The 46,168-nt window shown below is 44.9% G+C and carries 59 protein-coding genes, 1 pseudogene and 2 other annotated features (1 of these 62 running past the window's edge); all 60 genes and pseudogenes read right to left on the reverse strand.

All coding sequences use genetic code 11. The annotated features are described in order from the left end of the window. On the reverse strand, nucleotides 1–12 hold the 5' portion of the coding sequence (rpsK, locus tag M654_RS23140; RefSeq protein WP_026586050.1) for a 30S ribosomal protein S11. The gene continues 384 nt to the left of window position 1, outside the view; the window shows 12 of its 396 coding nt (coding positions 1–12); its start codon is at nucleotides 10–12; its stop codon lies beyond the left edge, outside the window. A 20-nt stretch (nucleotides 13–32) separates the two neighbouring features. Then, nucleotides 33–398: a 30S ribosomal protein S13 gene (rpsM, locus tag M654_RS23145; protein ID WP_026586051.1), complete on the reverse strand. Its 366-nt coding sequence runs from the start codon at nucleotides 396–398 to the stop codon at nucleotides 33–35. Between the two features lie 22 nt (nucleotides 399–420). Beyond that, complete coding sequence (rpmJ, locus tag M654_RS23150; protein ID WP_003156543.1) at nucleotides 421–534, reverse strand: 50S ribosomal protein L36; 114 nt, start codon at nucleotides 532–534, stop codon at nucleotides 421–423. Nucleotides 535–567: 33 nt separating this feature from the next. After that, nucleotides 568–786, reverse strand: a complete 219-nt coding sequence (gene infA, locus M654_RS23155; protein WP_003178377.1) for a translation initiation factor IF-1 — start codon at nucleotides 784–786, stop codon at nucleotides 568–570. Then, nucleotides 764–1,093 carry a KOW domain-containing RNA-binding protein gene (locus M654_RS23160; RefSeq protein ID WP_026586052.1) on the reverse strand — a complete coding sequence of 110 codons (330 nt, stop codon included), beginning with the start codon at nucleotides 1,091–1,093 and terminating at the stop codon, nucleotides 764–766. Before M654_RS23160 ends, infA begins: the two co-directional genes overlap by 23 nt. Nucleotides 1,094–1,103: 10 nt before the next feature. Next, the gene (gene map / locus M654_RS23165) at nucleotides 1,104–1,850 is read right to left on the reverse strand and encodes a type I methionyl aminopeptidase (RefSeq protein WP_026586053.1); all 747 of its coding nucleotides are present in this window, start codon (nucleotides 1,848–1,850) and stop codon (nucleotides 1,104–1,106) included. Further along, entirely contained in the window at nucleotides 1,847–2,500 is a 654-nt protein-coding gene (locus M654_RS23170; protein WP_026586054.1) for an adenylate kinase, read from the reverse strand. The genes map and M654_RS23170 overlap by 4 nt, the downstream gene beginning before the upstream one ends. Nucleotides 2,501–2,552: 52 nt before the next feature. After that, entirely contained in the window at nucleotides 2,553–3,848 is a 1,296-nt protein-coding gene (secY, locus tag M654_RS23175; protein ID WP_026586055.1) for a preprotein translocase subunit SecY, read from the reverse strand. A 1-nt stretch (nucleotide 3,849) separates the two neighbouring features. Continuing rightward, nucleotides 3,850–4,290, reverse strand: a complete 441-nt coding sequence (gene rplO, locus M654_RS23180; protein ID WP_026586056.1) for a 50S ribosomal protein L15 — start codon at nucleotides 4,288–4,290, stop codon at nucleotides 3,850–3,852. Between the two features lie 30 nt (nucleotides 4,291–4,320). After that, complete coding sequence (rpmD, locus tag M654_RS23185; protein ID WP_006640333.1) at nucleotides 4,321–4,500, reverse strand: 50S ribosomal protein L30; 180 nt, start codon at nucleotides 4,498–4,500, stop codon at nucleotides 4,321–4,323. A gap of 13 nt (nucleotides 4,501–4,513) precedes the next feature. Further along, nucleotides 4,514–5,014: a 30S ribosomal protein S5 gene (gene rpsE, locus M654_RS23190; RefSeq protein WP_026586057.1), complete on the reverse strand. Its 501-nt coding sequence runs from the start codon at nucleotides 5,012–5,014 to the stop codon at nucleotides 4,514–4,516. A gap of 24 nt (nucleotides 5,015–5,038) precedes the next feature. Further along, nucleotides 5,039–5,401: a 50S ribosomal protein L18 gene (gene rplR / locus M654_RS23195; RefSeq protein WP_026586058.1), complete on the reverse strand. Its 363-nt coding sequence runs from the start codon at nucleotides 5,399–5,401 to the stop codon at nucleotides 5,039–5,041. Between the two features lie 31 nt (nucleotides 5,402–5,432). Next, nucleotides 5,433–5,969: a 50S ribosomal protein L6 gene (gene rplF / locus M654_RS23200; protein ID WP_026586059.1), complete on the reverse strand. Its 537-nt coding sequence runs from the start codon at nucleotides 5,967–5,969 to the stop codon at nucleotides 5,433–5,435. Nucleotides 5,970–5,998: 29 nt separating this feature from the next. After that, the gene (gene rpsH, locus M654_RS23205) at nucleotides 5,999–6,397 is read right to left on the reverse strand and encodes a 30S ribosomal protein S8 (protein WP_003178355.1); all 399 of its coding nucleotides are present in this window, start codon (nucleotides 6,395–6,397) and stop codon (nucleotides 5,999–6,001) included. A 31-nt stretch (nucleotides 6,398–6,428) separates the two neighbouring features. Further along, nucleotides 6,429–6,614 carry a 30S ribosomal protein S14 gene (gene rpsN / locus M654_RS23210; protein WP_003178353.1) on the reverse strand — a complete coding sequence of 62 codons (186 nt, stop codon included), beginning with the start codon at nucleotides 6,612–6,614 and terminating at the stop codon, nucleotides 6,429–6,431. 22 nt (nucleotides 6,615–6,636) lie between these two features. Beyond that, nucleotides 6,637–7,176, reverse strand: a complete 540-nt coding sequence (gene rplE / locus M654_RS23215) for a 50S ribosomal protein L5 (RefSeq protein ID WP_026586060.1) — start codon at nucleotides 7,174–7,176, stop codon at nucleotides 6,637–6,639. 26 nt (nucleotides 7,177–7,202) lie between these two features. Continuing rightward, the gene (gene rplX / locus M654_RS23220) at nucleotides 7,203–7,514 is read right to left on the reverse strand and encodes a 50S ribosomal protein L24 (protein WP_026586061.1); all 312 of its coding nucleotides are present in this window, start codon (nucleotides 7,512–7,514) and stop codon (nucleotides 7,203–7,205) included. Between the two features lie 37 nt (nucleotides 7,515–7,551). Continuing rightward, nucleotides 7,552–7,920, reverse strand: a complete 369-nt coding sequence (gene rplN, locus M654_RS23225) for a 50S ribosomal protein L14 (RefSeq protein ID WP_026586062.1) — start codon at nucleotides 7,918–7,920, stop codon at nucleotides 7,552–7,554. Nucleotides 7,921–7,961: 41 nt separating this feature from the next. Then, the gene (rpsQ, locus tag M654_RS23230; protein ID WP_003178345.1) at nucleotides 7,962–8,225 is read right to left on the reverse strand and encodes a 30S ribosomal protein S17; all 264 of its coding nucleotides are present in this window, start codon (nucleotides 8,223–8,225) and stop codon (nucleotides 7,962–7,964) included. A gap of 24 nt (nucleotides 8,226–8,249) precedes the next feature. Beyond that, on the reverse strand, nucleotides 8,250–8,450 hold the full coding sequence (gene rpmC / locus M654_RS23235; RefSeq protein ID WP_003178343.1) for a 50S ribosomal protein L29: 201 nt from the start codon (nucleotides 8,448–8,450) through the stop codon (nucleotides 8,250–8,252). Next, nucleotides 8,440–8,874 (reverse strand): 50S ribosomal protein L16, encoded by a 435-nt coding sequence (rplP, locus tag M654_RS23240; RefSeq protein ID WP_006640324.1) that lies wholly within the window; start codon nucleotides 8,872–8,874, stop codon nucleotides 8,440–8,442. The genes rpmC and rplP overlap by 11 nt, the downstream gene beginning before the upstream one ends. Nucleotide 8,875: 1 nt before the next feature. Continuing rightward, nucleotides 8,876–9,532, reverse strand: a complete 657-nt coding sequence (rpsC, locus tag M654_RS23245) for a 30S ribosomal protein S3 (RefSeq protein ID WP_026586063.1) — start codon at nucleotides 9,530–9,532, stop codon at nucleotides 8,876–8,878. Nucleotides 9,533–9,535: 3 nt separating this feature from the next. Beyond that, complete coding sequence (rplV, locus tag M654_RS23250) at nucleotides 9,536–9,880, reverse strand: 50S ribosomal protein L22 (protein WP_026586064.1); 345 nt, start codon at nucleotides 9,878–9,880, stop codon at nucleotides 9,536–9,538. Nucleotides 9,881–9,897: 17 nt separating this feature from the next. Then, complete coding sequence (gene rpsS, locus M654_RS23255; RefSeq protein WP_006640321.1) at nucleotides 9,898–10,176, reverse strand: 30S ribosomal protein S19; 279 nt, start codon at nucleotides 10,174–10,176, stop codon at nucleotides 9,898–9,900. Between the two features lie 57 nt (nucleotides 10,177–10,233). After that, nucleotides 10,234–11,067, reverse strand: coding sequence for a 50S ribosomal protein L2 (gene rplB / locus M654_RS23260; RefSeq protein ID WP_026586065.1), 834 nt, complete (start codon nucleotides 11,065–11,067; stop codon nucleotides 10,234–10,236). A gap of 31 nt (nucleotides 11,068–11,098) precedes the next feature. Continuing rightward, nucleotides 11,099–11,386: a 50S ribosomal protein L23 gene (gene rplW / locus M654_RS23265; RefSeq protein ID WP_026586066.1), complete on the reverse strand. Its 288-nt coding sequence runs from the start codon at nucleotides 11,384–11,386 to the stop codon at nucleotides 11,099–11,101. Further along, nucleotides 11,386–12,009: a 50S ribosomal protein L4 gene (gene rplD, locus M654_RS23270; protein ID WP_026586067.1), complete on the reverse strand. Its 624-nt coding sequence runs from the start codon at nucleotides 12,007–12,009 to the stop codon at nucleotides 11,386–11,388. Before rplD ends, rplW begins: the two co-directional genes overlap by 1 nt. 26 nt (nucleotides 12,010–12,035) lie before the next feature. Continuing rightward, on the reverse strand, nucleotides 12,036–12,665 hold the full coding sequence (gene rplC / locus M654_RS23275) for a 50S ribosomal protein L3 (protein ID WP_026586068.1): 630 nt from the start codon (nucleotides 12,663–12,665) through the stop codon (nucleotides 12,036–12,038). A 38-nt stretch (nucleotides 12,666–12,703) separates the two neighbouring features. After that, nucleotides 12,704–13,012, reverse strand: a complete 309-nt coding sequence (gene rpsJ, locus M654_RS23280; protein WP_003156464.1) for a 30S ribosomal protein S10 — start codon at nucleotides 13,010–13,012, stop codon at nucleotides 12,704–12,706. Nucleotides 13,013–13,333: 321 nt separating this feature from the next. Beyond that, entirely contained in the window at nucleotides 13,334–14,524 is a 1,191-nt protein-coding gene (gene tuf / locus M654_RS23285; RefSeq protein WP_026586069.1) for an elongation factor Tu, read from the reverse strand. Nucleotides 14,525–14,642: 118 nt separating this feature from the next. Then, nucleotides 14,643–16,721, reverse strand: coding sequence for an elongation factor G (gene fusA, locus M654_RS23290; protein WP_026586070.1), 2,079 nt, complete (start codon nucleotides 16,719–16,721; stop codon nucleotides 14,643–14,645). A 49-nt stretch (nucleotides 16,722–16,770) separates the two neighbouring features. Beyond that, nucleotides 16,771–17,241, reverse strand: coding sequence for a 30S ribosomal protein S7 (gene rpsG / locus M654_RS23295; protein WP_006640314.1), 471 nt, complete (start codon nucleotides 17,239–17,241; stop codon nucleotides 16,771–16,773). A 163-nt stretch (nucleotides 17,242–17,404) separates the two neighbouring features. After that, the gene (rpsL, locus tag M654_RS23300; protein ID WP_006640313.1) at nucleotides 17,405–17,821 is read right to left on the reverse strand and encodes a 30S ribosomal protein S12; all 417 of its coding nucleotides are present in this window, start codon (nucleotides 17,819–17,821) and stop codon (nucleotides 17,405–17,407) included. A gap of 104 nt (nucleotides 17,822–17,925) precedes the next feature. Continuing rightward, nucleotides 17,926–18,174: a 50S ribosomal protein L7ae-like protein gene (locus M654_RS23305; protein ID WP_026586071.1), complete on the reverse strand. Its 249-nt coding sequence runs from the start codon at nucleotides 18,172–18,174 to the stop codon at nucleotides 17,926–17,928. A gap of 121 nt (nucleotides 18,175–18,295) precedes the next feature. After that, entirely contained in the window at nucleotides 18,296–21,895 is a 3,600-nt protein-coding gene (gene rpoC, locus M654_RS23310; protein ID WP_026586072.1) for a DNA-directed RNA polymerase subunit beta', read from the reverse strand. Nucleotides 21,896–21,954: 59 nt separating this feature from the next. Beyond that, complete coding sequence (rpoB, locus tag M654_RS23315; protein WP_026586073.1) at nucleotides 21,955–25,536, reverse strand: DNA-directed RNA polymerase subunit beta; 3,582 nt, start codon at nucleotides 25,534–25,536, stop codon at nucleotides 21,955–21,957. A 249-nt stretch (nucleotides 25,537–25,785) separates the two neighbouring features. Then, nucleotides 25,786–26,391, reverse strand: a complete 606-nt coding sequence (locus M654_RS23320) for a class I SAM-dependent methyltransferase (protein WP_026586074.1) — start codon at nucleotides 26,389–26,391, stop codon at nucleotides 25,786–25,788. A 139-nt stretch (nucleotides 26,392–26,530) separates the two neighbouring features. After that, nucleotides 26,531–26,902, reverse strand: a complete 372-nt coding sequence (rplL, locus tag M654_RS23325; protein ID WP_026586075.1) for a 50S ribosomal protein L7/L12 — start codon at nucleotides 26,900–26,902, stop codon at nucleotides 26,531–26,533. 42 nt (nucleotides 26,903–26,944) lie between these two features. Then, nucleotides 26,945–27,445, reverse strand: a complete 501-nt coding sequence (gene rplJ / locus M654_RS23330; protein WP_026586076.1) for a 50S ribosomal protein L10 — start codon at nucleotides 27,443–27,445, stop codon at nucleotides 26,945–26,947. A 70-nt stretch (nucleotides 27,446–27,515) separates the two neighbouring features. Next, nucleotides 27,516–27,657 (reverse strand) — a sequence feature (ribosomal protein L10 leader region). 48 nt (nucleotides 27,658–27,705) lie between these two features. Continuing rightward, nucleotides 27,706–28,404: a 50S ribosomal protein L1 gene (gene rplA, locus M654_RS23335; protein ID WP_026586077.1), complete on the reverse strand. Its 699-nt coding sequence runs from the start codon at nucleotides 28,402–28,404 to the stop codon at nucleotides 27,706–27,708. Nucleotides 28,405–28,506: 102 nt separating this feature from the next. Next, nucleotides 28,507–28,932 carry a 50S ribosomal protein L11 gene (gene rplK, locus M654_RS23340; protein ID WP_003178300.1) on the reverse strand — a complete coding sequence of 142 codons (426 nt, stop codon included), beginning with the start codon at nucleotides 28,930–28,932 and terminating at the stop codon, nucleotides 28,507–28,509. 170 nt (nucleotides 28,933–29,102) lie between these two features. Beyond that, a complete protein-coding gene (nusG, locus tag M654_RS23345; RefSeq protein WP_026586078.1) occupies nucleotides 29,103–29,636 on the reverse strand; it encodes a transcription termination/antitermination protein NusG in 534 nt (177 codons plus the stop codon). A gap of 175 nt (nucleotides 29,637–29,811) precedes the next feature. Continuing rightward, a complete protein-coding gene (gene secE, locus M654_RS23350; RefSeq protein WP_026586079.1) occupies nucleotides 29,812–29,982 on the reverse strand; it encodes a preprotein translocase subunit SecE in 171 nt (56 codons plus the stop codon). 35 nt (nucleotides 29,983–30,017) lie between these two features. Next, nucleotides 30,018–30,167 (reverse strand): 50S ribosomal protein L33, encoded by a 150-nt coding sequence (rpmG, locus tag M654_RS23355; RefSeq protein WP_006640304.1) that lies wholly within the window; start codon nucleotides 30,165–30,167, stop codon nucleotides 30,018–30,020. An 82-nt stretch (nucleotides 30,168–30,249) separates the two neighbouring features. Then, entirely contained in the window at nucleotides 30,250–30,921 is a 672-nt protein-coding gene (sigH, locus tag M654_RS23360; protein ID WP_026586080.1) for an RNA polymerase sporulation sigma factor SigH, read from the reverse strand. A 63-nt stretch (nucleotides 30,922–30,984) separates the two neighbouring features. Then, a complete protein-coding gene (gene rae1, locus M654_RS23365) occupies nucleotides 30,985–31,497 on the reverse strand; it encodes a ribosome-dependent mRNA decay endonuclease Rae1/YacP (RefSeq protein WP_026586081.1) in 513 nt (170 codons plus the stop codon). A 6-nt stretch (nucleotides 31,498–31,503) separates the two neighbouring features. Then, on the reverse strand, nucleotides 31,504–32,253 hold the full coding sequence (rlmB, locus tag M654_RS23370) for a 23S rRNA (guanosine(2251)-2'-O)-methyltransferase RlmB (RefSeq protein ID WP_026586082.1): 750 nt from the start codon (nucleotides 32,251–32,253) through the stop codon (nucleotides 31,504–31,506). Further along, nucleotides 32,207–32,666, reverse strand: a pseudogene (locus tag M654_RS23375) (Mini-ribonuclease 3). Before M654_RS23375 ends, rlmB begins: the two are co-directional and overlap by 47 nt. Nucleotides 32,667–32,668: 2 nt before the next feature. Beyond that, on the reverse strand, nucleotides 32,669–34,072 hold the full coding sequence (gene cysS, locus M654_RS23380) for a cysteine--tRNA ligase (RefSeq protein ID WP_026586084.1): 1,404 nt from the start codon (nucleotides 34,070–34,072) through the stop codon (nucleotides 32,669–32,671). Further along, nucleotides 34,069–34,719 carry a serine O-acetyltransferase gene (cysE, locus tag M654_RS23385; protein ID WP_026586085.1) on the reverse strand — a complete coding sequence of 217 codons (651 nt, stop codon included), beginning with the start codon at nucleotides 34,717–34,719 and terminating at the stop codon, nucleotides 34,069–34,071. The genes cysS and cysE overlap by 4 nt, the downstream gene beginning before the upstream one ends. A 73-nt stretch (nucleotides 34,720–34,792) precedes the next feature. Beyond that, nucleotides 34,793–35,024 (reverse strand) — a binding site (T-box leader). Then, nucleotides 35,025–36,482 (reverse strand): glutamate--tRNA ligase, encoded by a 1,458-nt coding sequence (gltX, locus tag M654_RS23390; protein ID WP_026586086.1) that lies wholly within the window; start codon nucleotides 36,480–36,482, stop codon nucleotides 35,025–35,027. Nucleotides 36,483–36,561: 79 nt separating this feature from the next. Further along, on the reverse strand, nucleotides 36,562–37,038 hold the full coding sequence (gene ispF, locus M654_RS23395; RefSeq protein WP_026586087.1) for a 2-C-methyl-D-erythritol 2,4-cyclodiphosphate synthase: 477 nt from the start codon (nucleotides 37,036–37,038) through the stop codon (nucleotides 36,562–36,564). Next, nucleotides 37,031–37,726, reverse strand: coding sequence for a 2-C-methyl-D-erythritol 4-phosphate cytidylyltransferase (ispD, locus tag M654_RS23400; RefSeq protein WP_026586088.1), 696 nt, complete (start codon nucleotides 37,724–37,726; stop codon nucleotides 37,031–37,033). The genes ispF and ispD overlap by 8 nt, the downstream gene beginning before the upstream one ends. A 14-nt stretch (nucleotides 37,727–37,740) precedes the next feature. After that, nucleotides 37,741–38,829, reverse strand: coding sequence for a PIN/TRAM domain-containing protein (locus tag M654_RS23405; RefSeq protein WP_026586089.1), 1,089 nt, complete (start codon nucleotides 38,827–38,829; stop codon nucleotides 37,741–37,743). A gap of 106 nt (nucleotides 38,830–38,935) precedes the next feature. Next, complete coding sequence (disA, locus tag M654_RS23410) at nucleotides 38,936–40,012, reverse strand: DNA integrity scanning diadenylate cyclase DisA (protein ID WP_026586090.1); 1,077 nt, start codon at nucleotides 40,010–40,012, stop codon at nucleotides 38,936–38,938. A 3-nt stretch (nucleotides 40,013–40,015) separates the two neighbouring features. Beyond that, entirely contained in the window at nucleotides 40,016–41,395 is a 1,380-nt protein-coding gene (gene radA, locus M654_RS23415) for a DNA repair protein RadA (protein ID WP_026586091.1), read from the reverse strand. Nucleotides 41,396–41,472: 77 nt separating this feature from the next. Next, nucleotides 41,473–43,905 carry an ATP-dependent protease ATP-binding subunit ClpC gene (clpC, locus tag M654_RS23420; protein ID WP_026586092.1) on the reverse strand — a complete coding sequence of 811 codons (2,433 nt, stop codon included), beginning with the start codon at nucleotides 43,903–43,905 and terminating at the stop codon, nucleotides 41,473–41,475. Then, nucleotides 43,902–44,993 carry a protein-arginine kinase McsB gene (locus M654_RS23425; protein ID WP_026586093.1) on the reverse strand — a complete coding sequence of 364 codons (1,092 nt, stop codon included), beginning with the start codon at nucleotides 44,991–44,993 and terminating at the stop codon, nucleotides 43,902–43,904. The genes clpC and M654_RS23425 overlap by 4 nt, the downstream gene beginning before the upstream one ends. After that, nucleotides 44,993–45,553 carry a protein-arginine kinase activator protein McsA gene (locus M654_RS23430; protein WP_026586094.1) on the reverse strand — a complete coding sequence of 187 codons (561 nt, stop codon included), beginning with the start codon at nucleotides 45,551–45,553 and terminating at the stop codon, nucleotides 44,993–44,995. Before M654_RS23430 ends, M654_RS23425 begins: the two co-directional genes overlap by 1 nt. A 14-nt stretch (nucleotides 45,554–45,567) precedes the next feature. After that, the gene (locus tag M654_RS23435) at nucleotides 45,568–46,032 is read right to left on the reverse strand and encodes a CtsR family transcriptional regulator (protein ID WP_026586095.1); all 465 of its coding nucleotides are present in this window, start codon (nucleotides 46,030–46,032) and stop codon (nucleotides 45,568–45,570) included. Nucleotides 46,033–46,168: the final 136 nt, after the last annotated feature.

Raw genomic sequence — 46,168 nt, forward strand, 5'->3', positions numbered from 1 at the left:
AGCAGCAGCCATAGTTTAGTTACCTCCCTTGCTTATTTTTTCTTGTTAGCTACAGTACGACGCGGACCTTTACGAGTACGCGCGTTATTTTTAGTATTTTGACCGCGAACAGGCAATCCGCGACGATGACGAATTCCGCGGTAGCTTCCGATTTCGATCAGACGTTTAATGTTAAGAGACACTTCACGGCGAAGGTCACCTTCAACTTTCAGTTTGTCGATCACGTCACGGATTTTACCAAGTTCTTCTTCAGTCAAATCACGAACGCGAGTATCTTCAGAAACACCAGCTTCTTTCAAGACTTGCTGAGCCGTTGAACGGCCGATTCCAAAGATGTATGTTAATGAAATAACAACACGTTTATCACGTGGAATATCTACACCAGCAATACGAGCCATCTCTCTCGCACCTCCTTAAAAATTATCCTTGTTTTTGTTTATGCTTTGGATTTTCACAGATCACCATTACTTTTCCTTTTCTGCGAATGACTTTGCATTTTTCACAGATCGGTTTAACTGATGGTCTCACTTTCATGTGTTTCCAACCTCCTTCAATTTCCGGAGTGCTTTATTTGTAACGGTACGTAATTCTACCACGAGTTAAGTCATATGGAGATAATTCTACCGTAACTTTGTCTCCAGGTAAAATGCGAATGAAGTGCATGCGGATTTTACCAGATACGTGAGCCAAAACCGTGTGGCCATTCTCAAGTTCAACTTTGAACATTGCGTTTGGCAGCGTTTCGACTACAGTACCTTCCACTTCAATTACATCGTCTTTCGCCATTCAAGTGTTCTCCCTTCTTCAAATCAGTAACTTGCTCTCTGACAAATTTCAAAAGAGAAAATCTCAATTTTCCGTTTGTCACACGCCCAGTTTCATTTATACTGTTCTGAACTTCCGGAGATACGCAATCATAAAAGGTTAAATGATTGATATTCTTTTTCTTAGGAGAATGAAATTTACGCTTTTCTCCGTCTGCTATCAGCACATGATGATGATCGAATATATCAATGACAACCGCGTATTGGTCCATTTCGCGTCCTTGCGTAATGCGTACGAACTGTCCAATTTCAGGTGTTTTCCGATTCATCTCATTTCACCTAGGCTTTTGTCAGTATATCAAAACCTGTCTCCGTAATCGCGATCGTGTGTTCAAAGTGAGCACACTTCTTCCCGTCCACAGTTACAACCGTCCAGTTATCAGCTAATGTCTTAACATAACGGGTACCAGCGTTGACCATCGGCTCAATGGCCAGGACCATGCCAGGCTTTAAGCGCGGGCCTTTGTTCGGCGGACCATAGTGAGGAATTTGCGGATCCTCATGCAGGTTCTGACCGACCCCGTGTCCTACATATTCCCTGACAACTGAAAATTGCTCATTTTCGACATACGTTTGTATTGCGTGGGAAATATTCGACAACCGTTCTCCCGGTTTTGCTTCCTGCAAGCCTCTATATAAAGACTCCTCTGTCACATCCAGCAGCTTTTGATCCTCAGCGCTGATCGTTCCCACCGGATAAGTCCAGGCAGAGTCGCCATGATAACCGTTTAACTTCGCACCGATGTCGATGCTGATGATGTCTCCGTCACGAAGCACCCTTTTTCCCGGTATACCGTGAACGAGTTCTTCATTGACTGAAACGCAAATGCTCCCGCGAAAACCATTATACCCTTTAAAAGATGGGATTGCACCTTGCTTTGTAATAAAACGTTCGGCAATTTGATCCAATTCTTTTGTCGAGATGCCGGGTTTGATGTGTTTTTTTAGCTCCTGGTGAGTTAAAGCAACAATCCGGCCTGCTTCCCGCATAATTTCGATTTCCCGGGGCGTTTTACAAATAATCATTTGCCATGGCCCCCGAGAAGCTCCCTTATATCACCGTAAACTTCATTGATGTTCTTTTGACCGTCAATGTTTACAAGATATCCTTTATCCGCATAAAAATCGAGTAAAGGCTGAGTTTGCTTCAGGTTGACCTCAAGTCGTGTGGAAACTGTAGCTTCATTATCATCTTCACGCTGATAGAGCTCTCCTCCACACTTATCGCATACATTTTCTTTTGCAGGCGGATTAAAGACTAAATGATAAGTTGCACCGCAATTTTTGCAGATTCTGCGTCCCGTCAGACGTTCCATCAATGCATCTTTATCGACTTGAATGTTGATGACATGATCGATCGACTTGCCAAGTCCTTTAAGAATTTCCTCAAGTGCTTCAGCTTGAGCGACTGTTCTCGGAAATCCGTCCAGAAGAAAACCTCGGTCACAATCATTCTTGCCAAGTCTTTCCCTGACAATACCAATTGTCACTTCATCCGGAACAAGCTCGCCTTTATCAATGTATGATTTGGCTTCCAGCCCCAGATCAGTTTCTTCTTTCATCGCAGCGCGGAACATGTCTCCTGTTGAGATATGAGGTATCCCAAAATCGTCAACAATCCGTTCAGCCTGTGTTCCTTTACCGGCTCCAGGCAGTCCCATTAAGACTAAGTTCATTTCGGATTCCCCGTCCTCTCTATTTTAGAGGAATGGGCGCATCCCATTTCCTCTAGTGCTTCATAAATCCACGATAGTTTCGTTTCACCAGCTGGCTTTCAAGCTGCTTCATCGTTTCCAGTGCAACACCGATCACAATCAGCAAACTTGTTCCGCCAATTTGTGCAGAAGAAGGCAGCCCGGCAATATTAACGAACAAGACAGGAAGAATGGCAATCACGGCCAAGAATATGGAACCGACAAATGTCAGCCGGTACAAGATGCTCGTAATTCTATCCTGAGTCATTTTTCCTGGACGAACTCCCGGAATATAGCCGCCTTGTTTTTTAAGATTATCGGCCATTTGTTCAGGGTTAACCTGGACAAATGCATAGAAATAGGTAAAGGCAATAATCAGTGCTGCATAGATCGCCATTCCAACCGGATGCGTGTAATCAAACGTTTTTTGGATCCAGTTCGTCACATCGTTGGTACCAAAGAATGAAGCCACGGTCCGCGGTGTAATGATAAACGAAACAGCAAAGATAACCGGAATAACACCCGCCGGGTTAACCTTCAGCGGCAAGTGTGTTGACTGACCGCCAGGAACCGGTGAACGGCCTGAACCTTTCGCATATTGAATTGAGATTTTTCTTACTGCCTGTTGGATAAAAATCACGCCAACGACAATCGCCACAATCGCAACCAATATGATGACAACCTTTAAGATTTGCAAGAACAACTGATCTCCAGCGTCTGTAAACTGCTGAGCGTAGATCTGATTGACCGTCTGCGGAATACCGGCAACGATACCGGCGAAGATGATAATCGATATTCCATTACCAACTCCATGGGACGTAATTTGTTCTCCCAGCCACATTAAAAAAGCAGTTCCGGCAGTCAGCACAATCGCAATGGTCAAATAAGTACCGAATCCCGGGTCACTAATCAACGCGCCGCCCGCCATATTATTAAATCCGTAAGACATAGCCAGCGCTTGAATGAACCCAAGAATAATTGTGAAGTACCTTGTGAACTGAGCTAATTTTCGGCGACCAACTTCTCCCTGCTTAGACCACTCGGTAAACTTCGGCACAACATCCATCTGCAAAAGCTGGATGATGATCGAAGCTGTGATGTAAGGCATGATCCCCATCGCAAGAATGGAGAAGTTGAATAATGCACCGCCGCCAAATGTGTTAAGGATCCCAAATACGCTCATTTGGTCCTGTGCCTTCAAAACTTCTGTGTTTACATGCGGCACAGGAATGAACGAACCGAGACGAAAGACGATAAGCATTAAAAGAGTGAAGATAATCTTATTCCGAATATCCTTCACACGCATAAAATTGGAGATTGTCTTAAACAAGTTAGATCACCTCAGCTGTACCGCCAGCAGCCTCAATTGCTTGTTTAGCAGAAGCGGAGAATTTATTGGCTTTAACAGTTAATTTCTTTTCTAATTTACCGTCGCCAAGAATTTTCACTCCAGATTTCAACTTGCTAATTACACCTGTTTCCAAAAGAAGTTCAGGAGTAACTTCCGTCCCTTCTGCAAAGCTGTTGAGTTTGTCTAGGTTGACTACAGCGAAGTCCTTGCGGTTGATGTTTGTAAAACCGCGTTTCGGAAGACGTTGGAATAAAGGCATTTGTCCACCCTCGAATCCAGGACGTACACCGCCGCCGGAACGAGCGTTTTGACCTTTATGACCTTTACCAGCTGTTTTACCATTTCCAGAACCAATACCACGACCTACGCGGTTGCGCGTTTTGCGTGAACCTTCTGCGGGCTTTAATTCATGAAGTTTCATTAGGACACCTCCTTAGCTTATCGTTTATTATTATTGTTCTTTAACAGAAACTAAATGAGATACTTTGTTAATCATGCCGCGGATCGCAGCGTTGTCTTCATGAACGACTGTTTGGTTTGTTTTCTTTAAACCAAGCGTTCTGACAGTAATGCGCTGATCTTCCGGGCGACCGATTACACTGCGTTTGAGGGTAATTTCTAATTTAGCCATTAATGTTCCCTCCTTATCCTAACAGTTCTTCTACAGATTTTCCACGAAGCTTCGCAACTTCCTCGGCGCGTTTCAGCTCGCTTAAACCTTGGACTGTTGCACGAATCATGTTGATCGGTGTGTTAGAACCTAGAGACTTAGAAAGGATATCAGCTATACCGGCAAGCTCAAGTACCGCACGTACTGGGCCTCCAGCGATGACTCCCGTACCTTCAGAAGCAGGTTTTAACAAGATGTTTCCTGCACCGAAACGTCCGATGATTTCGTGTGGAATTGTAGTTCCAACCATTGGTACTTCGATCAAATTCTTTTTCGCATCTTCTACAGCTTTGCGGATCGCTTCCGGCACTTCCTGTGCTTTACCAGTTCCGAATCCTACGTGACCGTTTTTGTCACCGACAACGACTAGAGCTGCGAAACGGAAACGACGACCACCTTTAACAACTTTCGCTACGCGGTTAACGGTAACTAAGCGTTCTTCTAACTCTAATTTGCTTGGGTCAATACGACGCATATTCATATGTCCCTCCTTCTTTTATTAAAATTCTAATCCAGCCTCGCGTGCAGCATCAGCCAAAGCTTTTACACGTCCATGATAGAGGTAACCGCCACGGTCGAACACGACGTTTGTGATACCTTTTTCAGAAGCGCGTTTTGCAACAAGCTCTCCAACTTTTGCAGCCGCAGACGTATCGCCGCCGTTTTCGGCGTTGAAGTCTTTATCAAGAGTAGATGCACTCACAAGTGTAACACCGTTCACGTCATCGATCACTTGTGCGTAGATATGTTTGTTTGAACGGAAAACATTTAGACGAGGTCTTTCAGGCGTTCCTGAAAGCTTCGAACGAACACGAGCGTGTCTTTTAAGACGTGCAGCATTCTTGCTTGTTTTCGTAATCATCTGGGTCACTCCTTTCTCACTTTAAGCGGGTTTACTTAGCAGATTTACCTTCTTTACGACGAACCATTTCTCCTTCATAGCGAATCCCTTTACCTTTGTAAGGCTCTGGAGAGCGTACAGCGCGAATGTTGGCAGCAGTAGCACCAACGCGTTCTTTATCCGTACCTTTAACGACTATTTTTGTTTGAGATGGAACTTCGATTTCAATTCCGTTTTCAGGAACGATCTCTACTGGATGAGAGTATCCAACGTTTAAAACAAGTTTGTTTCCGGATTTAGAAGCACGGTAACCGACACCGACTAATTCCAAACCTCTTTCAAACCCTTTAGATACACCTTCAACCATGTTTCCGATGATGCTGCGAGTTGTACCATGCAGCGCGCGATGTTCTTTATTTTCAGAAGGACGTTCTACAGTCAGTACATTGTCCTCAATTTTAATCTTCATATCAGGATGAAACGTACGAGTTAATTCTCCTTTTGGTCCTTTCACGGTTACAGTGTTGTCGTTCATTGTAACTGTAACACCTGAAGGAATCTCAAGTAGCTTCTTACCTACACGAGACATACCAAACACCTCCATTCATGTTAAACTTCTTACCAAACGTATGCTAATACTTCTCCGCCGGCTTGCTTAGCGCGAGCTTCTTTATCAGTTAACACACCTTGTGATGTAGAAAGAATTGCGATTCCAAGTCCGTTCAGTACGCGAGGCACTTCGTTTGACTTAGCGTAAACGCGCAGACCAGGTTTGCTGATTCTTTTAAGGCCAGTGATGACACGTTCGTTGTTTTGTCCGTATTTCAAGAAAACACGGATGATGCCTTGTTTGTTATCTTCAATGAATTCTACGTCACGGATGAAACCTTCTCGTTTCAAGATTTCAGCGATCTCTCTTTTCAACTTAGAAGCAGGGATTTCAAGCTTCTCATGACGTACCATGTTTGCATTACGAATACGAGTCAGCATATCTGCAATCGGATCTGTCATAACCATTATTTAATAACCTCCTTCCCATTAACGGGGATTACCAGCTGGCTTTTTTAACGCCAGGAATTTGTCCTTTATATGCAAGTTCACGGAAACAAATACGGCAAAGTTTAAATTTACGAATGACTGAGTGTGGACGTCCGCAGCGTTCGCAGCGAGTGTACTCTTGTACTTTAAACTTCGGTGTGCGTTTTTGTTTCGCAATCATTGACTTTTTAGCCACGATTTCGCCTCCCTTTCATTGATTATTTCTGGAATGGCATACCTAATTGAGTTAACAGTTCACGAGCTTCTTCATCCGTGTTGGCAGTCGTTACAATAACGATATCCATACCGCGAACCTTAGTAACCTTATCATAGTCAATTTCAGGGAAGATCAGCTGTTCTTTAATTCCAAGTGTGTAGTTTCCACGGCCGTCGAAAGACTTTTTGGAAATCCCGCGGAAGTCACGTACACGCGGTAAAGAAACAGAAATCAGTTTATCAAGGAAATCGTACATGCGCTCTCCGCGAAGAGTTACTTTCGCACCGATCGGCATTCCCTCACGAAGACGGAATCCAGCAATAGATTTCTTCGCACGAGTAACGACAGGTTTCTGACCAGCGATAAACGTTAGTTCTTCAACTGCGCTATCGATTGCTTTAGCGTTTTGAACAGCGTCACCAACACCCATGTTGATTACGATTTTTTCGATTTTAGGCACTTGCATCACAGAGTTGTAGTTAAACTTGTTCATTAATGCAGGTGTAATTTCTTTATTGTACTTTTCTTTAAGGCGGTTCATGAGATAGACCTCCCTTCCTTTGATTACTAGTTATCTAGAACTTGCCCAGATTTTTTTGCAACACGAACTTTTTTGCCATTTTCTACTTTGTATCCTACGCGAGTCACTTCACCTGTTTTAGGATCGAGCGGCATTACGTTTGACACATGAATTGGCGCCTCTTGGTTTAAGATTCCGCCTTGAGGGTTTGCTTGTGTCGGCTTAGCGTGCTTCTTCACCATGTTGACACCTTCAACAAGTACGCGGTCCTTTTTAGGGAATGCTGCAAGGATCACTCCTTGTTTCCCTTTGTCTTTACCAGAGATAACCATTACTTTATCGCCTTTTTTAACATGCATCCTGATCGCACCTCCTTCAAGTCCGGCATTGATATCATTAAAGTACTTCTGGAGCTAAAGAAACAATTTTCATAAAGTTGTTGTCACGAAGTTCACGTGCAACAGGTCCGAAGATACGAGTTCCGCGCGGGCTTTTGTCGTCACGGATGATAACACATGCATTCTCGTCGAATTTGATGTAAGATCCGTCATTTCTGCGTGCTCCGCTCTTAGAACGAACGATAACAGCTTTAACGACATCACCTTTTTTGACAACGCCTCCTGGTGTTGCTTGTTTAACCGTGCAAACAATGACATCACCAATGTTAGCCGTTTTGCGTCCGGAACCGCCAAGAACTTTGATCGTAAGAACTTCACGCGCGCCAGAGTTATCAGCTACTTTTAAACGAGTCTCTTGTTGAATCATTATTTGTTACCTCCCTTCGGAAAAAGGATTTCCGAACTTTATTAGATAATAACAGCTTCTTCGACAACTTCAACTAGACGAAAACGTTTAGTCGCAGATAATGGACGAGTTTCCATGATCTTTACGATGTCACCGATTTTAGCCTGATTATTTTCATCATGTGCTTTGAATTTTTTAGAGTACTTTACGCGTTTACCGTAGAGTGAGTGTTTTTTGTAAGTTTCTACAACAACAGTAATGGTTTTATCCATTTTGTCAGAAACAACACGTCCTTGGTAGACTTTGCGCTGATTGCGTTCGCTCATGTTTTAGAGAACCTCCCTCCGGAATTATTTGTTGGCAGCAATTTCTCTTTCCCGAATCACAGTTTTCATGCGCGCGATTGACTTGCGCACTTCACGAATGCGAGCAGTATTTTCAAGTTGTCCTGTCGCTAATTGAAAGCGAAGATTGAAAAGTTCTTCTTTAAGAGACTTTACTTTTTGTTCAATTTCAGCAGTGGTAAGGTCACGAATTTCATTAGCTTTCATTTGATTCACCACCAATTTCTTCACGTTTTACGAACTTCGTTTTAATTGGCAATTTGTGAGATGCAAGACGAAGAGCTTCACGAGCGACTTCCTCAGACACACCAGAAATTTCAAATAAAACTTTGCCCGGTTTTACAACAGCTACCCATCCTTCAGGAGCACCTTTACCGGAACCCATCCGAACCTCTAGAGGCTTAGCTGTATAAGGCTTAGAAGGGAAAATTTTGATCCAAACTTTACCGCCACGTTTCATGTAACGAGTCATCGCAATACGTGCTGCTTCGATTTGGCGGTTTGTGATCCAAGAAGCTTCTTGAGCCTGGATACCGTATTCACCGAAATGCACTTCAGTGCCGCCTTTCGCACGGCCGCGCATTTTTCCGCGATGCTCTCTGCGATATTTAACGCGTTTTGGCATTAACATATTATTTTCCTCCTTCCTCAGTTTTCTTCTTAGTAGGAAGAACCTCTCCACGATAGATCCAGACTTTTACACCGAGCTTACCGTAAGTTGTGTCAGCTTCAGATGTAGCATAGTCGATGTCAGCACGCAATGTGTGCAATGGAACAGTTCCTTCACTGTAATATTCAGAACGAGCGATATCAGCGCCGCCAAGACGACCGGAAACCATTGTTTTAATTCCTTGTGCACCAGCGCGCATTGTGCGTTGGATTTGTTGCTTTTGCGCACGACGGAAAGAAATACGGTTTTCCAATTGACGAGCAATGTTATCTGCAACTAGCTGAGCATCAAGATCAGCTCTTTTGATTTCAAGAATGTTAATGTGTACACGCTTGCCAGTAAGGCTGTTAAGGGCTTTGCGAAGCGCTTCGACTTCAGAACCGCCTTTACCGATAACCATACCAGGCTTAGCTGTGTGGATCGTAATATTGACACGGTTTGCCGCACGCTCGATTTCCACTTTAGAAACTGAAGCGTCAGACAGGCGTTGATTAATAAATTCACGGATTTTTAGATCTTCGTGAAGGAAGTCTGCGTAATCTTTGCCAGCGAACCACTTAGATTCCCAATCACGTATAACCCCAATACGAAGACCGACTGGATTTACCTTTTGACCCACGAGTTATCCCTCCTTCTTTTCTGATACAACGATAGTAATGTGGCTCGTACGTTTGTTGATTTGGCTTGCACGTCCCATAGCGCGCGGACGGAATCTTTTCAACGTAGGGCCTTCGTTCACGTAAGCTTGAGTAACAACCAGGCTGTTTGCATCCATTTCATAGTTGTGCTCAGCGTTAGCGATAGCAGATTTTAAAACTTTTTCAATAATCGGGGAAGCAGCTTTTGGCGTGTGGTTTAAGATTGATACTGCTTCACCTACTTGCTTGCCTCGAATCAGGTCCATTACTAGACGTGCCTTACGAGGAGCAATACGGACTGTTCTTGCGACAGCTTTAGCTTGTTGCATTTAAAAGCCTCCTCTCATTAGCGTCTTGTTTTTTTGTCATCACTAGCATGACCTTTGTAAGTACGAGTAGGTGCAAACTCACCCAACTTGTGACCTACCATATCTTCAGAGATGTAAACAGGCACATGTTTGCGTCCATCATAGACTGCGATTGTGTGACCGATGAATTGCGGGAAAATAGTTGAACGGCGAGACCAAGTTTTCACAACTTGTTTCTTATCCGTTTCATTTAATTTCTCGATTTTTGTCATTAGATGATCATCGACAAATGGTCCTTTTTTTAAGCTGCGAGCCATTTTGGAACCTCCCTTCGTGATTGCGCTACGGTCCGATAAGAACCGTAGACAACCCCGTTATTTATTTTTACGACGACGTACGATGAATTTATCTGACTTGTTCTTTTTCTTGCGAGTTTTGAATCCAAGAGTTGGTTTACCCCATGGAGACATAGGTGATTTACGTCCGATAGGTGCGCGTCCTTCACCACCGCCGTGTGGGTGATCGTTAGGGTTCATAACAGAACCGCGAACTGTAGGGCGAACGCCTTTCCAGCGAGAACGTCCTGCTTTACCGATGTTGATCAGTTCGTGCTGCTCGTTACCCACTTGACCGATTGTCGCGCGGCAAGCAGAAAGAATCATGCGAACTTCACCGGAGTTCAGACGTACAAGAACGTATTTACCTTCTTTACCAAGAACTTGAGCAGATGTACCAGCTGACCGTACCAGCTGTCCGCCTTTTCCTGGTTTCAATTCAATATTGTGCACAACTGTACCAACTGGGATGTTGATCAGTGGAAGTGCGTTACCTACTTTAATGTCAGCTTCTGAACCTGACATGATTTCAGTGCCTACTTCAAGCCCCTTAGGAGCCAAAATGTAGCGTTTTTCTCCGTCTACATAGTTAATTAGAGCAATGTTTGCTGAACGGTTTGGATCGTACTCAACTGTAGCAACGCGTCCAGGTATACCATCTTTATCGCGTTTGAAGTCGATAATACGATATTGGCGTTTATGTCCGCCGCCTTGATGACGTACAGTCAATTTCCCTTGGTTGTTACGTCCGCCTTTTTTATGAAGCGGGGCAAGCAAGGATTTTTCCGGCTGATCTGTCGTGATTTCAGCGAAATCAGAAGTCGTCATGCCGCGACGTCCGTTAGAGGTCGGTTTGTACTTTTTAATCGCCATTTTGAATTTCCCTCCTTCTTTTTACAAATGATTAAGCTTCAAAAATTTCGATTTCTTTGCTGTCTGCAGTAAGCTTGACAATGGCTTTTCTGCGTTTGTTCGTCATACCAGAGTAGCGGCCGACACGTTTGAATTTCCCTTTGTAGTTCATTATGTTGACTTTCTCAACTTTCACTCCAAAGATTTCTTCAACTGCATCTTTCACTTCTGTTTTATTAGCTCTTACGTCTACTTCAAACGTATATTTTTTTTCAGCCATTAAATCAGCAGAACGTTCAGTAATGACGGGGCGCTTAAGAACATCACGAGGATCTTTCATTATGCAAGCACCTCCTCTACTTTTTCAACCGCTGCTTTCGTCATCACAAGCTTCTCGTGACCGACAACATCAAGTACGTTGATTCCGTTAGCTTCAACGACTGTAACTCCAGGAAGGTTACGGGCAGAAAGTGCAACCGTTTCATTTACATCTGCAGTTACGATTAAAGCTTTTTTCTCAACAGAAAGGCCTGTAAGAACAGAAGCCATTTCTTTTGTTTTAACCGCATCAAGAGTAAGATCTTCAAGAACGATCAAGTTGTTGTCCTGCACTTTAGAAGACAATGCTGATTTGATTGCCAAGCGGCGAACTTTTTTCGGTAATTTATAAGCATAGCTGCGTGGTGTAGGACCGAATACGATACCACCTCCGCGCCATTGCGGTGAACGGATAGATCCCTGACGAGCACGGCCAGTGCCTTTTTGACGCCAAGGTTTACGACCTCCGCCACTAACTTCAGAACGATTTTTTACTTTGTGAGTTCCTTGACGCAAGGAAGCTCTTTGCATAAGAATAGCGTCGAATACTACGCTCTCATTTGGCTCGATTCCAAATACAGAGTCGTTTAATTCGATATCACCAGCAGTAGAACCGTTTTGGTTATATAATGCTACTTTTGGCATGATCAATTTCCTCCTTTCCTAAAGAGTTATTTAGATTTAACTGCACTTTTAATAGTGACTAGAGATTTTTTGGCACCAGGAACGTTACCTTTAACTAAAAGAAGGTTGCGTTCTGCATCAACTTTTACGATTTCAAGGTTTTGAACAGTGATCTGCTCTCCGCCCATACGTCCAGGCAACAGTTTTCCTTTGAATACACGGTTAGGGTCTACCGGTCCCATTGAACCAGGACGACGATGGTAGCGGGAACCGTGAGACATAGGTCCACGAGATTGTCCGTGGCGTTTGATCGCACCTTGGAAACCTTTACCTTTTGATGTTCCTGTTACATCTACGATTTCTCCGTTAGAGAAAATATCAACTTTGACTTCCTGACCAACTTCATACGCATCCATATCCACTCCGCGTAGTTCTTTAACGAAGCGCTTAGGTGCAGTTTCCGCTTTTGCGACGTGGCCTTTTTCCGGCTTGTTGGCAAGCTTATCGCGCTTGTCGTCAAAACCGATCTGAATCGCTTCGTAGCCGTCGTTTTCAGCTGTTTTCTTTTGAAGTACAACGTTAGCTGCAGCTTCAATAACAGTTACCGGAATAAGATCACCGTTTTCTGCGAAAACTTGCGTCATACCAATTTTTCTTCCTAAGATTCCTTTGGTCATTCGTCACACCTCCTATAAAGATCATTCTATATTTTAGATTAAAGTTTAATTTCGATATCGACACCAGATGGTAGATCTAATCGCATTAGAGCATCGACAGTTTGCGGTGTTGGGTTCACAATGTCGATTAAACGTTTATGTGTACGCATTTCAAATTGCTCACGAGAATCTTTGTATTTGTGCACCGCACGAAGGATTGTGTAAACTGATTTCTCAGTTGGCAATGGAATCGGACCAGATACGCTGGCACCGGAACGTTTTGCCGTTTCAACAATCTTCTCAGCAGATTGATCAAGGATTCTATGATCATACGCTTTTAAACGAATACGAATTTTTTGTTTTGCCATTATTTTCCCTCCTTTTCGCCTACTTACGTTAGACAATTCTCCGTGAGAAAAACCTGCATCACCTTGCCATGGCAAAGCGGCCGGGTGTGTCAGCAACCTCTCACTTCATCGCAGTCAAAGACCAACATGCACTATTATACAAAATTTATAGGCATGTTGCAAGGCAATATTAAATATTAACCGTGTTTGCACACTTTTTTTATTATACAGATTCAGACTGTGTTAATCAAGGATATGAAGCCGGAAAATAAATCCCTCTACCAAACATGCGATAAATAAAAAAACGAGATCCATCCGGATCCCGTTTTTTATTTTTAAGTATTATTCGGTGATAGAAGTTACAACACCAGAACCTACTGTACGTCCACCTTCACGGATAGAGAAGCGAGTTCCGTCTTCGATCGCGATTGTTGAAATCAATTCAACAGTCATTTCGATGTTGTCTCCAGGCATAACCATTTCTACGCCTTCTGGAAGCTGAATGATACCCGTTACGTCAGTTGTACGGAAGTAGAACTGAGGACGGTAGTTAGAGAAGAATGGAGTGTGACGTCCACCCTCTTCTTTAGAAAGAACGTAAACTTCAGCTTTAAATTTTTTGTGCGGAGTGATAGTACCTGGTTGAGCAAGTACTTGACCACGTTGGATTTCTTCACGAGATACACCGCGAAGAAGTGCACCGATGTTGTCTCCAGCTTCAGCATAGTCAAGAAGCTTACGGAACATTTCAACACCTGTAACAGTTGTTTTCTTGTTTTCTTCTTGAAGACCGATGATTTCAACTTCGTCACCGACTTTAACTTGACCGCGCTCTACGCGTCCAGTAGCAACTGTTCCACGACCAGTGATTGAGAATACGTCCTCAACAGGCATCATGAATGGTTTGTCAGTATCGCGCTCTGGAGTTGGGATGTACTCGTCAACCGCATCCATCAGTTCGAAGATTTTAGCTTCGTAATCAGCATCACCTTCAAGAGCTTTAAGAGCAGAACCTTTGATAACTGGTACATCATCACCAGGGAATTCGTACTCAGAAAGAAGGTCACGAACTTCCATTTCAACTAGTTCAAGAAGCTCTTCATCGTCTACCATGTCGCATTTGTTCAAGAATACTACGATGTAAGGCACGCCAACGTTACGAGAAAGAAGGATGTGCTCACGAGTTTGCGGCATTGGGCCGTCAGCAGCAGATACAACAAGGATCGCTCCGTCCATTTGCGCAGCACCTGTGATCATGTTTTTAACATAGTCAGCGTGTCCTGGGCAGTCAACGTGTGCATAGTGACGAGTATCAGTTTCATACTCAACGTGTGCAGTAGAGATTGTGATTCCACGCTCGCGCTCTTCTGGAGCACCGTCGATTTGGTCGTATGCCATAGCAGTACCTTTACCAGATTTCTTATGAAGTACTGTAGTGATAGCAGCTGTTAATGTAGTTTTACCATGGTCAACGTGTCCAATTGTACCAATGTTGGCATGTGATTTGGAACGGTCGAATTTTTCTTTAGCCATTCTGAAAATCCTCCTTAAAAAGGTTATTTTATTGATATAGAGTGATAGAAAGTGAAAGCTGTGTTTCACTTTCTCATCTTACAATAGTAGTTATACTTTAATGAAGCGGCAAAATCAATTATTCGCCTTTATTTTTTTTGATGATCTCATCACTGATGCTCTTAGGCACTTCTTCATAGTGATCAAAGTGCATTGTGAACGTACCGCGGCCTTGCGTGTTTGAACGAAGCGCAGTTGCGTATCCAAACATTTCAGAAAGCGGAACCATTGCGCGAACAACTTGAGCGTTTCCGCGGCCTTCCATACCTTCTACGCGTCCACGGCGTGATGTGATGTCACCCATGATGTCTCCCATGTATTCTTCAGGGATAACGACTTCAACTTTCGCAATCGGCTCAAGAAGAACCGGGCTACATTTGCTTGCAGCGTTTTTAAGCGCCATAGAAGCGGCGATTTTAAACGCCATTTCGTTTGAGTCAACATCATGGTAAGAACCATCATACAATTTAGCTTTGATGTCGATAACCGGGTAGCCTGCGATTACACCGTTTTGCAGCGCATCTTCAAGTCCCGCTTGAACAGCCGGAATGTATTCACGTGGAACGACACCACCGACGATTGCGTTTTCGAATTCAAAGCCTTTTCCTTCTTCGTTTGGAGAGAATTCGATCCAAACGTGTCCGAATTGTCCGCGTCCACCAGATTGACGTACGAATTTACCTTCAACTTGCGCGCTCGCACGGAATGTTTCACGATACGCAACTTGAGGAGCACCTACGTTGGCTTCAACTTTAAATTCGCGTTTCATACGGTCAACGATGATATCAAGGTGAAGCTCACCCATACCGCCGATGATCGTTTGACCAGTTTCCGCATCGGTATGCGCGCGGAAAGTTGGATCTTCTTCAGCCAGTTTAGACAGCGCTGTAGACATTTTGTCTTGGTCGGCTTTTGACTTAGGCTCGATTGCAACGTGGATAACCGGCTCAGGGAATTCCATTGATTCCAGGATAACCAGGCTTTTCTCGTCGCAAAGCGTGTCACCAGTCGTCGTATCTTTCAGACCTACAGCTGCTGCGATATCTCCTGCGTATACAGTAGAAATTTCTTCACGGCTGTTGGCGTGCATTTGCAGGATACGTCCGACACGCTCACGTTTGCCTTTTGTTGAGTTTCTTACGTATGAACCGGAATCAAGCGTTCCTGAGTACACACGGAAGAATGTCAGTTTACCGACATAAGGGTCGGTCATAACTTTAAATGCCAACGCTGAGAAAGGTGCATCGTCAGAAGACTCACGAGTAACCTCTTCGTCAGTATCAGGCACAATACCTTTGATCGCTTCAACATCAGTTGGAGCTGGAAGGTAGTCAAGAACTGCATCAAGCACTAATTGAACACCTTTGTTTTTGAAAGCTGAACCACAAAGAACCGGGTAGAACTCAACGTTACAAGTTCCTTTACGGATTGCTGCTTTCAGCTCGTCAATTGTGATTTCTTCGCCTTCCAAGTACTTCATCATAAGCTCTTCATCAAGCTCGGCAACAGCTTCAATTAAGCTGGCGCGAAGCTCTTCAGCTTTATCTTTGTACTCAGCAGGGATTTCACGCGCTTCAGAGCGTGTTCCAAGATCATCTTCGTAGTAATACGCAACGTTTTCTACAAGATCGATGATCCCTTCAAAGTTGTCTTCGGCGCCAATCGGTAATTGGATCGCGTGAGCATTCGCCTCAAGACGGTCTCTAAGAGTTCCTACAGAGTAAAGGAAATCCGCACCGGTTTTGTCCATTTTGTTGACAAATACGATACGAGGTACTCCGTAAGTTGTTGCCTGACGCCAAACTGTTTCAGTTTGCGGCTCAACGCCTGATTGAGCGTCAAGAACGGCAACGGCACCATCAAGTACGCGCAGGGAACGTTCAACCTCTACAGTGAAGTCTACGTGTCCTGGTGTATCGATGATGTTAACGCGGTGGCCTTTCCATTGTGCGGTTGTCGCAGCAGATGTAATCGTGATACCGCGTTCTTGTTCCTGCTCCATCCAGTCCATTTGGGAAGCCCCTTCATGAGTTTCACCAATTTTATGAATACGGCCTGTATAGAACAAGATACGTTCAGTTGTTGTCGTCTTACCGGCATCGATGTGAGCCATGATCCCGATATTACGAGTTTTTTCTAAGGAGAACTCTCTTGCCATTGGGTCTTTTCTCCTTCCTTCTTAGGGAATAATATTTTGTCGTTAAAGATTACCAGCGATAGTGAGCAAACGCTTTGTTCGCTTCAGCCATCTTATGAGTATCTTCACGTTTCTTAACAGCAGCACCAGTGTTGTTGGCTGCATCTAAAATTTCGTTGGCTAAACGCTCTTCCATCGTTTTTTCTCCGCGAAGACGAGCGTAGTTTACCAACCAGCGAAGTCCAAGAGTCGTACGACGTTCAGGACGAACCTCTACAGGCACTTGGTAGTTCGCACCACCTACACGGCGTGCTTTTACTTCAAGTACAGGCATGATGTTTTTCAATGCTTGTTCGAAAACCTCCATTGCATCGTTGCCGGTACGTTCTTTAATGATATCGAATGACTTGTATAGGATTGTTTGAGCTTTACCTTTTTTACCGTCGATCATCATTTTGTTGATCAAACGAGTAACCAGCTTAGAATTGTAAATCGGATCAGGTAAAACGTCTCTTTTTGCTACAGGACCTTTACGTGGCATCTGATTATCCTCCCTTCTCTTGTTACGGGTTTGAATAAGCGAGGAATTTCGCGGCTATGCCCGTAGAGGCGGCATCCGCTTTTCGGGCGGGAGCACAATGCCCTTAACAGCATTGCCAGAACTCCTTGCTTTTAAAAACCCTTTTATTTGTATTTAAACTGCATTATTTTTTCTTAGGACGTTTTGTACCGTATTTAGAACGGCCTTGTGCACGGTTTTCAACTCCGGCAGTATCAAGTGCGCCACGCACGATGTGGTAGCGTACCCCCGGTAAGTCTTTAACACGTCCGCCGCGGATTAATACGACACTGTGCTCTTGCAGGTTGTGTCCGATACCAGGAATGTAGGCAGTAACCTCGATTCCGTTTGTCAAACGAACACGGGCATATTTACGAAGCGCTGAGTTCGGCTTCTTCGGTGTCATTGTACCAACACGAGTACATACCCCGCGTTTTTGTGGTGAAGACACGTTAGTGTGCTCTTTCTTAAAGCTGTTGTATCCTTTGTTAAGTGCAGGAGACTTGGAAGTTTCAACTTTGTTCACACGTCCCTTGCGTACTAACTGATTAATTGTAGGCATGTTGTATTTCCTCCCTTCATCATGTTTTATAACCCACATACCCAGGTGGTTCATTTAAAAGCAAAAAACAATGCCTTTGCATAAAAGCAAAAACAACGAGTACGTTATTGAATAATGGCAACAGCTGCCGCACCGACTTCAATTCCGCAAGCTTTGCCGAGCTTTTTCATGGACTCAGCCAATGAGACGGGAACACCCTGTTCATTCGCCAGGTGAATAACACCTGCTGTCAGATGGGGATCTGCGTCTTTCGCAACGACAACTTCCTTTACAGAATTTCGTTTGAGTGCTTTAACTGTCTGCTTCGTACCGATGATGATTGATTGAGCCTGTGATACTTTATCATAAGACATAAGACATCCTCCAAAGTAACAGGTTTAAATTGAGCACCTTGGTTATATTATCATCCTGAAAGAAGGATGTCAACATAGTATGACAATTTTTAGTGACATCCTTCTTTAGGATATTTTAAATCTATTCTGCCGGAACCATTTCATCGGAAGATTGAACTTGCAATACCGGCTTCACTTTACGGTAGTTGAGCATACCTGTTCCCGCCGGGACAAGCTTACCGATGATGACATTCTCTTTCAGGCCGAGAAGTTCATCCCGTTTTCCTTTGATTGCTGCATCTGTCAGGACGCGTGTTGTTTCCTGGAATGACGCGGCAGACAAGAAGGAATCCGTTTCAAGAGACGCTTTTGTGATACCGAGCAGCACCGGACGGCCTGTTGCAGGTCGTTTTCCTTCAAGCAGCACCTTTTTGTTCGCTTGTGTAAACTGGTGAATATCGAGAAGTGTGCCAGGCAGTACATCTGTATCACCGGCATCGATCACACGCACTTTGCGAAGCATCTGGCGGACCATAACTTCAACGTGCTTATCTCCGATTTCAACCCCCTGCATACGGTAAACCTTCTGCACTTCGTGAAGCAGATATTCCTGAACCGTCGTAATGTCGGTTACTTTCAGAAGCTCTTTCGGATCGACCGAACCTTCCGTCAGAACCTGACCGCGGGAGATTTTCTCTCCTTCAGTTACTTTCAGACGGGCGTTGTACGGCGCCGTATAAGAACGGCTTTCAACTTCACCCTGAACGACGATTTCCTGCTGTTTATCGCGAACTTCATTGATTTCAGCTACGACACCGTCAATTTCAGAGATCGTCGCCTGACCTTTAGGGTTACGCGCTTCAAATAATTCCTGAATACGCGGCAAACCTTGTGTAATATCGTCTCCGGCAACACCGCCCGTATGGAAGGTACGCATTGTTAGCTGTGTACCAGGCTCACCGATGGATTGGGCAGCGATGATTCCGACTGCTTCACCGACTTCAACATCGGTTCCTGTCGCCAGGTTGCGGCCATAGCATCGTTTACATACCCCGTGTGACGTATTACATGTAAAGGCGGAACGAATCCATACTTCTTCGATGCCGGCTTCGACGATTTCAAGCGCTTTGTCCTCGTCGATCAGCTCGTTTTCGTTCACGATCACTTCGCCGGTTTCCGGATGTTTAACAGGCTTTCTTGCAAAGCGGCCAATGAGACGTTCTTCAAGACGCTCGATCACTTCTGTGCCTTCTGTGATGGCTTTTGCAAGAATACCGCGGTCAGTGCCGCAATCTGTCTCACGAATGATGACATCTTGGGCAACGTCTACAAGACGTCTTGTCAAGTAGCCTGAGTCGGCTGTCTTCAGCGCTGTATCGGCAAGACCTTTACGCGCACCGTGTGTGGAGATAAAGTACTCCAGAACCGTTAAACCTTCGCGGAAACTTGACTTGATCGGAAGCTCGATAATCCGTCCGGCCGGGTTGGCCATCAGACCCCGCATACCCGCAAGCTGCGTAAAGTTTGATGCGTTACCCCGGGCTCCGGAATCACTCATCATATAGATCGGGTTGATTTCATCCAAGGATTTCATCAGCTTGCCTTGGATCGTATCCTTAGCCGCACTCCAGATGGAAATGACGCGTTCATAACGCTCTTCTTCTGTAATCAGACCGCGTCTGAACTGCTTCAGAACGTTATCGACTTTTCCTTGTGCTTCCTCAAGAATTTCCTGTTTGTCATCCAAGACGACGATATCGGAAACACCGACCGTGATACCGGCTTTTGTTGAATATTTAAAGCCGAGATTCTTCATGCGATCAAGCATTTTTGACGTTTCTGTAATGTGGAATCTTTTGAAGATCTCCGCAATGATTTTACCTAGGATGCCTTTTTTGAACGGCGGATTGATTTCTTGCTTTTGAATCGCCTCTTTCACATCGGCTCCGTAGTCCAGGAAGAAACGGTCAGGCGTTTTTTCTTCAATATTGCTCTTCGTCGGTTCGTTCATGTATGGGAACGAAGCCGGAAGAATTTCATTGAAGATCAGCTTTCCGACTGTTGTAATCAGCAGTTTTGAACGCTGTTCTTCTGTGAATGTTTCATTTTTCAGGGAGTTAACCGCAACGGCCACTCTCGTATGCAAATGAACATATCCGTTTTGATAAGCAAGCAGCGCTTCATCTGTATCTTTGAAAACCATACCTTCGCCGACAGCACCAGGGCGTTCAAGCGTCAGGTAGTAGTTTCCAAGAACCATATCCTGAGACGGTGTAACAACCGGTTTTCCGTCTTTAGGGTTCAAGATGTTTTGCGCAGCAAGCATCAGAATACGCGCTTCAGCTTGCGCTTCGGCTGATAATGGAACGTGAACGGCCATTTGGTCACCGTCAAAGTCAGCGTTGTATGCCGTACATACAAGCGGGTGAAGACGGATGGCGCGGCCTTCAACAAGCGTTGGTTCAAACGCTTGGATCCCCAGCCTGTGAAGCGTAGGTGCACGGTTGAGCAGAACCGGGTGTTCCTTGATGACTGATTCAAGAACATCCCATACTTCAGGCTGAACGCGCTCAATTTTACGCTTCGCACTCTTAATATTGTGGGCAAGACCTTTTTCGACAAGCTCTTTCATGACGAATGGCTTGAACAGCTCCAAAGCCATCTCTTTCGGAAGGCCGCATTGGTACATTTTCAGGTTCGGACCTACGACGATAACCGAACGGCCTGAATAGTCAACACGCTTACCGAGAAGGTTTTGACGGAAACGGCCCTGTTTACCTTTCAGCATGTGAGAAAGGGATTTGAGCGGTCTGTTTCCAGGTCCCGTAACCGGACGTCCTCTGCGTCCGTTATCGATCAGCGCGTCAACGGCTTCCTGAAGCATACGCTTTTCGTTTTGAACGATAATGCTCGGTGCTCCAAGATCCAGTAGACGTTTTAAACGATTGTTACGGTTGATGACGCGGCGGTAAAGGTCGTTAAGGTCAGAAGTCGCAAAACGTCCGCCATCAAGCTGCACCATAGGTCTCAGCTCAGGTGGAATGACCGGAAGAACGTCAAGGATCATCCAAGACGGTTTGTTTCCGGAGTTACGGAACGCTTCCAACACTTCAAGGCGCTTGATCGCACGCGTACGGCGCTGTCCTTGAGACGTTTTGAGCTCTTCTTTGAGCATATCCACTTCCTTGTCAAGATCGATATCTTGAAGGAGCTTATGAATCGCTTCAGCCCCCATGGAAGCTTGAAATTTATTGCCGTATTTATCAAGGTACGCACGGTATTCTTTTTCAGAAAGAAGCTGCTTTTTCTCAAGCGGCGTATTGGCCGGATCTGTTACGACATAAGAAGCAAAGTAAATGACTTCTTCCAATGCGCGCGGAGACATATCCAGCACAAGACCCATACGGCTTGGGATTCCTTTGAAATACCAGATGTGAGAAACCGGGGCTGCCAGCTCGATATGCCCCATTCTCTCACGACGGACTTTAGCCCGGGTTACTTCTACTCCACAACGGTCGCAGACTACGCCTTTATAACGAACCCGCTTGTACTTCCCGCAATGGCATTCCCAGTCCTTTTGAGGACCGAAAATGCGCTCGCAGAATAGACCATCTTTTTCAGGTTTCAAAGTACGATAGTTGATTGTTTCAGGCTTTTTCACTTCTCCGTAAGACCATGAACGGATTTTATCAGGTGAAGCGAGACCGATGTTCATATACTCAAAATTGTTCACATCCAGCAAGGGGCCTACCTCCCTTTTTATCTTCGGGTTATACCCTGTCACTTGCGTAAAAAATTCAGTTATTCTTTTGTGACGACGTCTCGTTCAGCATCAGCAGAAACAAAATCTTCGCCTTCATCATCGTTTGATAATGAAAGACCTTCGTTTTGTTTTGCATCTTCATCGTCTTCCAAGTCTCTCATTTCAATTTCTTCTTCATCGCTTGAAAGAATTTTAACGTCCATACCCAAGCTTTGAAGCTCTTTGATCAATACTTTGAACGACTCTGGAACGCCAGGTTCTGGAACGTTGTCTCCTTTTACGATGGCTTCATAAGTTTTCACACGGCCCACGACATCGTCGGATTTGACAGTGAGAATTTCTTGCAGCGTGTATGCCGCGCCGTAAGCTTCGAGCGCCCATACTTCCATCTCACCGAAACGCTGTCCGCCGAACTGTGCTTTACCTCCGAGAGGCTGCTGGGTAACGAGTGAATAAGGACCGGTTGAACGGGCATGCAATTTGTCGTCAACCATGTGGGCAAGTTTGATCATATACATGATTCCCACGGAAACCCTGTTATCAAATGGCTCACCGGTGCGGCCGTCGTAAAGGACGGTTTTCGCATCTCGTGACATGCCGGCTTCTTCAAGCGTTTCCCACACGTCTTCCTCGCGGGCGCCGTCGAATACCGGTGATGCAACATGCAGGCCGAGTCGGCGTGCAGCCATACCGAGGTGAAGCTCCAATACCTGCCCGATGTTCATACGCGATGGAACACCGAGCGGGTTTAACATGATATCGATCGGTGTACCGTCAGGAAGATACGGCATATCTTCTTCCGGAAGAATTTTCGAAATAACACCTTTGTTACCGTGACGTCCGGCCATTTTGTCCCCTTCAGAAATCTTACGCTTCTGAACGATGTACACGCGGACAAGCTGGTTGACGCCAGGAGGCAGTTCATCCCCGTCTTCGCGGTTGAAGACTTTAACATCAAGGATGATTCCGCCGCCGCCGTGCGGAACACGGAGTGACGTATCGCGGACTTCGCGCGCTTTTTCTCCAAAGATGGCGTGTAGCAGGCGCTCTTCTGCTGTAAGCTCTGTCACACCTTTAGGCGTGACTTTACCAACAAGAAGGTCCCCGTCTTTCACTTCGGCACCGACACGGATGATTCCGCGTTCATCGAGATTGCGGAGAGCATCCTCACCGACGTTCGGAATATCGCGGGTGATTTCTTCAGGTCCGAGTTTTGTATCCCGGGCTTCTGATTCGTATTCTTCAATATGGATAGACGTATAAACGTCGTCTTTTACAAGGCGTTCGCTCATGATGATGGCGTCCTCATAGTTGTAGCCATCCCATGTCATAAAGCCGACCATGACGTTGCGTCCAAGGGCAAGTTCACCTTTTTCCATGGATGGACCGTCAGCTAAAATTTCACCTTTTTCAACTTCGTCTCCGACGCTTACGATCGGACGCTGGTTGTAGCATGTTCCCTGGTTGGAACGGACAAACTTCAGCAAGCTGTATTTATCAAGGTTTCCTTTAACTTTTTGGCCGTCGATTTCTTCATAGCGGCGCACCCATACGTTTTTCGCTTCCACCCGTTCAACGATTCCCGGATGGCGGCAAATCACAGCTGCACCGGAGTCTTTTGCAGACACGTATTCCATTCCTGTTCCGACAACTGGTGATTCAGGCTGCATAAGCGGCACAGCCTGACGCTGCATGTTCGCTCCCATCAGGGCGCGGTTTGAGTCATCGTTTTCCAAGAAAGGAATACATGCGGTTGCAGCAGAAACAACCTGCTTAGGAGAAACGTCCATGTAATCGACGCGGTCTTTGGAAACAACAGTGTTCTCACCTCTGAAGCGGGCGACGATGCTGTCGTCTACAAATGATCCGTCGTCATTAAGGCGTGCGTTTGCCTGTGCAACAACATAGTTATCTTCTTCATCAGCCGTTAAGTAGTCGATCCTCGGCGTTACTTTTCCTGTCTCAGGATCAACACGGCGGTACGGTGTTTCGATAAATCCGAAACGGTTCACTTTCGCAAATGAAGAAAGCGAGTTGATCAAGCCGATGTTCGGACCCTCAGGCGTTTCAATCGGACACATCCGGCCGTAGTGGGAGTAGTGAACGTCACGCACTTCCATTCCGGCACGCTCACGGGTCAAACCGCCAGGTCCAAGCGCTGATAGACGACGCTTATGCGTCAGCTCAGCGAGAGGATTCGTCTGGTCCATGAATTGAGAAAGCTGTGAGCTTCCGAAAAATTCTTTAATTGAAGCGATAACCGGGCGAATATTAATCAACTGCTGCGGTGTGATCGTGTTTGTATCTTGAATAGACATTCTTTCACGAACAACACGCTCCATTCTGCTCAAACCGATGCGGAACTGGTTTTGCAGAAGCTCGCCTACTGAACGAAGACGGCGGTTGCCCAGATGGTCAATATCATCGGTATCGCCTACTCCGTGAAGCAGGTTAAAGAAATAACTGATCGAAGAAATGATATCGGAAGGAGTGATATTTTTGACGCCTTCTTCGATAAAAGCATTTCCAATCACATTGATTGTCTGCTCGCCTTCTTGATCGGTAGGGGCGTAGATTTTGATCGATTGAAGCGTCACTTCATCTTCGACTACTCCGCCATTTGGATAAAGCTTTTTAAAACCGATTCCTTCTTCTAGATACGGCAGCACTTTATCAAGTGTTCTTCTGTCCAAAATCGCACCTTTTTCAGCAATGATTTCACCTGTTTCAGGATCCACAAGCGTTTCAGCAAGCCGCTGATTGAAAAGGCGGTTTTTGATATGAAGCTTTTTATTAATTTTGTAGCGTCCTACACTCGCAAGATCATATCTTTTTGGATCGAAGAATCTTGAATCAAGCAAGCTTTTTGCGTTTTCTACCGTAGGCGGCTCTCCCGGACGGAGACGCTCATAGATTTCAAGAAGCGCTTTGTCGGTGTTTTCGGTATTATCTTTATCAAGCGTATTGCGCAAATACTCGTTTTCACCGATCAGATCGATAATCTCCTGATCAGATCCGAAGCCGAGAGCACGCAAAAGAACCGTAACCGGCAACTTACGTGTGCGATCAATGCGGACATAAACAACATCTTTCGCATCAGTCTCGTATTCTAACCATGCGCCACGGTTTGGAATGACAGTCGCAGTAAAACCTTTCTTACCGTTTTTGTCAACTTTACCACTGTAATATACACTTGGAGAACGAACGAGCTGGGATACGATAACGCGCTCCGCACCGTTGATAATGAAGGTTCCAGTATCAGTCATAATAGGGAAGTCGCCCATAAAGACGTCCTGATCCTTGACCTCGCCGGTCTCTTTGTTGATTAAGCGAACTTTGACCCGCAGCGGCGCTGAGTAAGTCACGTCTCGTTCTTTTGATTCTTCTACCGGATACTTAGGCTCACCCAAGCTGTAGTCGATAAATTCCAGAGAGAGGTTACCAGTGAAATCCTCAATTGGCGATATGTCTTGAAACATCTCTCTAAGACCCTCATCAAGAAACCACTGATAAGAAGAGGTTTGAATTTCAATGAGATTTGGTAATTCTAACACTTCGCTAATGCGTGCATAGCTTCTGCGCTGGCGGTGTCGTCCATACTGAACTAGTTGACCTGTCAACTGATTCACCCCTCAAATCATGCGTAATATATGTGTAACAAGCATTTCTCCGCAAATATGTAAGAAATACTTTTACAAGACAAAAGAAAAAAGGGTTTCTAATTTAGAAAACCACATCCAAAAACAAAATACCGATTTTATTAGTGTTCCCAAAAATGTATATTTTATACAGGCTGAGGCGTTTCTTAAAAACGGCAGCAAAATATATACATTGGCATTTTATAATGTTAACATAGCTGAAAATTCGAGTCAAACTTTTTTTGCTCTGATGATATAGTACCCTTTCTTTTTTTGAACGACTTCAACGTCCGCAAAAAGTTCTTTTAATTTATCAATGGCAGAAGGACCGCCTTGTTTTTTCTGAATGACGACCCACAAGTCGCCTGAAGGCCGCAAATGTTCAGCGCTGTTTTCAAAGATGGCGTGTACTGTTTTTTTCCCGGCACGTATAGGGGGATTTGTGATAATGGAAGCGAATTTTTTTGCAGGTTCGACGTTGGAAAACAGATCGCTTTGATATACTTCAACATTGTTGATCTGATTGTTTAACGCGTTTTCCTTCGATAGTTCGACAGCTCTTTCATTGACATCAATCATGTGAACCGTCCGATCTTCGAAATCCGCAGCAAGCGAAAGGCCAATCGGGCCATATCCGCAGCCTACATCCAAAAAATCACCTTCTGCATCAGGTTCACGGAAAGCTTCAATCAGCAGCCTTGAACCAAAGTCCACCTCTTTTTTTGAAAAGACCCCGCTGTCGCTGATAAAAGTAAACGTCCGGTTTCTCAAACGAAATGTCCACGTTTTTCTGCTGCTTTTTGCTGAAGGTTTTTCCGAATAATAATGGTCAGTCATCACAGAACCTCCTCAGTTGGTGAACTCTCCAGATATCTTGAGACAAGATGGCTTTTCTTATGCGGAAGGGACTACAATTAATTAGCAAAGAAAAAGCCCGCTTTTAAAAGCGAGCTTTCCCCTAAAGATTAGGTGAAGATTACTTAACTTCTACAGAAGCGCCAACTTCTTCAAGTTTAGCTTTAAGCTCTTCAGCTTCTTCTTTCGCAATACCTTCTTTAAGAGGTTTTGGCGTGTTGTCAACAAGTTCTTTAGCTTCTTTCAAGCCAAGACCAGTGATTTCACGAACAACTTTGATAACTTTGATTTTTTGATCCCCTGCACCAGCAAGAACAAGATCAAATTCAGTTTTCTCTTCAGCAGCAGCGCCGCCAGCAGCTCCACCAGCTACAGCTACAGGAGCAGCAGCAGTTACGCCAAATTCTTCTTCGATTGCTTTTACTAAGTCGTTCAATTCAAGCACAGTTGCTTCTTTAACGGAAGCAATGATTTCTTCGATATTTAAAGCCATTTGTAATTCCTCCATTTGTTTTAAATTTGAAAAACGATTAAATTAAGCGCCTTGTTCTTCCTTCTGATCTGCCACAGCTTTTGCAGCAAGAGCAAGGTTGCGAACTGGAGCTTGAAGTACGCTAAGCAACATGGAAAGCAAGCCTTCGCGTGATGGAAGTTCAGCAAGAGCTTTCACTTCTTCAACAGTAGCAACATTGCCTTCGATAACGCCGGCTTTGATTTCAAGAGCTTCGTGCTTTTTAGCAAACTCGTTAAGAACTTTAGCCGGAGCGACAACATCTTCAGTGCTGAATGCAATCGCATTCGGTCCAGTTAAGAAATCGTTCAAACCACTAAGTTCAGCTTGTTCAACCGCACGGCGAGTCATTGTATTTTTGTAAACTTTGAACTCAACGTTAGCTTCGCGAAGCTGTTTACGAAGCTCTGTTACTTCAGATACGTTAAGACCGCGATAGTCAACGATGATCGTTGATTTACTTTCTTTCAGTTTAGAAGCAATCTCTTCGACAACAACTTTTTTTGTTTCAATTGCGCTGCTCATGGTTACACCTCCTGTAAGAATTCATTTGTGTAACACTTATACCGTTTGGTGATCACGTTCTTTAACGACTGGTTTCATATAAAAAGCCTCCATTCGACATGGAGGCTGTATATACAAGCATACGTAGCGTAAAGCTGTGATATATATACACCTCGGTAGGAAATTAAGCCTTGAAAGGCACCTACTGTCTACGGTATAAATGGACATATTTTATTATACAACGCTATGAATTATATCAAAGCGCGTGATAAGAGTCAATATTATTTTACGTTAAAAGTTGAAGGGTCCACTTTGATTCCAGGTCCCATTGTAGATGTAACAGATACGTTTTTCACGTATACACCTTTAGCAGCAGCAGGTTTTGCTTTCAAAATTGTGTCATACATTGTCGCGAAGTTTTCAACAAGCTTCCCTTCTTCGAATGACACTTTTCCGATTGGAACATGGATGTTTCCTGCTTTATCGACGCGGTATTCAACTTTACCCGCTTTGATTTCTTTAACTGCTTTTTCAACTTCAAATGTAACCGTTCCTGTTTTAGGGTTTGGCATCAGACCTTTTGGTCCAAGCACGCGTCCGATTTTACCGACTTCACCCATCATGTCAGGAGTTGCAACGATGACATCAAAATCAAACCAGCCTTGCTGGATTTTGTTGATGTAATCAGCATCGCCTACATAATCTGCACCAGCAGCTTCTGCTTCTTTCGCTTTTTCTCCTTTAGCGAAAACAAGGACGCGCTGTGTTTTACCTGTTCCGTTTGGAAGAACAACTGCACCGCGGATTTGCTGGTCGTTTTTACGAGGGTCAACACCTAAACGAAACGCTGCTTCAACAGTAGCGTCGAATTTAGCTGTGTTTGTTTTTTTCACAAGCTCGATCGCTTCGTTTACATCGTAAGCTTTTGTACGCTCTACAAGCTTGGCAGCTTCGACGTATTTTTTACCTTTTTTAGCCATTTTAAAATTTCCTCCTTAGTGGTTTTAGCGGAATAACCTCCCACGAATAAGGGTTGCGAACTTGTCTAATCCAAACTCGCAACCCAGCAAAGAAACAAAAGATTAATCTTCGATCACAATACCCATACTGCGGGCAGTTCCTTCAACCATACGCATAGCCGCTTCAACATCTGCCGCATTCAGGTCAGGCATTTTTGTTTCGGCGATTTCACGTACTTTATCGCGTTTAACGGTTGCGACTTTATTACGGTTAGGCTCACCAGAACCTGACTCAATTCCAGCCGCTTTTTTAAGCAATACAGCAGCAGGCGGAGTTTTTGTAATAAATGTAAATGAACGGTCTTCGTAAACCGAAATTTCTACAGGAATGATAAGACCAGCCTGGTCAGATGTACGAGCGTTAAACTCCTTACAGAATCCCATGATGTTAACACCGGCTTGACCTAATGCAGGACCAACTGGCGGAGCTGGATTCGCTTTCCCAGCAGGAATTTGCAATTTTACAACTTTAACTACTTTTTTAGCCACGAGACACACCTCCTTAAAGTCCGTGATGTGGTAATAGGGTGAACCCTCCCACTCAAGGTCTCATTCTTTATATGAATGATGAAAATATCAAGCTAGCTGCCTTGGCGTTTTTGCCAAGACGCACCTTTGTATATTACCACTTTTATATAGTGATTTCAAGCGCTTTTCCATTACAATTTGTCAACTTGAGTAAATTCGAGCTCAACAGGGGTTTCCCTTCCGAACATGTTGACAAATACTTTGACTTTGTTTTTGTCATGGTCGATTTCTTCAATCGTCCCTGTGAAATCGGCAAATGGACCATCGATGACTTTAACGGTTTCTTTCAGTTCAAAGTCAACTTCTGTTTTTCTTTCTTCAAGTCCCATCCGCTTCAGAATTTTTTCCGCTTCCCCCGGAAGCAAAGCCGTCGGTTTTGAACCGGACCCCGCTGAACCGACAAATCCTGTCACCCCCGGCGTATTCCGAACAACATACCAGGAATCGTCCGTCATGACCAGCTCTACAAGAACATAGCCAGGGAACACCTTCTTTTTGACAACCTTTTTCTTGCCGTTTTTAATATCCGTCTCTTCTTCTTCAGGCACAACGACGCGGAAGATTTTATCTTGCATTCCCATCGATTCTACCCGCTTCTCCAAGTTCGCCTTTACCTTGTTTTCATAACCGGAGTACGTGTGAACAACATACCATTTCTTTTCCATTCTCATTCAGGACCTTTCTAGTCCTTCCCTCCCCACACCTTAAAAGTTTATTGGCCGTACGGGAAACTGACGGTTCTTTTATACGAGCCTCATATTTTGAAACAATGAAAAAACCCGTTAAACGGGTTTTTTGGCAAGTGATATTTAGATCTATTATAACACGTTATGCTGATCATTATTCAACTATTAAACGAATTATTTGCGTAATACCCGAATCGATGAGTGCAAAAAAGATGGCGAAAAAGATAACGGTGGTTATAACGGTGATCGTATAGCGCGTTAACTCTTTTCCTTTAGGCCAGGTGACCTTTTTCATTTCTTTTCCGACATTCTTTAAGAATTTCATAATATAAGAAACCTCCACAACCCAAAAACAAAAGCCTATTTTGTTTCCAGATGTACTGTATGTGAATTGCAGTTATTGCAGTATTTCTTTACTTCGAGCCGTTCAGCCAAAGCTGCGGAGCTTTTCATTGTCGTATAATTACGGTTTCCACAATTTTTACAGGCCAACGTTATTTTTTTCTTCATGTTTACACCTTTTTCTGGACTAGCATTTCCTAAGTAACATATCACAGTCCTAAAATTGCTGTCAATATGCCATAAGCATCGGCTACAAGCTGATCTCGCGGAGCTCGAGGTACTTTTCAAGCTTCCTTTTGACGCGCTGAAGCGCATTGTCGATTGATTTTACATGGCGGTTTAATTCTTCAGAGATTTCCTGATAGGATCTTCCGTCGAGATAGAGCGCAAGAACTTTTCTTTCCAAATCACTAAGCAATTCTCCCATCTTCAGCTCGATGTCATCGAATTCTTCCTGATTGATAATCAGTTCCTCAGGGTTCATCACTTTCGCTCCTGAAATCACATCGAGAAGCGTCCGGTCTGACTCTTCGTCATAAATGGGCTTGTCCAGCGACACATACGAATTGAGCGGAATATGTTTCTGACGAGTAGCTGTTTTGATAGCGGTAATAATTTGGCGGGTAATGCATAATTCTGCAAAAGCTTTGAATGAAGTCAGCTTGTCCTCTCTAAAATCACGGATAGATTTGTAGAGTCCGATCATGCCTTCCTGAACGATATCTTCCCGATCAGCCCCGATTAAAAAGTAGGATCTCGCTTTTGCCCTTACAAAATTACGGTACTTTGTAATCAAATAATCTAACGCATCACTGTCTCCGACATGAACCATTTCAATGACCTGCTCGTCTTCCAACTGGCAAAACTGTTCTTTGCTGAACTGTTCCTTGCTGAATTTTCCCTGGTTGTTTTGTAAGTTCACTCCGATCCCCCCGACCGCACGTAGATAGAAATATTATACAGTAATGGACAAAAAAGCGTCAACCTAATCCAAATCGCCCCGCCGCCATTTTTCAAAGATCTTCAGGACATCTTCTGATAAAGGAATTTTCCCGACAGGACGTTCTGAGGTGATTTTTTTCACCCTCTTTTCGATTTTTCTTTCAATCGCTTCAACTTCCCTGAGCAGCTCCCTCGCCGATTTGCGCAGTGCCCCCTGGCCAAAGATCGCCCACTGCTCCGTATAATCGGATGTGGCAACGTGGATCTGCGTCTGAATGTTGTTCAAATCTGACGCAAGCTTTTCAATCCGTTCGTCGGCCGTTTCATTTTCCCTTGTGAAAATCACCTCTACGCGGTGATTGATTCGTTTTTTCTCGATCCCTTTGACAAGATGCGCATCAAAGACAACAATGACCCGAAAACCGGTGTATGATTGATATTCCGCCATTTTTTGAATCAAAAGGTCCCTGGCTTCTTCAAAGCTGTTCGCTTTCAAATCTTTCAGCTGAGGCCATGCCCCAATCATGTTATAGCCGTCGACTAACAGGATGTCCATCCTTGTCTAATCTCCTAGAGGGCTTCGTTTCCGGTAGACTTCATACAGCAAAAGACCGGCCGCAACCGAGGCGTTCAGCGATGTGACTTTTCCCGCCATGGGCAGGCGGATGAGAAAGTCGCATTTTTCCTTGACAAGCCTTCCCATGCCTTTGCCTTCGCTGCCGATGACAAGCGCGATTGGCATGTTTCCGTCCATCGATCTGTAGTCCTGCTGTCCTGACGCATCGGTGCCGACGACCCAGATGCCCCGCTCTTTCATATCATCCAATGTCCGGGCCAAGTTCGTTACTTTCGCAACAGGAATATATTCTATCGCACCTGTCGAGGCTTTGGCGACAGTCGTCGTAAGGCCGACGGCACGCCTTTTCGGAATGATGATGCCGTGGGCGCCGACTGCGTCAGCCGTCCGCATAATCGATCCCAGATTATGCGGGTCTTCGATTTCATCCAAAACGATGATAAACGGCTGTTCATTTCTGTCTTCGGCCTTTTGAAAAAGGTCGTCCAGCTCCGCATACTTGTAAGCCGCCACCTGAGCGACGACGCCCTGATGCTGGCCATCAACCATTTGATCAAGCTTTTTTCGCGGGACATAATGAATCGTGATGCCTTTTTTCGCGGCGAGGTCAACGACTTGCTGAGCCTGTCCCTTCACTGTGTTTTCAGCCATCCAAAGCTTGTACAGTTCACGGTCCGATTTCAACGTTTCAATTACCGCGTTTTTCCCTATGACATAATCGTGCTGCTGACTCATTTGACTTCCTCCCTGCCGTCCCGTTTTTCCAACGCTTTTTTGATGAGCTCATCAAGCCTTTCTTCCCTGTTTTCAAGGAAAAGGTACCCGATAACGGCTTCAAAAGCTGTACTGTAACGGTACGTTTGGACATCCGTGTTTTTTGGCACCGTTCCGGATTTTGCATTCCGCCCTCTTCTCAGCACAGCCTTTTCTTCTTCGGTGAAAAAGCCCTGCTCCTCAAGGGCAAACAGCATGCTCGCCTGCGATTTTGCGGACACATAGCGGCTTGACCGCTTATGCAGATCATTGGGCTTGGTCATGCCTTGCTTTAACAGGTGATGCCTGACGTATATTTCCAAAACGGCATCACCCATATAGGCAAGCGCCAAACCGTTTAATTGTTTGGCGTCTTTAATGGTTTCCAAGTTCATGTTTATGATTCTCCTCTTTTCCAGCGCGTTCCTTGAGGAGTATCCTCCAAGATGATGTTCATGCTTTTCAGCTTGTCGCGAATTTGGTCTGATGTGGCAAAGTCGCGGTTTTTGCGTGCTTCGTTCCGCTTTTCGATCAGCTCCTCGACTTCCCTGTCCAACAGCTCTTGCTCCTTGAGCGAAAAGCCGAGCACAGTGCAAATTTCATCAAACAGCTGAAGGAATGCTTGAATGACGTGTTCAGCGGTATTTTTCTCCTGCAGATAGTAGTTGGCGTGTTTGGCCAGGTCAAACAGGACGGAAATCGCATTCGCCGTGTTAAAATCGTCATCCATTGCCGTTTCAAATGCGTTTCTTTGCTCCTCGATTTTTTCAAGCCATTCGGAATCGCCCTCTGTTAAATTTGTACTGCTTTTCAGGCGGTGTTGCAAATTGCTATAAGCTGTTTTTAGACGCCCAAAAGCGTTTTTTGTGTTCTCGAGAAGTTCGACCGAATAGTTGATCGGATGTCTGTAATGAACAGACAGCATGAAAAATCGCAGCACTTGCGGATCATGCTCTTTAATAATGTCATGCACAAGCACAAAGTTGCCGAGCGATTTTGACATTTTTTCATTATCGATATTAATGTAGCCGTTATGAAGCCAATATTTCGCGAACGGCTTCCCTGTCAATGCTTCCGATTGGGCAATTTCGTTTTCATGATGCGGGAAGGCCAGATCCTGACCGCCGGCGTGAATGTCGATCGAATCGCCCAAATATTTTCTCGCCATCGCAGAGCACTCGATATGCCAGCCGGGACGGCCTTTTCCCCAAGGGCTTTCCCAGGAGATTTCGTTATCTTTAGCCGCTTTCCATAATGTAAAATCGAGCGCATCTTCTTTCTTTTCGCCCACTTGAATCCGGGCGCCTGATCTCAGCTCATCGACCGATTGGTGAGACAGCTTTCCATAGCCTTCAAACGATCTTGTTTTATAATAAACATCTCCGTCCGCCTCATAGGCATAGCCCTTATCGATCAGCGTCTGAATAAAATCGATGATTTCATCCATGTTTTCAGTGACGCGCGGATGGCAGTCAGCTTTTGTGCAGCCCAGTGAACCGACGTCTTCGAAGTATGCCTTAATAAAGCGTTCGGCGATGACCGGCACTTCCTCTCCAAGCTCATTAGCCGCTTTAATTAATTTGTCATCGACATCTGTAAAATTGGAGACATATTGGACGTCATAGCCTTTATACTCTAAATACTTTCTGACCGTATCATAAACGATAGCCGGCCTTGCGTTTCCGATATGGATGTAGTTATAGACGGTCGGACCGCACACATACATTTTGACCTTGCCTTCTTCAATAGGCACAAACGGCTCTTTTTTTCGCGTGAGTGTATTATACAGTTTAAGTGTCACAGCTCATCTTCCCTTTCTTTTCTCTGGAGCTCCTGTTTCAGCTGCCTGATTTCATTTTCCAGCTCTTTAAAGCGGTCAGCCACCGGATCGGGCAAATCCTGATGATTCAGGTCGCGCTTAATTTTCTTGCCATTTTGCACGACGACGCGCCCCGGGATGCCGACAACGGTGGAGCATTCAGGGACGTCGTGCAGGACGACGGACCCAGCGCCGATCTTTGATCCTCTCCCAATCGTAATCGAGCCCAGCACCTTTGCCCCTGTTGATATGAGAGCATCATCCTCGATTGTCGGATGCCTTTTTCCTTTTTCTTTTCCTGTCCCTCCGAGCGTTACGCCTTGAAAAACCGTGACATTGTTGCCGATCTCACAGGTTTCGCCGATTACGACCCCCATCCCGTGATCGATGAAAAACCTCCTGCCGATCTTTGCCCCCGGATGAATTTCGATTCCCGTAAAGAAGCGGGCGATTTGAGAGATGATTCTGGCGATAAAAAATCTTTTTCTTTTATATAAAGCATGTGCAATTCGGTGCGCCCATATAGCATGCAATCCTGAATATGTTAAGATGACTTCGAAATAACTTCTTGCAGCCGGATCTTGGTCAAAAACAACATCTACGTCTTCTTTCAGCATTTTAAAAAACACATGATTCCCCCCGTTTCCCCGCTTCCTTCTGTCCTTTTGTTCCGGCGATATAAAAAAAACGCCTCTGTCATCTGACAGAGACGCTTTTTGACGCGCGGTTCCACTCTGTTTAGAAAACAGGCGCAGCTGTTTTCTCAACTTTCATCCATAACGGCGGATACCGCCTTTGAATACTTGTCATCAAACGTTCTTCAAAGGTCTCAAGAGGCGCATTTCTAAAGCCTGGCGCTTAAGTCTTTTCCAGCCGATGAAGACTCTCTCTTTAAAGGCCGTGGCTTTATACTTCTCCCTGTCAGCGATTTATCTTATTGATTAATGTTATTCAGCCGTTTTAAAACGGTGTCTTTTCCTAACAGCTCAATGGACTGAGGCAGCTCAGGCCCGTGAGTTTGGCCGGTTGTCGCCACGCGGATCGGCATAAACAGCTTTTTCCCTTTATGCCCCGTTTCCTTCTGAACGGCTTTGATCGATTGCTTAATCTCATCCGCAGTAAAATCCTCAAGCTGTTCAAGCTTTTCGGAAAACACCCGCAGCACTTCCGGAACCTGTTCTTCTTCTAAAACCGTCCTTGCTTCACGATTATACTGGATTTCGTCTTTAAAGAACAACTCTGTTAACTCGACAATTTCTGCACCGAAGCTGAGCTGCTCCTGGTAGAGGGAAATCAGCTTGCGAACCCAATCCTTTTCGCTTCCGGCGAGCTCTTCGGAAACCTTGCCGGCTTTCTGCAAGTGGGGGACAGTCAGTTCAACGACCTGATCAAGGTCAAGCTTTTTCACATACTGGTTGTTGACCCATTTCAGTTTATGCGCGTCAAACACAGCCGGTGATTTTGATAAACGATTCACATCAAATATCTCAATAAACTGTTCCTTTGTAAACAGTTCTTCTTCTCCGACAGGCGACCAGCCAAGGAGCGCGATAAAGTTAAAGAGCGCTTCCGGCAAATAGCCGAGCTCCTCGTACTGTTCGATGAATTGTATGATCGATTCATCGCGTTTGCTGAGCTTTTTGCGGTTTTCATTGACGATCAGCGTCATATGTCCAAAAGTCGGGACATCCCAGCCGAACGCATTGTATATCATAATCTGCTTCGGCGTATTTGAAATATGATCCTCTCCGCGAAGCACATGCGTCATTTTCATCAGATAGTCATCGACCGCCACCGCAAAATTGTAAGTCGGCGTTCCATCTTTTTTTACGATGACAAAGTCGCCGATGCCGTCTGTTTCAAAAGAAATTTCATCTTTGACAATATCGTTAAAGGTGATGACTTCACCTTGAGGAACTTTAAAGCGGATGCTCGGCTGTCTGCCTTCAGCCTCAAGCTTTTCCTGTTCTTCTTTCGTCAAATTGCGGCATTTTCCGGAGTAGCGCGGCATTTCTCCGCGGGCCGCCTGTTCCTCCCGTTCCTTTTCAAGCTCTTCTTCCGTGCAGTAGCACTTATAAGCAAGGCCTTTTTCAAGAAGCTCCTCATAGTATGTCTTGTAAATATCATTTCTTTCGGATTGGCGGTATGGTCCATATTCGCCGCCGACATCCACACCTTCATCCCAGTCGATCCCGAGCCATTTTAAATAGTTGAGCTGGCTTTGCTCTCCGCCTTCAATATTCCGCTTTTTATCCGTGTCTTCAATGCGGATGATGAACTTCCCGCCTTGGCTCCGGGCGAACAAATAATTGAAGAGAGCCGTTCTGGCATTCCCGATATGTAAATGGCCGGTTGGACTCGGCGCATAACGAACGCGAACTTCGTTTCCCATCTGTCTACTTCCTTTCGTCTCAATGAGAGTTCAAATTTATTCTTATTCTATCATCAAATGAATCGGTCTTCAAAATGAATTATGCCTTTTGGAGCAGAACTGAAGCCTGGGCGGCAATTCCTTCAGCTCTTCCCGTAAACCCGAGCTTTTCCGTCGTTGTCGCTTTCACATTAATTTGCGAAACTTCCGCTTCCAATCCTTCGGCAATTCTGGCTCTCATGTCTTCGATGTAGGGAGCCATCTTTGGTTTTTGAGCGATGATTGTACAATCAAGGTTTCCAAGCGTATAGCCTTTTTCTTTCACAAGCTGCCATACGCGGCGAAGAAGCTTAAATGAATCGGCATCTTTGAATTCAGGATCGGTATCGGGAAAATGCTTCCCGATATCGCCTTCCCCGATGGCACCGAGGCAGGCATCGGCAATCGTATGTAAAAGTACATCAGCATCTGAATGTCCGAGAAGGCCCTTTTCATAAGGAATCGTGATTCCCCCTATAATGAGCGGCCTGCCTTCTTGAAGCTGATGAACGTCAAACCCTTGTCCAATTCTAAACATGTTCATTCCTCTTTTCCGCTTCTAATATCGCTTCGGCAATAAGCAAGTCATCCGGAGTCGTCAGCTTAATATTCCGGTAATCTCCTTGAACAATCGCGACCTTGCCGCCCGCTTCCTCGACGAGGCTGGCGTCATCGGTTCCAAGAAAGCCACTTGCTTCCGCTTCGAGATGAGCGTTCATCAGAATAGAAAGACGAAAAGCTTGTGGGGTTTGAGCGGCCCACAAGCTTGAACGTTCGATCGTTCCGTCTATCTTATCGTCTTGAACGCGTTTTATCGTATCTTTAACAGGGACGGCCAAAATTGCAGCACCTGTTTGTTCGGCTTTATTGACGAGCTGTTCGATCTGCTCCTGTTTAATGAATGGTCTTGCTCCGTCATGAACAAGGACCATCTCCCCTCTTCCGGCCGCTTTGATGCCTTGAAAAACGCTGTGCTGGCGCTCCTTTCCTCCCGGTACGACCTCGATCAGGGTTTTGAAATGGTATTGTTTCAAAAGGGCGTTGAATTCCCCGAATTCTTGCTCATTGATGACTAAAATCATTCTTTTACAGGCATCATGGTTGTCAAACACCTGTAGAGTATGAATTATAACAGGTATTCCTTTTGCCTCGATAAACAGTTTGTTTTTCCCGGCGTTCATTCGCTTGCCTTGCCCGGCAGCAAGAATGACGACTTCATAGTTCATGTTCTTTCCCCTTTTTAAAGCGCCTTTTCCAGCAGTTTCGGCTTGGCGAATATCATTCTGCCGGCTGCCGTCTGCAGCACACTGGTCACAAGCACGTCGATATGTTTGCCGATATAGTTTCGCCCTTCTTCAACGACAATCATTGTGCCGTCGTCTAAATAAGCCACACCTTGATTGTGTTCTTTTCCGTCTTTAATCACCTGTACTTTCATTTCTTCTCCAGGAAGAACGACAGGTTTGACGGCGTTGGCAAGGTCGTTGATGTTTAATACGGCTACCTTCTGCAGTTCGCACACCTTATTCAAGTTAAAATCGTTCGTCACGACAACACCTGAAGTCAGCTTTGCAAGTTTGACCAGTTTACTGTCAACTTCCTGGATGTCTTCAAAATCGCCCTCGTAAATTTCAACTTTGATATCCAATTCTTTTTGAATCCGATTCAAAATATCAAGCCCTCTCCGTCCTCTGTTGCGTTTCAGGACGTCGGAAGAGTCGGCGATGTGCTGAAGCTCCTCCAGTACAAACTGCGGAATCACAATAACGCCTTCCAGAAAACCGGTCTGACAAATATCAGCAATTCTCCCATCTATAATAACACTTGTATCTAAAATTTTCAGCTTTTTGTCTTCTTCAGTACGCTCTTCTTCAGCGGCACCTTTTTTCTTCCTTGTAGAAAAAAGGGTGAGCATTTCGTCTTTTTTCTTAAAGCCGACCCGAAATCCGAGGTAGCCCAGGAATGCGGCTAAAACAAGCGGAATCACCGTGCTGATCGGCTGGTACGGGATGTCTTTTAACGGAATAACGTTGACGATAAGATAAGCGAGCATAAGTCCGAAGATCAATCCTAGTGAGCCAAACAACAAATCTGATACAGGAGCTTTTATCAGGGAATCCTCAATCCATTTCACCCAATTAATCACATAATCCGCACACCAGATGCCCAGAAGAAAAAAGATGATAGCTCCCAAACAAGCGGACACATAAGGGTTTGTTATTAAAGGTATGTCCTGTACATTTAACAGTACAAACAATTCCGGTATGAGAAAAATACCGATAACGCCTCCCAAAATCGCAAAGAACGCTTGAACTATTCGTTTTAACATACCTTCACCTCCTTTTATTTTTTTGAATACAGCTGCTGTAGTGAAAATAAAATTAAAAATAATATACCCATAAATTGCATATTTTAATCGTTTTTAGGATAAATTCTCACAGCTGCCTGTCAATATAATGTTTTTCCTGAAGCCTTTTTAAACCTTTCTTTATCTTTTGGGCACGAACAGCCCCAATTCCTTCCACTTCGTCCAATTCTTTTACATCCGCTTCAATGATAAGCTTTAAATGGCCGAACGCTTCCACAACATTTTCGACAATCGGCATTGGCAGGCGGGGGATTTTATGAAGCAGCCTGTAGCCTCGCGGAAAGACGTATTCTTCCATGTTCGTTGAAGCCGAATAACCGAGAAGCTTAAGCAGAATGGAATCATCCAGCAATTCAAAACTCGACATATCCTGGAGCGTTTTGAGCAGGACAAACGGGTCTTTAATTTTTTCTTTGACATAGTCTTTTACGAACAGCGCCGCTTCCTGTTCCATGTCTGTGATCAGCTCGCTTACTTGAAGCCTGATGAGGTGCCCTTCTGTTCCGAGCTCTTTAATGTACATGTTGATTTCATTTTTAATTCGCAGCACCATTTCATAGCGGTGCATAACGGAAATGACATCTCCGAATGTGACAAGCTCTTCAAATTCCAAAGCGCTTAAAGTGGAAATTGCGTTGTCCAAAATTAATTTATACTTTTCAAGGGTCTGTATAGCCTGATTGGCTTTTGTTAAAATAAAGCCGATATCCTTAAGGATATATTTCATATTTTCCTGATAAAGCGTGATCACGTTCCGTCTTTCAGATATGGCGATGATCAGACAACCTGTCTGTTTGGCCACCCGTTCAGCCGTCCTGTGCCTCATCCCCGTCTCTGATGAAGGTATCGTCGCCTCAGGCATAAGCTGCGTATTGGCGTACAAAATCTTTTGTCCTGAGTCGCTGAGGATAATCGCACCGTCCATTTTCGCCAGCTCATACAAATGGGCCGGAGAAAAAGCGGAGTTTATATGAAATCCTCCGTCAACCACTTCTTTAACTTTATCGTTAAAACCGACAACAATTAATCCTCCTGTTTTTGCCCGAAGCACATTTTCGATTCCTTCGCGAAGAGGCGTGCCGGGGGCGACAAACTGTAATATTTCTGAAAGATCCTGTTTCGCTCCTTTTTTTTCTTTTTCCATATATCATGATCCTCCTAATGAAGCTCGAAGGGCCTCAGCAACATTTTCAACACCGACGACCTCAATTCCCTTCGGCTTGGTCCAGCCTTCCACATTGGCAGAAGGGATAATCATTCTTTTGAAACCAAGCTTTGCGGCTTCTTGAACCCTCTGTTCAATTCTTGATACTCTGCGGACCTCTCCCGTAAGGCCGACCTCGCCGATAAAGCAATCTGTCGGTTGAGGCGGAGCATCCCTGAAGCTTGACGCGATACTGATTGCAACGGCAAGGTCGATCGCGGGCTCATCCAGCTTCACTCCGCCGGCAACTTTTAAATATGCATCTTGATTTTGCAGCAGGAGACCCACTCTTTTTTCGAGAACCGCCATGAGCAGGGAGACGCGATTATGATCGATTCCGGTAGCCATTCTGCGCGGATTCCCGAAGCTGGTAGGTGAGATCAGCGCTTGAATTTCGACCAGAACCGGTCTAGTGCCTTCCATTGAGGCGACAACGCTTGACCCGGCGGCACCTGCCGAACGTTCTTCGAGAAAAATTTCCGACGGATTCAGCACCTCTGTCAAGCCTTCTTCTCTCATTTCAAAAATCCCCATCTCGTTTGTCGATCCAAACCTGTTTTTAACAGCTCTTAAAATCCGGAATGTGTGATGGCGTTCTCCTTCAAAATAAAGAACGGTGTCGACCATGTGCTCAAGCAGTCTCGGGCCGGCAATCGAGCCCTCTTTTGTGACATGGCCGACGATAAATATTGGAATCCCTTTTGTTTTGGCAATTCTCATCAGCTCAGCGGTGCATTCCCTTACCTGGGATACGCTGCCCGGGGCTGATGTAATATCGCTTTGGTAAACGGTTTGAATGGAGTCTACCACCACAAATGAAGGGTTCATCTCTTCTATAGAAGACGTAATATACTCCATATCGGTTTCAGATAAAACGTGAAGAGTTGGACTGTTGATGCCGAGGCGGTCCGCTCTCAGCTTTGTTTGTTTGACCGATTCTTCCCCTGATATGTACAGGACATTTTCCTTCAAATCAGCAAGCTGGGCAGACACCTGCAGCAGCAAAGTGGATTTTCCGATACCTGGGTCACCGCCGATTAACACGAGCGATCCCTTGACGATGCCATTTCCCAAAACGCGGTTGAACTCGCGCAATTTCGTTTGGATCCTCGGCTCTTCCGTCGTTTCAATTGATGTAATGGGGGATGGCTTTTGCACCTTTTGGATGGAATGTGAAAAGGCGGTTCTTCTGTTAGCGGCCTGCTTTTTGATCATTTCTTCGACCATGGTGTTCCATGCGCCGCATCCCGGACACTTCCCCATCCATTTGGCTGATTCATAGCCGCATGATTGACAAATAAATTTACTTTTCGTTTTAGCCATTGCTTTTTCAAAACGCTCCCTTTATAAGAAAGTGAGGCATACTGATAAATCGTATGCCTCTTTCCTTTGTCTCTATATTAGTTCGTTTTCGCTTCTGTTTTTACGACAAATTCTCCGTTATCTACATCGAGAACAATATGCTGGCCTTTTTCAATATGACCTTTCAGAAGTTCCTCAGACAGACGGTCTTCGACGTGTTTTTGGATGGCCCTTCTGAGTGGACGGGCGCCGTACTCAAGGTCGACTCCTTCTTCAGCGATTTTTTCTTTAGCCGCTTCTGTCAGCTCGATTGAAAGATCCTGTTCTTTCAGACGTTTGGTCAATTGCTCTGACATGAGGGAGACAATGTCCTTCAGATGTTTTTTCTCCAGAGAGTGGAAGACGATGATCTCATCTATCCGGTTAATAAACTCCGGTCTGAAAGCGCGTTTTAATTCGCCCATGACCTTATCTTTCATATCTTTGTAAGTCTGGGTCTCATCCTGCACGTTAAAACCGACGTATTTATTTCTTCTCAGCTCGCTGGCTCCTACGTTGGAAGTCATGATGAGAATCGTATTTCTAAAGTCTACGGTGCGGCCTTTTGAATCAGTCAGGCGTCCATCCTCGAGAACTTGAAGCAGAATGTTAAAAACGTCAGGGTGCGCTTTTTCAATCTCATCAAGCAAGACGACTGAATAAGGTTTTCTTCTTACTTTTTCCGTCAGCTGTCCGCCTTCATCATAGCCGACATATCCAGGAGGCGAGCCGACTAGTCTTGATGTGGAGTGCTTCTCCATGTACTCAGACATGTCAATGCGAATCATCGCTTCTTCATCACCAAAAATAGATTCCGCAAGTGCGCGGGCAAGCTCTGTTTTACCGACACCTGTCGGACCGAGGAAAATAAATGAACCGATCGGACGTTTCGGATCTTTTAGTCCGGCCCGCGCCCGTCTGACAGCTTTGGCAACGGCGACAACCGCTTCATCCTGGCCGATTACCCGTGAATGAAGAATTTGTTCCATATTCAGGAGCTTATCTGTTTCCGTCTGGGCGATTTTTGAAACCGGCACCCCGGTCCAGCTTGATACGACCATCGCGATATCCTCAACTGTTACTTCGGAGTTTTCTTGCCCTTGCTTTTCTTTCCAAGTTTTCTTTGTTTCTTCAACCTGTTCCCTCAGGCGCTGTTCTGTATCACGCAGAGATGCTGCTTTCTCAAATTCCTGGCTTTGGACGGCGGCATCTTTTTCTTTGCGCACCTCATCAAGCTTTTGTTCAAGCTCTTTTAAATTAGGAGGCGTTGTGAAGGAACGCAGGCGAACCTTTGAACCGGCCTCATCGATTAAATCGATCGCTTTGTCAGGCAGGAACCGGTCTGAAATATAGCGGTCTGACAGCTTCACGGCTGCTTCGATCGCTTCATCGGTGATCGATACGCGATGGTGTGCCTCATAGCGGTCTCTCAGCCCTCTCAAAATCTGAATGCTTTCTTCAGGTGACGGCTGATCGACTTGAATCGGCTGAAAACGGCGTTCAAGCGCAGCGTCTTTTTCAATGTATTTTCTATATTCATCAAGGGTTGTCGCCCCGATGCATTGCAGTTCTCCCCGAGCAAGCGACGGCTTCAGGATATTGGAGGCATCGATTGCTCCTTCCGCACCTCCAGCGCCGATCAACGTATGCAATTCATCGATAAATAAGATGATATTGCCGGCCTGGCGGATTTCATCCATCACTTTTTTAAGGCGGTCTTCAAATTCCCCGCGGTATTTCGTGCCTGCAACGACAGTGCCCATATCAAGCGTCATAACGCGTTTGTCTCGTAAAATTTCCGGCACTTCGTTGTTGATGATCTGCTGGGCCAAGCCTTCGGCTATCGCTGTTTTACCGACACCAGGCTCCCCGATTAACACGGGATTGTTTTTTGTTCTTCTGCTCAGCACTTCAATGACGCGCTGAATTTCTTTGCTCCGGCCGATAACGGGATCAAGGCTGTCTTCTTTGGCAATCGCCGTCAAATCGCGGGCAAGGCTGTCTAAGGTAGGTGTATTGGCATTGCTGTTCGCCCCCGACGCGGCGCCTCCGCTCTCATTGCTGCCCAAAAGCTGCAATACTTGCTGTCTCGCTTTATTTAAGCTGACCCCTAAATTGTTCAGCACTCTCGCTGCTACGCCTTCTCCTTCGCGAATTAAGCCCAAGAGGATGTGTTCGGTTCCCACGTATGAGTGCCCCAGCTTTCTTGCCTCATCCATGGCAAGTTCGGTCACTTTTTTGGCTCTTGGTGTGTAGTGGATGGATTGGGACATTTCCTGCCCGCGGCCGATCAGGCTTTCAACCTCTTTTTGAATTTTGTCGGGGCTGAGCCCCAATGCCTGAAGCGCCTTTGCGGCAATGCCCTCACCCTCACGAACAAGGCCGAGGAGAATATGTTCTGTCCCAATGTTATTATGGCCGAGACGCAGAGCTTCTTCTTGAGCAAGCGCCAATACTTTTTGTGCTCTTTCTGTAAATCTTCCAAACATCATATCGTTTCATCCTCCTGTCTATTGCCGTTGTTTTCTAATTTCAACCGCTCTCTGATAAGAGTCGCTCTTCTGACATCCCTCTCGTTTGCTCTCAGGGCGCCTCCGGAATACTGCTGGAGAAAACCGGGCTGAGTCAGGATCATCAATTCATTAAGTATGTTGCTGGAAAGGCCTTTAATGATTCCAAGGTCAATGCCGAGACGCACGTCTGAAAGACATCTTGCCGTCTCTTTCGACTCGATCATGCGGCAGTTGGAAAGCACGCCGTAGGATCTGTAGACCCGGTCTTCAAGCTCAATTTGTGATGTCTGATAAAGCGCCTTTCGTGCCGAACGTTCTTGTTCGATCAGTTGGGCTACCACGCTATTAAGATCTTCAACAATGTCATGCTCTGATTTTCCAAGGGTGATTTGGTTTGAAATCTGAAAGATATTTCCTAATGCTTCGCTGCCTTCACCGTAAATTCCTCTAACAACAAGCCCTAATTGGTTAATTGCCGGAATAATTCGGTTGATCTGCCTAGTTAACACCAAAGCGGGAAGATGCATCATCACGGATGCCCTGAGTCCCGTTCCGACATTTGTCGGGCAACTGGTCAAGTAGCCTCTTTGCTCTGAAAAAGCATAATCGACACGCTCTTCAATCCAGTCATCGACTTTGTTTGCCGCATTTAAAGCTTCTGACAGCTGAAATCCTGGGAAAAGACATTGAATACGGATATGATCTTCTTCATTTAACATGATGCTGACTTCTTCGTTTTCAGAAAGAAGGCATGCACCAAACGAAGCTTCTGTTAAATGAGGGCTGATCAAATGTTTTTCCACCAGTACCCTTTTTTCCAGCGGCTGTACCTGCTCCATTTTCACCATCTCAAATTTCCCAATGCCAGGCACTTCATATCCGGTAAATTGTTCTTCAAATAAAGCAATAATCGCCGATGCTTCTTCATTTGAAAAAAGTGTTGGAAAACGGACTTTCTCTAAATTTCGCGCAAGACGGATCCGACTGCTCAGGACGATGTCACTTTCAGGGCCTTCCTGCCGCATCCAGTTGCTTAAAGCGTTCTGAATAAAATGCTGCAGTGACATCAGTCTTCCCCCTCCTTATTGTCTGCTTTCACATTTTGTTCAAGTGACCTGATCTGATCTCTAATGGTGGCCGCTTTTTCAAACTCTTCCTGTTGAATCAATTCTGAAAGCTCTTTTTTCAATGTCTCAATTTGTCTTCGGACATGCAGGTTTCCACCAATTCTTTTCGGAATTTTTCCAGCATGGACTGTATTTCCGCTGTGGACTTTTCTTAAAATGGGTGTAATGTAGGAATGAAATGTTTTATAGCACTCCGAACATCCAAAACGCCCTGTTTTTCTGAATTCGGAAAACGTCATATGACACTTTTTGCATCGAAGAACTTGTTCAGGCTGCTGTTTAAACAGCTGAGCCTCGCTGCTGTTTGTAAAAGAAGAATCCAAATTCAAAAGTCCTGACAGCAAATTATGGATGGAAAATCCGCTATTTTCATTCATAGAGTATGAATCACTGTTCTCTTTTGCACATTGTTCACAGATATGCATTTCTCTTTTTTCGCCATTTATAACTTTTGTAAAATGAAAAGTAGCCGGCCTTTTATTACATTCTTGACATATCACGCTTCTCACCCGCTTTACTTAAATTTAAGTGACGTAAGCATGGCCTTCATCATTCTTGCTCTTAACTCATCACGTTCAGGTAAATCAATGTATAAAACAGAACGATCCATTACACTGACCATCAATTTCGCTTCGCTTTTCGTGATCACACCGTTTTCCAGAAGCCGCAAAATAATGTCATCTGAAGCAGCTTGTGAAAGTCTCGTGTAGATTTGATTCATAATATTATCGATCAAATCTGTTTTGTCGTTCATTTTAATTTTAATGATGCGGATATAGCCGCCGCCTCCCCTTTTGCTTTCGACAATATATCCGCGCTCACTTGTAAATCGCGTATTGATAACGTAATTGATCTGGGAAGGGACACATTGAAATTTATCAGCTAATTCACTCCGTTTAATTTCCAAAATTTCCTTCCCATTTGTTTCTAAAACTTGTTTTAGATACTGTTCAATGATATCAGAAATATTCTTCCCCACTCAGCCCCCTCCTTCACTTGACTTTGACTATATTTGACTTTAACTTTACTATAAGTGGTTTTTAATTTTTTTTCAACTAATTGCTCTTGCTCCTTTATTATTTCCACTTTTGACTGTCGTAAAACTTTGAAAAAAC

This window comes from Bacillus sp. NSP9.1 (assembly GCF_000465465.2).
GTDB classification, from domain to species: domain Bacteria; phylum Bacillota; class Bacilli; order Bacillales; family Bacillaceae; genus Bacillus; species Bacillus sonorensis_A.

Excerpts from the sequence above, each read along its gene's own strand:
- rpsM (WP_026586051.1), bottom strand. The coding sequence starts at position 398 with ATGGCTCGTATTGCTGGTGTAGATATTCCACGTGATAAACGTGTTGTT.
- rpmJ (WP_003156543.1), bottom strand. The coding sequence starts at position 534 with ATGAAAGTGAGACCATCAGTTAAACCGATCTGTGAAAAATGCAAAGTC.
- infA (WP_003178377.1), bottom strand. The coding sequence starts at position 786 with ATGGCGAAAGACGATGTAATTGAAGTGGAAGGTACTGTAGTCGAAACG.
- M654_RS23160 (WP_026586052.1), bottom strand. The coding sequence starts at position 1,093 with ATGAATCGGAAAACACCTGAAATTGGACAGTTCGTACGCATTACGCAA.
- map (WP_026586053.1), bottom strand. The coding sequence starts at position 1,850 with ATGATTATTTGTAAAACGCCCCGGGAAATCGAAATTATGCGGGAAGCA.
- M654_RS23170 (WP_026586054.1), bottom strand. The coding sequence starts at position 2,500 with ATGAACTTAGTCTTAATGGGACTGCCTGGAGCCGGTAAAGGAACACAG.
- rplO (WP_026586056.1), bottom strand. The coding sequence starts at position 4,290 with ATGAAACTTCATGAATTAAAGCCCGCAGAAGGTTCACGCAAAACGCGC.
- rpmD (WP_006640333.1), bottom strand. The coding sequence starts at position 4,500 with ATGGCTAAATTAGAAATTACCCTCAAACGCAGTGTAATCGGTCGCCCG.
- rpsE (WP_026586057.1), bottom strand. The coding sequence starts at position 5,014 with ATGCGTCGTATTGACCCAAGCAAATTAGAGTTAGAAGAACGCTTAGTT.
- rplR (WP_026586058.1), bottom strand. The coding sequence starts at position 5,401 with ATGATTACGAAAACAAGCAAGAATGCTGCACGTCTTAAAAGACACGCT.
- rplF (WP_026586059.1), bottom strand. The coding sequence starts at position 5,969 with ATGTCTCGTGTAGGTAAGAAGCTACTTGAGATTCCTTCAGGTGTTACA.
- rpsH (WP_003178355.1), bottom strand. The coding sequence starts at position 6,397 with ATGGTTATGACAGATCCGATTGCAGATATGCTGACTCGTATTCGTAAT.
- rplE (WP_026586060.1), bottom strand. The coding sequence starts at position 7,176 with ATGAACCGCCTTAAAGAAAAGTACAATAAAGAAATTACACCTGCATTA.
- rplX (WP_026586061.1), bottom strand. The coding sequence starts at position 7,514 with ATGCATGTTAAAAAAGGCGATAAAGTAATGGTTATCTCTGGTAAAGAC.
- rplN (WP_026586062.1), bottom strand. The coding sequence starts at position 7,920 with ATGATTCAACAAGAGACTCGTTTAAAAGTAGCTGATAACTCTGGCGCG.
- rpsQ (WP_003178345.1), bottom strand. The coding sequence starts at position 8,225 with ATGAGCGAACGCAATCAGCGCAAAGTCTACCAAGGACGTGTTGTTTCT.
- rpmC (WP_003178343.1), bottom strand. The coding sequence starts at position 8,450 with ATGAAAGCTAATGAAATTCGTGACCTTACCACTGCTGAAATTGAACAA.
- rplP (WP_006640324.1), bottom strand. The coding sequence starts at position 8,874 with ATGTTAATGCCAAAACGCGTTAAATATCGCAGAGAGCATCGCGGAAAA.
- rplV (WP_026586064.1), bottom strand. The coding sequence starts at position 9,880 with ATGCAACAAGCTAAAGCTGTCGCAAGAACAGTCCGTATTGCTCCTCGT.
- rpsS (WP_006640321.1), bottom strand. The coding sequence starts at position 10,176 with ATGGCTCGCAGCTTAAAAAAAGGACCATTTGTCGATGATCATCTAATG.
- rplB (WP_026586065.1), bottom strand. The coding sequence starts at position 11,067 with ATGGCGATTAAAAAGTACAAACCGACCTCTAACGGACGTCGCGGCATG.
- rplW (WP_026586066.1), bottom strand. The coding sequence starts at position 11,386 with ATGAAAGATCCTCGTGATGTTCTTAAGCGCCCCGTCATTACTGAACGT.
- rplD (WP_026586067.1), bottom strand. The coding sequence starts at position 12,009 with ATGCCAAAAGTAGCATTATATAACCAAAACGGTTCTACTGCTGGTGAT.
- rplC (WP_026586068.1), bottom strand. The coding sequence starts at position 12,665 with ATGACCAAAGGAATCTTAGGAAGAAAAATTGGTATGACGCAAGTTTTC.
- rpsJ (WP_003156464.1), bottom strand. The coding sequence starts at position 13,012 with ATGGCAAAACAAAAAATTCGTATTCGTTTAAAAGCGTATGATCATAGA.
- tuf (WP_026586069.1), bottom strand. The coding sequence starts at position 14,524 with ATGGCTAAAGAAAAATTCGACCGTTCCAAATCACATGCCAACATTGGT.
- fusA (WP_026586070.1), bottom strand. The coding sequence starts at position 16,721 with ATGGCAAGAGAGTTCTCCTTAGAAAAAACTCGTAATATCGGGATCATG.
- rpsG (WP_006640314.1), bottom strand. The coding sequence starts at position 17,241 with ATGCCACGTAAAGGTCCTGTAGCAAAAAGAGACGTTTTACCTGATCCG.
- rpsL (WP_006640313.1), bottom strand. The coding sequence starts at position 17,821 with ATGCCTACAATTAATCAGTTAGTACGCAAGGGACGTGTGAACAAAGTT.
- M654_RS23305 (WP_026586071.1), bottom strand. The coding sequence starts at position 18,174 with ATGTCTTATGATAAAGTATCACAGGCTCAATCAATCATCATCGGTACG.
- M654_RS23320 (WP_026586074.1), bottom strand. The coding sequence starts at position 26,391 with ATGACTGACCATTATTATTCGGAAAAACCTTCAGCAAAAAGCAGCAGA.
- rplL (WP_026586075.1), bottom strand. The coding sequence starts at position 26,902 with ATGGCTTTAAATATCGAAGAAATCATTGCTTCCGTTAAAGAAGCAACT.
- rplJ (WP_026586076.1), bottom strand. The coding sequence starts at position 27,445 with ATGAGCAGCGCAATTGAAACAAAAAAAGTTGTTGTCGAAGAGATTGCT.
- rplA (WP_026586077.1), bottom strand. The coding sequence starts at position 28,404 with ATGGCTAAAAAAGGTAAAAAATACGTCGAAGCTGCCAAGCTTGTAGAG.
- nusG (WP_026586078.1), bottom strand. The coding sequence starts at position 29,636 with ATGGAAAAGAAATGGTATGTTGTTCACACGTACTCCGGTTATGAAAAC.
- secE (WP_026586079.1), bottom strand. The coding sequence starts at position 29,982 with ATGAAATTCTTAAAGAATGTCGGAAAAGAAATGAAAAAGGTCACCTGG.
- rpmG (WP_006640304.1), bottom strand. The coding sequence starts at position 30,167 with ATGAAGAAAAAAATAACGTTGGCCTGTAAAAATTGTGGAAACCGTAAT.
- rae1 (WP_026586081.1), bottom strand. The coding sequence starts at position 31,497 with ATGGACATCCTGTTAGTCGACGGCTATAACATGATTGGGGCATGGCCT.
- rlmB (WP_026586082.1), bottom strand. The coding sequence starts at position 32,253 with ATGAGTCAGCAGCACGATTATGTCATAGGGAAAAACGCGGTAATTGAA.
- gltX (WP_026586086.1), bottom strand. The coding sequence starts at position 36,482 with ATGGGAAACGAAGTTCGCGTTCGTTATGCGCCGAGTCCAACCGGCCAT.
- ispF (WP_026586087.1), bottom strand. The coding sequence starts at position 37,038 with ATGTTTAGAATTGGACAAGGGTTTGACGTTCATCAGCTTCAAGAAGGC.
- ispD (WP_026586088.1), bottom strand. The coding sequence starts at position 37,726 with ATGAACTATGAAGTCGTCATTCTTGCTGCCGGGCAAGGCAAGCGAATG.
- M654_RS23405 (WP_026586089.1), bottom strand. The coding sequence starts at position 38,829 with ATGTTAAAACGAATAGTTCAAGCGTTCTTTGCGATTTTGGGAGGCGTT.
- disA (WP_026586090.1), bottom strand. The coding sequence starts at position 40,012 with ATGGAAAAAGAAAAAAAAGGAGCGAAACAGGATCTTTCAGAAATATTA.
- radA (WP_026586091.1), bottom strand. The coding sequence starts at position 41,395 with ATGGCTAAAACGAAAAGTAAATTTATTTGTCAATCATGCGGCTATGAA.
- clpC (WP_026586092.1), bottom strand. The coding sequence starts at position 43,905 with ATGATGTTTGGAAGATTTACAGAAAGAGCACAAAAAGTATTGGCGCTT.
- M654_RS23425 (WP_026586093.1), bottom strand. The coding sequence starts at position 44,993 with ATGTCACTGCAGCATTTTATTCAGAACGCTTTAAGCAACTGGATGCGG.